Raw genomic sequence first — 42,952 nt, forward strand, 5'->3', positions numbered from 1 at the left:
CGAGTACGTGGAAGCCGGTACTCACGTGACGGCGTTCGTCACCCCAGAGATCGAGCCCCAGTTCGCCCCGTTCGTGATTCTGTCCACGCTCTCCGCGTAGCCGTCGGGGTGGGGTGCGGCTGAGGCATTTCCAGTGGCGGGCGGGCCCGCGAGCGGGGCGTCACCCTGACCGATACGTCCTGCGGATAGTGGGCCGTGTCGAATCGGTCAGATGCTCAACCGACGCAGCCGGGTGAGCCGACGGAGACCGTCGTTGGGTGAAAGACTTCGTGCCGGGTTGACGGCGCTTTCGAGGCGGTTGCGCACCGACGCCACGTTTAGATGCATCCCGATCGCGACCAATCCGTCTTCGCCCGATCCGACGGGGTGCGGGGCGATGTGGATGTGCCGGCCGACGACGTTGACCGAAATCCGGCGCCGCCGGAATCCAGCCCCTACCGTGACCGCACCCTTTAGCCGGTACACCCCATCGGGCGGGTGCTCAAGAAGATCCACCAGCCGACCGGCGTCCACCGGTGCAAGGGCCGTCACCGTCACGGCGTCGGCATGCGGGTGGGGGTGTAGGTCGCGAACCGGGCCGGAGCCGAGCAGCGCGGCGAACGATAGCTCGCCATCTGGAGCCGGTTCGAGCGCCGCGTCGAACACTAGCGCGGGGTCGAGGTGCCCCTGGGCCGTGCTGATAATGCGAGCCGAGGGATTGCGCTGCCGAATCCGATTGACGATGCGCGCGACCGCGGCTTCTCGTTCCGGCGGCGGGATACGGTCGGTCTTATTGATCACAATGAGAGACGCCGCGGAATACCGCGCCAGCGCCAGGACACCGGTGTCGATGGTCTTGAAGTGTTCTACGGCGTCTACGATATCCACGAGCCCGCCGGGTCGTACCCTGGCAACTCCGCTGTAGCGGATGAGGCGGGCAAGGGCGGACGGTTCGGCCACGCCACTGGCCTCGACGATCACGGCGTCCAGTCGCAGCCGTGGCTGGGTGAGCGCATCGAGGGCGCCATCAAGGCCGCCCGCGTCGGGCAGGCAGCACACGCATCCGCCACTGATGCCCGCCACCTCATCGATTTGGCCGATCGCCAAGCCAGCGTCGACGTTGAGGACGCCAAAGTCGTTGATGACGACGCCCAGACGCGCGCCCGGGCCGCGCAGTAAGTGATTGAGCACCGTGGTTTTGCCGGCGCCGAGGTGGCCCGTCAGAGCGATCACTGGAACTTGCCGCACAGCGGATGCCTCTCCTTCATTCGGTCGCGCCGCTGGCGGTCCAGCCGGCCCTGCCTACCGCTTATTAGGGTGGGCCTGGATGGGTTTGCCGACGCCGAGGACGGCGTCTTGCAGCATGAGGGGTACGTCGTTGGCTGGCATTTCGCCGGGCAACGGTCCGCCGGAGCGAATCCACCCGAGGAGCGCGTCCAGGATCGCGGGCCGGTCCACGCCACCCAGCCAGACGGATGGTCCGGTCGTGCCGTTGACTCCATCGCGGCGGGCAACAGCGGCGACTGCCCCATTGGCGCAGGCGCCCAAGCAGGGTGCGGACACGAGCACGGCGCCGCGACCGCTCACGATCGTGGTGCGCACTCTGTCGGTGCCGGTCTGGTCATCGGCCAGCCGGTGCAGAGCCTCGCAGCGGTGTCCGGTGCAGAGAGCGACGAGTGGGCCGCTCGCGCCGGGAACGATCGAGGTATGAGTGTGGGGGCTGGTCATAGTTGTCTCCCTTGCGGTGTTGCGGACGGTGGGCGGTGCCGGTTCAATCGTCATCCTGGTCGAGGTCCCAGGCCGGAAACGGGTCGGTCAGGCTCCGCCATTCCATGGGACCGCCGATGAACTCGCGATCATCAAGTAAGCAGGCGTCAAGGTTCGCGGTGAGTCGGACGCCGTCGAGGTTTCGGCCGAAGAAGGCGATCTCCTGACCCCATGGCGACTCGGGGTCGTGGCTGCCCATGCTGGTCGGCTCGAATGCGATGGTGGGACCGGCGCTGTTCCACGACCCGACGACGTGCGGGCGCGATGCCAGTCTGAACAATCCACGGGAGCGGAGGATCTCGCCGGACTCGGTGGACGTGTCGCTGAGGAAGCTGGCGAGGCGGCCCGGGTGAAAGGGGCGGGGATCCCGGTAGACGACGCAACCGAGACCGGTGCGGCCCGAAGCCAACTGCCCCTCGCCGTTCAGCTGCCGGATCCAGCCGGGGCTCTGCTGCAGCCACGTGAGCATGTCCATCCGGGGTGGCAACCACGCACTGACCGAGCTGTGCCCGTGACGGGCGAAGACCACCTGGCAGGACGGGTTGAGCAGTCTCACGAAGTCGCGCAGGTCCGCGCACTCGTCGGCGGTGGAGAGATCGGTCTTGTTGATCACCACCACGCTGGCCCACTCGATCTGTTGCACGAGGGCGTCGGCCACCGTGCGGTCGTGCTCACCGTGGGCGGCGCAGGGCTGCGGTGGCTCGGGTGCAAATTTATCGCTGCGTATGTCCCGCCAGAAGCTGGACGCATCGAGCACGCTGACGAAATTTCCCAGGCGGATGCCGCCGGCTTCCGAGTGCAGAACGAGGTCACCGCCGGCGGCCATGACCGCGACGGCCACCTCGAGCGGCACGGCGGACGGGTGGATCTCCAGCATGACCTCTCGCCGAGTGCCGGTGCCCGCGATGGCCCCGCTGACGGCGGCCCGATCGGCGCCGTCCAGACTGATGCTGGTTCGGCCGCTCGCGCGAGCGATGGAAGACTTACCGGCGCCGGCGAGGCCGCTCACGAGGTTCAGGGTGAGGAATGAAGGCGATGTCATGCCTGCTACTCTAATTGATTTTCCTTCTCAATAAGGAAGAAATGGTCATGAAGGTACGCAATTCGCTCAAGAAGCTCCCTGGCGCCCAAATCGTGCACCGGCGCGGCCGGGTGTTCGTGATCGACAAGAAGAACCCGCGCCTGAAAGCCCCAGCCGGCTGGTCCTGCCCGTAACCGGCCGGCCATCGACTTCGTAGACGCGGTAGACCTGTCAATCGGTGAGACCGCCGCCTCGACCAAGCCGCCGGAGCACCCGTTGAGATCGCAGTCATCACCGACAGCTGCACCGCTGCGGGATGCCGTCATGCTGCCAGGTGCTGGTCCAGCAAACCCCATCCGCGCATGAAGCCGCGACAAGCGTGACAATACGGCACCACTCGAGTCTTCCCTGCCGCCTGGGGAACATGCCCAACCCGGGAACGAATACATCGTTGATCGCTTATGCATCTGGTTGGCTAGAACTACTAGCAGTTGCCTGGGCGGATCCACAAGGAGAACAGCATGCCCCTCACCGACACCCATGGAGAGCACGCGGTCATGGACCACCAACACGGCGACCACTACGACGAGCACGAATCCAAGGCCGAGCACACGCCCGACGCCCACGCTCACGGCACTGACTGCGGCCACGAGGCCGTGAATCACGACGACCACTACGACGAGCACTAGCTAGACGGCGTCCTTCCCGGCTACGGCTCGTCCAACGGTTCATCCCGTTGTGCGGGCCGTTTCTGGTTTCTGGAGCCCGTCCACGAGCAACGTGCGCAACGGTCCCGGTTTGGAAACTCGATAATCATATCCCGACGCTGGTTTCGGCATGACGGGCGGCGGAGTCATGCGGCGTGCTGGGGTGGAGACTCTCCAGTGAGGTTGATGAATTTACGGCGAAAGGTCGCGGTGAGGGTTTTCCCGAGGACGGCATCATGAGGGCCTCGGCGGCTCGGGTGAGGTTGAGCCATCGTGAAGTGGGCCACGCGCGAACATATGCATATCGACCGGGCCGCATGCGCCTGGCTGATAACCCGATTCATCGATGCGGATGCGCAGTTCATCTTCGTCGCCGACCCGGCCGACGTTCCGACAGGTGCGACGGCATTCGACATGCGCGGCGCCGAGCACTCCCACCAGGGCGCTGACTGCACGTTCGAAACGATCCTGCGCCGGCACGAACTAGCCGATCCCGTACTCTGGAAATCGGCCAGATCGTCCATGAGGCCGACCTCGACGATGGCCGCTTCGACGCAGCCTGCTCCACGGCCGCGACGTCTCCTGACGAAATGAGCACTGCACTGTGACACCCAAGAAGGCCCGGCCAGCGTCCGCAACGGATGCCGCCGAGACCAGAGATCTGGTTCCGTTCGGGGACGCTGTCCGTGTCTGGTTCCTCGTGTCCCTGGAGACTTTCGGCGGCCCTGCCGGACAGATAGCCGTCATGCACCGCATCCTCGTGGAAGAGAAGCGCTGGATCGGGCACCGCCGCTTCCAGCACGCCATGAACTTCTGTGTCATGCTCCCCGGTCCCGAAGCGCAACAGCTCGCCATCTACATCGGCTGGCTGCTCAACGGCAAACGCGGCGGCCTGGTCGCCGGCACCCTGTTCGTCCTTCCCGGAGTTGTCGCCCTCCTTGCCCTGTCGGCCATCTTCGTGGCCTACGGTGACGCCCCCGTGGTCGCAGCTCTCTTCACCGGCATCGCCGCCGCCACACTGATCATCGTGGGTCAAGCCATTGTGAAGGTTGGCCGACGGTCCCTCGTCCACCCCGCCTTGGTCGTGCTCGCCGTCGCTGCGTTCGCCGCCCTGGCCCTGTTTGCAGTTCCCTTCCCCGTTGTGATCCTCATCGCAGCCCTGACCGGCTGGCTCCTCACACGCTATGTGCCCGGCGTGGCGAAGAAGATCGACGGCAGCGGCGATGCACCCGACGGAATCCAACCCGTCATCGCCGATAACGCGCTCAACGCCGGGAAGCCCTCCGCGGTGAGCGCGGGCAAGGTCCTGGCCGTGGGGCTGACACTGTGGATCCTGCCCATAATCGCCGTAGTTTTTTTCACCGGGATCGGCTCGGTATTCACGCAGCAGGGCGTGTTCTTCTCCACCATGGCCCTGGTCACCTTCGGTGGCGCGTACGCCGTGCTGGCCTACGTCGCCCAGCAAGCCGTGGAGGTTTTCCACTGGCTCACCCCCGGAGAAATGGCCCGCGGACTCGGTCTGGCCGAGACCACACCCGGACCCCTGATTATGGTCGTCCAGTTCGTCGGCTTCATCGGCGCCTACCGCAACCCCGGCGACCTCGACCCCTGGGTCGCAGCCATCATCGGAGCACTCCTGACCACCTGGGTCACCTTCGTGCCCTGCTTCATTTTCATCTTCCTCGGCGCACCCCACATCGAACGGCTCCGCGGCAACCGCCACCTCTCCGGCGCACTCACCGGCATCACTGCGGCGGTCGTCGGAGTCATCGCCAATCTCGCCGTCTTCTTCGCCATCAACATCCTCTTCTCCGAAACGTTCCGCCTCGACTCCGGGCTGCTGCAACTCCAGCTGCCCGTGCTCAGCTCGCTGAGCATCCTGCCGGTCGCCGTCGCAGCAGTCGCCGCGGTGCTCATGCTGAAACTCCGGTGGACCGCACTGCGCACCATCGGCGTGTGCGCCCTCCTCGGTCTCGCCGCCGGCCTACTCGAGCTGGCCACCGCATAGATATATTTCCGGACGCTCGGCGCCCCGCCAGCGACATATAGCGAACACAGAATGCCGCCACCAAACGGCAAAATCCACAGGGTACGTCGATTCGACCGCAGTCTCAGTCTGCGTGAAAAATCGGCGACGTTCTCGCTCCTTGTCCGGACTTCATCACATCCGGTCAGGGAGATCAACTTGCCGAATGATCGTTTCGAGTCCGTCCGGATATGTCTGTAGTGACGGACCCTTCAGGCTTGGAGCAACACATGAGCGCAGCAGACCCACTCGAAGTGATGCTTGACCAATCATCACCGGGGACGGTGACGATCACGCCGAGTGTGCAGCGCGATCTTGAGGTAACGAATAGGCGTCGTAGCCGCCGGTCTCCGGCAGTACGGGAAGCGCCGAAATCGGTGACACCGTAGGGGACCAGCCACCCGCGCGGCCTCAACACCTATCCCGTCCGCTGGGCCAGCGGATAGATGCCGTCTGACCGCACGGATGACACGAACTGTCATATTCGCATCGCTCGACGTTGGTGTTGTTACTGTCTAATCAATCGTTGCCGACGGAATTCATTCCCCGGCATGGAGCGACAGCCGAGCCCGGCATCCGCCCGCGAAGAACCGCCAGCACGCTGGCGCGTCCGCGGCCGCCCGGCCATCACCCGCTGTACTGCTTCTGCCGAATGAGGAACCATGACCACGACAGGAATTTCCGCGTGTAACGCCCGCCCGGCGTTCTCGTTCGAGGTGTACCCGCCCAAATCGGCGGCCGCAGCATCCGCTCTAATGAGCACTATCGACCACCTGGCCGCCGCCGGCCCCGAGTTCATCTCGGTCACCTACGGCGCCAACGGCTCCTCGCGCAACTCTTCTCTGGACGTGCTGCGCTACATCAAAAATCACACCGAAGCGGATGCGATGGCGCATCTCACCTGCGTCGGCTCCTCGCACGCAGAGGCCAGCCGCCTCATTCGGGAGTTCCTCGACGCCGGCATACGCAGCTTTCTGGCCATTCGCGGCGACGCACCGCAGGGCGCGGTCGAAGGCGACAACACTTTTCTCGGGGATCTGCACAGCGCGGGGGAGCTGGTGCAGCTCATTCACCGCGTGCAGACCGAACGGGTGCCGTACATCGAGACGGTGATTCCGGGTCTGCCCGGAGCCCGCGGGGTGAAAACGGAACGCAGCAAGGTGCGCATCGGGGTCGCGGCCTTTCCGAACGGACACCCCAACTCCCGGTCGGTCAGCCAAGACATCGACACCCTGCTGGCCAAGCAAGCAGCTGGTGCCAACCTCGCCATTACCCAACTCTTCTTCCACGCCGACGACTACCTGAGCTTCATCCAGCGGGCTCGCTCGGCCGGGGTGCTCTTTCCCATTCTTCCCGGCATCATGCCGGTGACCAGCCCGAACCGGTTGCGCCGAATTCTGCAGCTCTCCGGGGAGAAGCTGCCGGCCGACCTGTCCATCGACCTTGAAGTCGAACCGACCGAGGAAGGGCAGCGCCAGATCGGCATCGACTACGCCGTGCGCCTCGGGCAGGATGTGCTTGCGGGCGGCGCCCCCGGACTCCACCTCTACGCCTTCAACCAACACGACACAGTGCTGCAGGTTCTCGAGGGGTGTGGGGCGCTTCCGGTGCCGGCAGTAATGCTTTAGGCCTCACGCCCGCTTCAGCGTGTAGGCCGGGAACTCGTTCGTTATTTTGCGCCATTCCAACGACCAATCTCCAGTGAAGGAATCTCCATGCCCATTTCACCCGCATTTCCCACCGGTACCATCCTCGGCTACCCGCGTATCGGTCGCCGGCGCGAGCTCAAGAAGGCCGTCGAAGCGTTCTGGTCTGGGGCGATCGACGCGGTCGCTGTGGAGAGCGTGGCCGCCGAACTGCGCTCGGCCACCCGGGAACGGCTCGTTGACCTCGGGCTCGGCCGCGCCGACTCGTCGATCCCCGAGTCGTTCTCGTACTACGACCAGGTGCTGGACACCATTGTCGCCGTTGGAGCGATTCCCACGCGGTTTGCCTCGCTCGTCGGTGCTGATGGAACCATCGACCTGGCCGGGTATTTCACCCTGGCCCGCGGCGAGGGCGAGAACCTGCCGCTTGAGATGACCAAGTGGTTCGACTCGAACTACCACTACCTCGTGCCCGAGATTGGCCCGGAGACCGTGTTCTCGTTGGCCGGTGACCGCATCGTGCGCGAGTTTCTCGAGGCCAAGGCGGCCGGTTTCCTCACCCGTCCGGTGCTCGTCGGTCCGGTCACCTTTCTCCTGCTCAGCAAGGCCAGCGATGAGGCGCCAGCCGGGTTCTCCCCGCTGTCCCGGCTCGTCGACATCCTTCCTGTCTACGCAGCGCTGCTATCCCGGCTAGCGGATGCCGGCGCCGACTGGGTGCAGCTCGACGAGCCGGGACTGGTCAGCGAATCGATCGATGTGCCACGCGGGGACACGCTGGCGGCGGTCGCATCCGCTTATGGCGTGCTCGGTCGGCTCAGTGGCCGCCCCGCCCTGTTTGTCGCGGCGCCCTACGGCAGTCTCGATGATGCCCTGCCGGTTCTTGCCGGCACTACCGTCGAGGCGATCGGCCTCGACCTGGTTCGGGGCACCCTGCCGCAGGCAGTGCCCGGGCTGGCCGCCAAGACCCTCGTTGCCGGGGTGATTGACGGGCATAACATCTGGCGCGGCGACCTGGCGGGCGCTTTCGAGCGCGCCGAGAGCGTGCGCGCGCTGTCCGACTCCGTCACCGTATCCACCTCAACGTCGCTGCTGCACGTGCCGCACGACGTGCTGGATGAGACCTCGTTGCCGCTCGACCTAACCAGCTGGCTGGCCTTTGCCGACCAGAAGGTGGGCCAGGTCGCCACCCTCGCGCTCGGCCTCGCTGCGGGGCAGGCGGCCATTGCCCTTCCGCTCGCGGATGCCGCTGCCGCGCTGACCGCGCGTCTCGCCGCTCCGGGGGTGCGCGACGGTTCGGTGCGAGCGCGTTCGGCCGCACTCACCGACGCCGATTTCACCCGTGGTGCCTACGCCGATCGCCTGACTGCTCAGAATGCTGCGCTGCAGCTGCCGTCGCTGCCCACGACCACGATCGGATCCTTCCCGCAGACCGCAGACATTCGCCGGGCACGCGCCCAGTTTCTCAAAGGAAACCTGCCAGCCGATGAGTACCGCGACCTGATGCGCGCCGAGATCGGCCGCGTCGTCGCCCTGCAAGAAGAGATCGGACTCGACGTGCTCGTGCACGGGGAACCCGAGCGCAACGACATGGTGCAGTACTTTGTTGAGAACCTCGACGGGTTCGCCGTGACCGAGAACGGCTGGGTGCAGTCCTACGGCAGCCGCTGCACCCGGCCATCCATTCTGTGGGGCGACGTCTCGCGCCCGGCCCCGATCACGGTGGACTGGTCGGTGTACACGCAGAGCCTGACAGCCAAGCCGGTCAAGGGCATGCTCACCGGACCGGTGACCATTCTGGCCTGGTCGTTCGTGCGTGACGACCAGCCGCTTGGCGAGACCGCTCGCCAGGTCGCCCTTGCCCTGCGCGATGAAATCGGCGACCTGGAAGCTGCGGGCATCAAGATCGTTCAGGTCGACGAGCCGGCCTTGCGGGAGCTGCTGCCGCTAAAGAAGAAGGACCACGCCGACTACCTGGACTGGTCGGTCGGCTCCTTTCGGCTGGCCACGGCCGGGGTCGCGGAAGCGACTCAAATTCACACGCACCTCTGCTACTCGGAGTTCGGCGTCGTCATCGAGGCTATCCGCAACCTCGACGCCGACGTCACGAGCATCGAAGCGGCCCGCTCGCGCATGGAGGTGGTCCAGCAGATTGAGGCCGGCGGGTTCAACCACGGCATCGGGGCCGGCATCTATGACATCCACTCGCCGCGAGTACCCAGTGTCGACGAGCTGACGACCCTGCTGGACACCGCCCTGGAATCCATCCCCGAACGCCAGGTCTGGGTGAACCCGGACTGCGGGCTCAAGACGCGTGGCTACGAGGAGACGGTGCAGTCCCTGCACAACATGCTGGCTGCGACCCGGGTGGTGCGCGATCGCCGCGCTGCCGATCTGAGAGCTAGCCTCACCCGGTAGCTCACTCGCGTACCTGGCGCCAGCCGGCAGTCTTCAGGCCCGATCACCGGTTAGTGGTCGGGCCTCGCGCCGAGCTTCTGTTCTCTTCTTTGCTTGTAGGGGACTCGCTAGACCGAGCGCAATACGGCGACGACCTTGCCGAGGATGTCGGCGTAGTCGCCGACGATGGGCTCGAAGTTACTGTTGCGCGGCAGCAGCCAGGTGTGGCCGTCGCGCTTGCGCAGTACCTTCACGGTGGCCTCGTTGTCGAGCATGGCCGCCACGATTTCGCCGTTCTCCGCGGTCTTCTGCTGGCGAACGACAACCCAGTCACCGTCGCAGATCGCCGCATCGATCATCGACTCACCGACGACCTTGAGCATGAACAGCTCCCCCTGGCCGACGAGCTGGCGGGGGAGTGGGAAGATCTCGTCGATCTGCTGATCTGCCGTGATCGGAATGCCGGCAGCGATTCGACCGACGAGGGGAACCATCGCAGCGTCGCCGACCTGCACGCCCGGGTGAAAACTGTCCTGGTCGCCGGTTCCGACGTCTTCGGGTGCGCGTTGAATCTCGATGAGTACCTCGAGTGCGCGAGGACGATTCGGGTCACGACGCAGATAGCCGCTCAGCTCAAGCTGGTTGAGCTGGTGAGTCACGCTCGATAGCGAGGCGAGGCCGACGGCGTCACCGATCTCACGCATGCTCGGCGGGTAGCCGCGCGAGCTGACCGAACGCTGAATAACGTCGAGGATGGCGAGCTGGCGCGGGCTCAAACTCTTGCGGCGCCGAGTGCCGCCCTTGTCGCGGGTACCGCCGGTGCTTTGTGTCACGAGAAGCGCTCCTTGCGTCGGTCCCGCGCGGGTTAGAGGACGTCTCGCGGGAATGTCGGTGGTGTCTGGTTGAGTAGCAATCAAGCAATTGACCTATCGAAAGTTTATCCAGTTCTCGGCCTTGAAACAAACACTTATTCGAGTGTGTTGCGTGATTTTCCGGGCAGAGACGAGAAAAAGCTTGCATGTTCGATTGTTCGAAGTTATATTCGGAACATAGTTTCGTATTCGGTCCTCCCGGCCGAGGGCCGAATACGAGACTCGCAGCCCGCCTACCTTGGAGGTTTGACATGACCACAGCATTTGCTCCCGCAGTTTCTCTCCCGCCCGTCACACGTCTTCGCCTCACCCGGCGTGGGCGAGTCGTCTTCACCACGCTCGCCGCATTGCCGGTCGTTCTGGGCGCCCTTGTATTTGCCGTCAATGGGGGAGCGGTGGGCGCCTCTGGGGCCGCCACCGGCATCGATCTCGTGTCGTACACAACCGACTCCGGCATCGTGGCCACGTTGGCCTATTCACCGACCGACGTCGGTTCAGCCCGATTCATCACGGTCGAACCCGGCCAAACTCTCTGGAACCTTGCTGAAGAGAACTTTCCCGCCGCCGACCCGCGCGACGTTGTCGCCGATATCAAGCGCATCAACGCCCTGTCGGTGGAAACGCTGCAGCCGGGCCAGCGCCTGGAAATCCCCGCCAACTCCTAAGTAGTGATGGGCAGCAGTACGGGGCCCTAGCATGGAGAGGGTGACCAGTCTCGAAGATCTTCCCCTCCGCACCAACCTGCACGGCCTGACGCCCTACGGTGCTCCGCAACTGCATGTTCCAGTGGCCCTGAACGTGAACGAGAACACGCACCCCATTCCTGAAGCGGTGGCCCGCGACATCCTCGCCGGCCTGGCCGAGGCCATCCGCTCGGTGAATCGGTATCCCGATCGAGAGTTCACCGCCCTGCGCGAGGCGCTCGCCCGCTACCTCGGCGAAGGACTGTCCGCCGAGAATATCTGGGCGGCCAACGGCTCCAACGAGGTGCTGCAACAGGTGTTGCAGGCTTTCGGCGGACCGGGACGCAGCCTGCTGGGCTTTGCCCCGACCTACTCGATGTACTCGATCCTCGCGTCGGGAACCGACACCACCTGGATTGCCGGTGCCCGCGACGCTGACTACGAGCTGTCGCCAGCGACCGCCGTGAGCGAGATCACGCGTACCAAGCCCGATGTCGTCTTTCTCTGCTCGCCGAACAACCCCACCGGTACGCCGCTCTCCCTCGAGACCATCGCCGCTGCCTATGACGCGACCGACGGCATCGTCGTGGTCGATGAGGCCTACGCCGAATTCGCTCCGGTCGGCACCCCGAGCGCGCTCACCCTGCTGCCTGGCCGGGAACGCCTGCTCGTCTCCCGAACGATGAGCAAGGCCTTCGCGTTCGCCGGTGCCCGTGTGGGCTACCTGGCTGCCGATCCGGCCGTAACGGATGCCCTGCGTCTGGTTCGCTTGCCGTACCACCTCTCGGCCCTGACCCAGGCGGCCGCAAACGCGGCCCTGGCGCACAGCGTCGAGATGCTCGCGATGGTCGATGACATTCGTGGGCAGCGCGATCGGCTCGTTGTTGAGCTTGCGGGCCTGGGCTATGCCCCGCACCGCAGCTGGAGCAACTTCGTACTGTTCGGGGGAGTAGCCGACCCGCACGAGACCTTCGAGGCGCTGCTGGCTGAGGGAATTCTTATTCGCGATGTGGGCATCGCCCACCACCTGCGCGTGACCGCCGGCACCGAACAGGAGACGACCCTGTTCCTCGACGCCATCGCCCGACTTGGTCGCAGTGGCGGCCCCGGTCAAATTGCGCCCGCCCAAGCGGAATAAACTAGGTCCATGAGCTCACCTGCTGACATTCCCGCGCCCCGCGTCGCACACCTGCAACGGGAGACGAGTGAATCCAGCATCGACCTGTCTCTGAACCTTGATGGCACCGGCGTCAGCGACATCCGTACTTCGGTGCCGTTCTTCGACCACCTGCTGACGGCGTTCGCCAAACACTCCCTGACCGATCTCACGGTGCGCGCCTCCGGCGACATCGAAATCGACGTGCACCACACCGTCGAAGACGTCGGAATCGTGCTCGGCCAGGCCATTCGTCAGGCCCTTGGTGACAAATCGGGCATCTCCCGTTACGGTGACGCTCTCGTGCCCCTCGACGAGGCGCTGGCCCAGGCCGTGGTCGACATCTCCGGCCGCCCCTACCTCGTGCACACGGGCGAACCGGCCGGCTTTGAATTTCACCTCATCGGTGGTCACTTCACCGGCTCCATGGTGCGTCACGTCTTCGAAGCGATTACTTTTCACGCCGGCCTGACCGTGCACGTCACCCTGCTTGGCGGGCGCGATCCGCACCACATTGCCGAGGCTGAATTCAAGGCGTTCGCCCGCGCCTTCCGACTCGCCAAGGCCCTCGACCCGCTCGTGCACGGTATCCCGTCGACCAAGGGAGCCCTATGACGAAGGTTGTCGTCTTCGACTACGGAACCGGAAACGTGCACTCCGCGGTCAAGGCGCTCGAGTTGGCTGGCGCCGAGGTCACCCTCACGAGCGACCGCACAACTGCATTGGAGGCCGACGGTCTCGTCGTGCCCGGAGTTGGAGCGTTCAGCGCCGTGATGGCAGCGCTCAAGTCCGTTCGCGGTGACGACATCGTCGACCGTCGTCTGGCCGGCGGCCGCCCGGTGCTTGGAATTTGCGTCGGCATGCAGGTCATGTTCGAGCGTGGAGTGGAACGTGGCGTGGACACCGAGGGGCTCGGCGAATGGCCGGGAACGGTCACCGAGCTTCCCGCGAAGATCCTTCCGCACATGGGCTGGAACACCGTCACGAGCGCACCCAACTCTGAATTGTTCCGAGGCATCGAAGACGAGCGGTTCTACTTCGTGCACTCCTACGCCGCGCAATCCTGGACGCTTGAGGTCATGCCGCCGTTCCCAGAGCCCCGGCTGACCTGGGCCGATCATGGGGCGCCGTTCCTGGCCGCGATCGAGAACGGACCGCTCAGCGCCACCCAGTTTCACCCGGAGAAATCGGGGGAGGCAGGCATCCGCTTGTTGAAGAACTGGATCGGCACGCTGCACAGTTAGCCCGGCGAGCCTAGACTTCACAGTCCCATCCGCATCACAGCCACAGCCCCTGCAATTGGTCGCACAGCGCGACCGCACCAATCAAGGACACCAATGAGTGAGTTCAACAAGACACCGAGGCTCGTCCTCCTGCCCGCCGTCGATGTGGCCGGCGGCAAGGCGGTTCGCCTGACCCAGGGCGAGGCCGGCACGGAAACGAACTACGGTGACCCCGTCGACGCCGCGGCCGACTGGGCCAGGCAAGGTGCTGAGTGGATTCACCTCGTCGACCTCGACGCGGCCTTCGGCCGTGGCAACAACACCGGTGTGATCAAGAAGGTCATTCGTCAGGTCAAGGGCGTGAATATCGAGCTCTCCGGCGGTATCCGCGATGACGAATCGCTCGAAGCGGCACTGACCACCGGCGTTAAACGCATCAACCTCGGCACCGCAGCGTTGGAAAACCCGGAGTGGGCGGCGAGCGTCATCGCACAATACGGTGAGGCCGTTGCCGTTGGCCTTGATGTACGCGGAACCACCCTGGCCGCGCGTGGCTGGACCAAAGATGGCGGGGACCTCTGGCAGGTCCTCGAACGGCTCGAAGCAGCCGGGTGTGCCCGCTATGTGGTGACCGACGTCACCAAGGACGGCACTCTGCAGGGCCCGAACATTGACCTGCTGCGTCAGGTACTCGACCGCACGCGCAAGCCGGTCATTGCCTCCGGCGGCATTTCGAGCCTTGATGACATTCAAGCGTTGCGCAAGCTTGTGCCGCTGGGGCTTGAGGGTGCCATCGTGGGCAAGGCGCTCTACGCCGGCGCGTTCACGCTGGCCGAGGCCCTGGACGTCGCGGGGGACTAATGGCTCGGGCGCGAAACCTCGGCTCAACGGGAGACCCTTCGGGCCAGCCGGGCTCAGGGCGACCTGGCGACGGGAATGAGCCAGCCAACACGGCCGACTCGGCCGGCCAGCCGTGGGCCGGACGGGAATTCGAGGCCAACCTCGAAGCCGGTGATGACGGGGCCGCGCCCGCCGCCCTTGCCGCGGCGCTTGCCCGTTTTCAAGCTCGAGAGGCCGGCGAAGAAAGCGTCATCGATGCCATTCGCGGATCTCGTCTGCTCATTCCGCTGGTGACCAAGCTCGGCGAGGCCGCCGTGAACGCGCGCGGGCAGACCATCGATAAAACCCAGGAACTATCGATCATCACGGTTGAAGGGCCGGACGGCCGTACCGTGCTCCCAGTCTTCTCGTCGACCGCTGCCATGGCGGCGTGGAACCCCCTCGCAAGGCCCGTACCAGCGGATGCCGTGCGCGTCGCCCTGGCCGCCGCACAGGAAGACACCGACCTCGTCGTGCTCGACCCGACATCCCCCGGGGAATTCATCATTCGGCGACCGGCGCTTTGGGCGATCGCCCAGTCGCTGCCGTGGACTCCGAGTTACGCGAGCCACTTCATCGCCGACGCTTTCACCGCATCAATCGCCACGGAACTCTCGGTGCTCTCGGTTCAGCTCATGGCGGGCGACCCGCTGGCGCAGCTCAAAGGTCCCGAACTCGTGGTCCAACTGGAATTGGTCGACGGCCTCACCCAGTCGGACCTTGACGCGATTCTGAGCCGCCTCGGCACCCGGTGGTCGGAGAGCGAGATCATCACGACCGGCGTGGATTCGCTGCGCGTCAAGCTCGTCGCCTCCGCGTAGGTTTCCGGGTGAAATCCGAATGTCGGTGGGGTGAGCGACAATAACGGTATGAGCGACGTTCTTGAACGATTCTCCCCGGCCGCTCGGGCCTGGTTCACCGAGGCATTCGCGGCACCGACAGCAGCGCAGCTGGGGGCATGGGAGGCCATTTCGTTGGGTTCGCACGCCCTCGTGGTGGCTCCGACCGGGTCGGGCAAGACCCTCGCCGCGTTCCTGTGGGCCATTGACCGGCTGGCCACCGAGTCGGCCGCACCGGCCGTGCCCGGCGTGCCCGCCGCTTCCACGCCCATCACTGGCGTGCCCGCCGCTTCCACGCCCATCACTGGCGTGCCCGCCGCTTCCACGCCCATCACTCGCGTGCTGTATATCTCGCCGCTCAAAGCACTCGGCGTCGATGTGGAACGCAACCTCACCGCTCCGCTCGTGGGAATCACCCGTTCGGCCCAGCGGCTCGGCCTGGAGCCGCCGCGCGTCACGGTTGGCGTGCGCTCGGGAGACACTCCGGCCGCCGACCGGCGCAAACTGGTCACCTCGCCGCCCGACATTCTTATCACCACCCCGGAGTCGTTGTTTCTCATGCTGACCTCGGCCGCCCGCGAATCGCTGCGCGGCGTGCAGACCGTCATCATCGATGAGGTGCACGCGGTCGCGGCGAGCAAACGCGGTGCACACCTGGCCGTGTCCCTCGAACGACTCGACGCCTTGCTGAGCCGGCCGGCGCAACGTATCGGGCTCTCCGCCACGGTGCGGCCGCAGAGCGAGGTGGCCCGATTTCTCGGCGGCGCCGCACCCGTGCAGATCGTGGCTCCGCCCGCGCTGAAACGGTTCGACCTGCGGGTGGTCGTACCGGTGGACGACATGAGCGACCTCGGTCCGGTGCCGCAACGCGAAGGAGTCACGTCAGCTTCGGCGCCGCAGACCGGGTCGATCTGGCCCCACGTCGAGGAGGCCATCGTCGACGAGGTGCTTGCACACTCCTCCAGCATCGTGTTCGCAAACTCGCGCCGCCTCACCGAACGGCTCACGGCCCGGTTCAACGAAATCTATGCCGAGCGCCTGGCCGGGGAGGAGGCATCCGCTCTCGTGACGGTGTCGCAGGGGGACGCCCGGGCGATGGGCAGCCCCGCGCCTGCCAGACCGCCAGCCGAGCTCATGGGCGCGAGCGGCGAGAGTGCGGGGGCCGAACCGCTGCTCGCTCGCGCGCATCACGGTTCGGTCAGCAAAGAGCAGCGCGCGCTCATTGAAGACGACCTGAAATCGGGGCGGCTGCGCTGTGTCGTCGCCACGTCGAGTCTTGAACTCGGCATTGATATGGGCGCCGTCGACTTGGTCGTGCAAGTGGAGTCACCGCCGTCAGTGTCGAGCGGGCTGCAACGGCTCGGCCGGGCCGGGCACCAGGTGGGTGAGATTTCGCGCGGGGTCATCTACCCCAAACATCGGGCCGACCTCATCCACGCCGCGGTCGCCGCCGAACGCATGGTCGCCGGTGCCATCGAATCGCTGCGGGTGCCGACCAATCCGCTCGATATCCTGGCCCAGCAGACGGTCGCGGCCTGCGCGCTTGAACCAATCGACGTCGAGACCTGGTTCGACACCGTGCGGCGCAGTGCACCCTTCGTAACCCTGCCCCGCTCCGCCTACGAGGCCACCCTCGACCTGCTGGCCGGTCGGTATCCCTCCGACCAGTTCGCAGAACTGCGCCCGCGCATCGTCTGGGATCGCGACGCCGGCACCCTCACCGGCCGCCCCGGCGCGCAACGGCTGGCCGTCACCAGTGGCGGCACCATTCCTGACCGCGGTCTATTTGGCGTCTTCATGGTCGGCGGAGAGCAGATCACCGGCAAACGGGTCGGTGAACTCGACGAGGAGATGGTCTACGAGTCCCGCGTGAATGATGTCTTCGCGCTCGGCACCACGAGCTGGCGCATTCAGGAGATCACGCACGACCGAGTGCTCGTCGTGCCGGCGTTCGGGCAGCCCGGGAGGCTGCCGTTCTGGAAGGGCGACGGGCTGGGCCGCCCGGCCGAACTGGGCCAGGCCATCGGTGCCTTCGTGCGCGAGGTCGGCAGCCTGCCGGCCGACCAAGCCAGGGACCGCTGCGCCGTGGGTGGCCTCGACGACCGGGCGATCACTAACCTGCTGGCCTTTCTCGGCGAGCAACGCGCTGCCACCGGGCAACTGCCGACCGACCGCACGCTCGTGGTCGAACGCTTTCGTGACGAGCTGGGGGACTGGCGGGTCGTGCTGCATTCCCCGTACGGCACCCCGGTACACGCACCGTGGGCACTCGCGGTCGGTGCCCGCGTGCGCGAACGCTATGGAATCGACGGCTCCTGCGTGGCCAGTGACGACGGCATCGTCGTACGCATTCCCGACACCGAAACCGAGCCGCCCGGCAGCGAACTGTTCGTGTTCGACCCCGACGAGCTCGAGCAACTGGTCACCGACGAGGTTGGTGGCTCGGCTCTGTTCGCGTCCCGGTTTCGCGAGTGCGCCGCCCGCGCCCTGCTTCTGCCCCGCTACAAGCCCGGGGCGCGCTCACCGCTCTGGCAGCAACGCCAGAAGGCGGCGCAACTGCTCGACGTGGCCCGCACCTTCCCCACTTTTCCGATCATTCTCGAAACCCTGCGGGAATGCCTGCAAGACGTCTACGACCTGCCGGCCCTCGGGGTGCTGGCCCGACAGATCGCCTCGCGCGAACTGCGCCTGATCGAAATCACGACCGACACCGCGAGCCCGTTCGCGAGTACCCTGCTGTTCGGTTACGTCGCCGCCTTCATGTATGAGGGCGACACCCCGCTGGCCGAGCGGCGGGCGACCGCCCTCGCGATCGACTCGAGCCTGCTCGCCGAACTCCTGGGTCGGGTCGAGCTGCGGGAGCTGCTCGACCCAGCCGTCATCGACCAGACCGACCGGGAACTGCAGCGGCTCACCTCCGACTACCGGGCCAAGGGCGTTGAGGGTGTCGCGGACCTGCTGCGTACCCTGGGGCCGCTCAACACCAGCGAGATCGCCGAGCGGATGCTCCTGCCCGCGCCCGAATCGCCGCACGTGCCCGGTGCGATGGCGGCAGAGCAGGCCCTGCTCGCTCTCGTTGATGCCCGCCGCGCCATCCGGGTCAACGTCGGCGGTGAGGATCGCTGGGCGGCGGTCGAAGACGCCAGCCGGTTGCGCGATGCCCTCGGCGTTCCCCTGCCGATCGGCGTTCCCTCCGCCTTCACCGAATCCGTGCCTGATCCGCTCGGTGATCTGGTGAGCCGGTATGCGCGTTCCCACGGGCCCTTCACAACGAATGCCGTCGCCGACCGGTTTGGCCTCGGTACGGCCGTCGTCCAAATCGCCCTCGGCCGACTCGCCGATGCCCGACGCATCGTGGCCGGAGAGTTTCGACCCAACGGCAGCGGCCTGGAATGGTGCGACGCCGAGGTGCTGCGGCGGCTCCGCCGCCGTTCCCTAGCCGCGCTCCGGCACGAGGTCGAACCGGTCGACCAACGGGCGATCGGCCGGTTTCTGCCGGCCTGGCAGCACGTGGGCGGAAAGCTGCGCGGAATCGACGGCGTCGCATCCGTTGTTGAGCAGCTGGAGGGGGCGCGCATTCCGGCATCCGCGTGGGAGACGCTCATTCTGCCCGCCCGGGTCAGCGACTACCGTCCGGGTATGCTCGACGAACTCACCAACGCGGGCGAGGTGCTCTGGGCCGGTGCGGGAACGCTTGCCGGCAATGACGGCTGGGTGAGCCTGCACCTCGCCGAAACCGCCCAGCTCACCCTGCCGGTACCGATCGACGTCGAAACGACGCCCCTGCAACAGGAGATCCTGGCGACCCTGGGCAGTAATGGTGCCTACTTCTTTCGGCAACTTGCCGATGCCGTCGGTAGCCAGAATGACCAGGAATTGGTGCATGCGCTGTGGGACCTGGTCTGGGCCGGCCTGATCACCAATGACACCTTGGCCCCGGTCCGGTCGCTTCTCTCCGGCGGTCACACCGCGCATCGTTCGAGCCGGGCCGTGCCCCGGGCACGCCTGCACCGCGGGCGGTCGATGCCCCGGCCGAGCCTGGCGAGCCGCGGCGGACCACCGACGGTGTCTGGTCGCTGGTCGATTCTGCCCGTGGCCGACGACTCACCGACCCGCCGCGCGCACGCCCTGGGGGAGACCCTGCTCGAACGCTACGGAGTCGTGACGCGCGGCGCGGTCATGGCGGAGAACGTCATCGGCGGATTCTCCCTCGTCTACCGCACGCTCACCGGATTCGAGGACATGGCGCGCTGCCGACGCGGCTACTTCATCGAGGGGCTCGGCGCTGCCCAGTTCGCCACCGGCGGCACCATCGACCGGCTGCGCACCTTCGCCGCCGGGGTAGCAGACTCGTCGGTCGGGCATCCGGCCGTGGTGACCTTGGCCGCGACCGACCCGGCGAACGCCTACGGCGCCGCCCTTCCCTGGCCGGCACTACCCGGCGACACCACCCATCGCCCGGGCCGGAAGGCGGGTGCACTCGTCGTTCTCGTCGATGGCGCCCTCGTGCTCTACGTCGAGCGCGGCGGCAAGACCGTGGTTGCCTTCGAGACGGAAGAGGCCACGCTCGCGGCCGCCACGGCGAGCCTGGCTGCTCTGGTCACAACGGGTCGCATCCAGAAAATCGCGGTCGAAACGGCCAACGGCGTGTTCGTCATGGGCACCGAGGTGGGTGCGGCTCTGCGCGCCGCGGGATTCACCGAGACTCCGAAAGGGCTGAGGCTTCGTGCCTGAGGGCGATACCGTCTATCGCACGGCCCGAACCCTCGACCAGGCGCTGCGCGGCAGTATTCTCACCGGCTGCGACATCCGCGTGCCGGCCTTCGCGACCGTCGATCTCACGGGCCAGACCGTGCACGAGGTCGTCAGTCGCGGCAAACATCTGCTGCACCGGGTCGGCGAGATGAGCATCCACTCGCATCTGAAAATGGAGGGAGCCTGGCACCTGTACCGGCCCGGCACGCGGTGGCAGCGGCCGGCGTTCCAGGCGCGCATTGTGCTGCAGACCCTGGACTGGGTCGCGGTCGGGTTCGAGCTTGGTGTGCTGGAGCTGGTTCCCACCCGGGCCGAGTCGGAGGTGGTCGGCTATCTCGGACCCGACCTGCTTGACACCGAATGGAGTGCGGGCAACAGCGCCGAGGCAGCCACCCGCCTCACTGCTCGGCCCGAACAACCGGTCATTCTGGCCCTCGCCGATCAGCGCAATCTCGCCGGGCTCGGCAACGTCTATGTCAACGAACTCTGCTTTCTGCGCGGGCTATTGCCGACCCGGCCCCTGGCCGAGGTTACCGACGTCCCCGGACTCGTCGCCCTGGCCCGGCGCCTGCTCCTGGCCAATAAAGACCGCGACGAACGCACGACCACCGGCAACCTGCGCCGCGGCGCCCAGACCTGGGTCTACGGGCGAGGCGGTCAGGCGTGCCGACGCTGCGGAACCCACATTCAACGCGGAACTCTCGGTCGCAGCGATGTCGAGCAGCGCAATACATTCTGGTGCCCGCACTGCCAGACCTGACTCAAGCTGCGCAAAACGGATGCCGTCGGTCGGGTGACCAGCGGCATCCGTTCGTAAGGGGAGGAATCAGTTGACCGGGCCGGTGAGCTTCTCGCCGGGGCCTTCGCCGATCGCGTCGGGAAAGGCGGACGCCTCGCGGAACGCCAGCTGCAGTGAGCGCAGCCCGTCGCGCAGGCTTCCTGCATGAAGGCTGGAGATGTCGGGAGCGGCAGCCGTGACCAGCCCGGCGAGAGCAGTGATCAGTTTGCGCGCCTCGTCAAGGTCGATCTGGGCATCGGGATCGTCGGCGAGTCCGCACTTGACGGCGGCCGCACTCATCAGGTGCACCGCGGCCGTGGTGATGATCTCCACAGCGGCCACATCGGCGATATCGCGCGTCGCCTGTGCTGCATTCTGCTCAAAATCCGTATCTTGCTCAAAACTAGGGCTCACTGCATTCCTCTGCTAGGATTGTCTTTGGTTCCGAGACAATAGTCTCGGTACGAAAGTGGAGAATCTCCCACCCGCGCATACCGCTTCATCAAGGTTACCGGGTAGATTGCACTCCGCCGTCGCGTTATCGCCTCCCTCGGGAAGGTGGAAGCGTGAGGGTAGACAGGGTGCCGTGTGGAACACGTCAACGAAAAAGTTGGCGTGGAAATCGCGTGATTTTCCTCCTTCGTCCCCAGGCGGCATCCGCTGTCTGGTTGTGATCACGAAGTTAACCAAGAGGAGAGACGCATCAGCGATCCCCGTACAAATGACCGTATACGCGTCCCCGAAGTTCGTCTCGTTGGTCCCAACGGCGAGCAGGTCGGGGTCGTGGCGATTGATGTTGCCCTGCGCCTGGCACAGGATGCCGACCTCGACCTCGTCGAAGTTGCACCCGAAGCCAAGCCGCCCGTGGCCAAGATCATGGACTACGGCAAGTTCAAGTACGAGGCTGCGCAGAAGGCCAAGGAGGCCAGGCGCAACCAGGCGAACACGATCCTGAAAGAGGTTCGTTTCCGTCTCAAGATTGATACGCACGACTACGAGACCAAGCGCAAACGCGCCGAAGGCTTCCTGAAGAGCGGTGACAAGGTCAAGGCCATGATTCTTTTTCGTGGCCGTGAACAGTCCCGGCCTGATCAGGGCGTACGACTGCTCCAAAAATTTGCCGAGGATGTCGCCGAGTACGGTTCCGTGGAATCTACTCCGATGATCGACGGTCGAAACATGGTCATGGTGATTGGCCCGTTGAAAAACAAGTCAGAAGCCAAGGCCGAGATCAACGCCCACAAGGCTGCCGAGAAGGCAGACAAGGTCGCCGATAAGGCAGACAAGGTTGCCGATAAGGCAGCGAAACAGGAGGAACCACATGCCTAAGATGAAGACCCACTCCGGAACCAAGAAGCGTTTCAAGGTCACCGGAAGCGGAAAGATCATGAAGCAGCAGGCCGGACTTCGTCACAACCTCGAAGTCAAGAGCACGCAGCGCAAGTCCCGTTTGAACCAGGACCAGGTGCTGGCCAAGTCAGACCAGAAGGTCATCAAGAAGCTTCTCGGTCTGTAACACCAGGCCCCCGTAACGAATAAGGATTTGTAAAAAATGGCAAGAGTAAAGAGGGCCGTAAACGCCCACAAGAGTCGCCGCGTTATTCTCGAACGCGCCAAGGGCTACCGCGGTCAGCGTTCACGCCTGGTCACCAAGGCGAAGGAGCAGCTCACTCACTCCTTCACCTACAGCTACCGTGACCGTCGTGCACGCAAGGGTGACTTCCGTCGCCTGTGGATCCAGCGGATCAACGCTGCGTCGCGCGCGAATGGCCTGACCTACAACCGTCTGATCCAGGGCCTCGGCCTGGCTGGCATCGAGGTTGACCGTCGTATCCTCGCCGACCTGGCCGTCAACGAGGCAGCGACGTTCGCCGCCCTCGTCGAGAGCGCCAAGGCAGCCCTTCCCGCCGACACGTCGGCACCGAAGGTCGCCGTCAAGGCGTAATGCTTCACCGTGATTGACCACCACCGGCTGCCTCCTGGGCGTGAACGTGGTGAATCGGTCAGAGTTCCACAGTGAGGAGCGGGCGACCTGGTCGCCCGCTCCTTTTCTGCAAGTAAACTTGCCACATGCTTGATAATCCACGTTCACCGCGCGTCCGTGCCGTCGCAAAACTTGCCAAGCGCGACGCGCGCCTCGAGTCCGGTCTCTTTCTACTCGAAGGCCCGCAGGCCGTCTCAGAAGCCCTCACCTTTCGCCCAGAGCTCGTCGTAGAGCTGTTCGCCACGCCGACCGCGCTCGATCGCTATACCGATCTGGCCCAGAAGGCCGTCGACGCCCAGGTCGAGGTGGAGTTCGTCTCCGAAGAGGTACTCGAGGCCATGGCCGACACGGTCACCCCGCAGGGCTTCGTGGCTGTCTGCCACCAGTTCCCCACCTCGGTCAAGAAGATCTTCAACGCGGGCCCCAAGCTCGTCGCCATTCTCGAAGAGGTGCGCGACCCCGGCAACGCCGGCACCATCATTCGGGCAGCGGATGCCGCTGGCGCGGACGCCGTCATCCTCACCGGTCGCAGCGTTGACCTGTACAACCCCAAGGTCATCCGTTCCTCGACCGGCTCCATTTTTCACCTCCCCGTCGCCATTGCGGCTGATCTCTCCGACGTGCTGGACCGTGCCCGCTCCGCCGGCCTGCAGCTGTTCGCTGCCGACATCAAGGGTTCCGACCTGCTGTCCGCCCGCAATGAGGGGCTGCTCGCCGCTCCGACGGTGTGGCTGTTCGGCAACGAGGCCCGCGGCCTGACCGACGAAGACCTCGCCCGGGTCGACCGCAGCGTCAGCGTGCCGATCTACGGCGAGGCTGAGTCGATGAACCTGGCGACCGCGGCATCCGTTTGCCTGTACGAAAGCGCGTTCGCCCAGCGCGCCTGACCTGCCGTTCCGAACAAAAACTCGATGCCCGGGCAGCTCCGTCCGGGCATCCGGCATGCCCGGGGCGAGTGTGCTCGGGCATGGCCGAGCCGACCCTTTTTCTGAGGCGGCCGAGCCGCTGAACGGGCCGGCTGGTGCCCGGCCGGAGACCGCCGGCTGACCTGCTACATAGCACAGACAACGGATGCCTGGACTGTTACAAATGCGTTACTGTCCGGGAATTCGGCACCCCTCATCCGGTGATCTGTTCTAAGTTGGAGGGTATGGAGCCAATAGATTCGTCCCCGGCCACCTCGAATATCACCGTTCGTCGGGGCGAACCGCTAGTCGTCGTCAAGGACATCAACAAGCACTACGGAGAACTGCACGTTCTCAAGAACATCAACGCCGTGGTCAACCGCGGCGAGGTGGTCGTCGTGATCGGACCGAGTGGGTCGGGAAAATCGACGCTCTGCCGGGCCATCAACCGCCTCGAGACCATCGATGACGGCGTCATCACCATCGATGGCGTCAAGTTGCCGGAAGAGGGCAAAGCCCTGGCCGACCTCCGTGCGGACGTCGGCATGGTCTTTCAGGCCTTCAACCTGTTTGCGCACAAGACCGTGCTTGAAAATGTGACCCTCGGCCCGATCAAGGTGCGCGGCATGTCGAAAGCGGATGCCGAGAAGAAGGCTATGGCCCTGCTCGAACGTGTCGGCGTGGCCAACCAGGCGCACAAAATGCCGTCCCAACTCTCGGGCGGGCAGCAGCAGCGCGTAGCCATCGCGCGCGCGCTGGCCATGGAACCGAAACTGATTCTGCTTGACGAACCGACCAGCGCGCTCGACCCCGAAATGATCAACGAGGTGCTCGAAGTGATGGTCGACCTCGCCAACGAGGGCATGACCATGATCGTCGTCACCCACGAGATGGGCTTCGCCCGCAAAGCCGCGGACCGCGTCATCTTCATGGCCGAGGGCGAGATCGTGGAGGAGACCTCACCCGAGGAATTCTTCACCAACCCGCAGAGCGCCCGCGCGCAGGACTTCCTCTCCAAGATTCTCGACCACTAGCCGGTGTCGGCTCATTCATGAGCGGCAACACCGTCGCAGGGTCGGCACAATTTTCCCTGACAACTCCCATTCCAACGAGAAAAGGAATCACAATGCGTAAGAAACTCATTCTCCTGGCCACAGCAGCCACGGCGGCACTGCTTCTCTCCGGATGCTCCGGCGCGGATACCCCAGATACCGGATCGTCCGATGGTCCGTCCGAGGTCACGCTCACGGGAAGCCCGACGTATGACGCCATGGTGGAGGCCGATACCGTGCGTATCGGCGTCAAGGAAGACCAGCCCGGCCTCGGATTTCTCGACGCCGGAACCGGAGAACGCTCCGGCTTCGACATTGAGATCGCCAAGTGGGTGGCCGAGTCGCTGGGCTTCTCCGACGACAAGATCGAATACATCGCCATTCCGAGCGCAAACCGCGAGTCCGCCATCGTGAACGGTGACATCGATTACTACGTAGGCACGTACTCGATCACCGACAAGCGCAAGGAACAGATCGACTTCGCCGGACCGTACTTCATCACGGGCCAGGGCATCCTGGTCGCCGCCGATGACAACTCGATCACGAGCGAGAATGATCTGGCCGGCAAGACCGTCTGTTCCGCGACCGGCTCCACGCCGATCCAGAACATCAAGGACAACTACCCCGACACCGACACCGAAGAGTTCGACACCTACTCGCAGTGCGTTGAGGCCCTCAAAGATGGCCAGGTCGACGCAGTCACGACCGACCAGGCCATCCTGCTCGGCTACGCCTCGCAGGACTCCGACAACCTCAAGGTCGTCGGCGAGCCGTTCTCGGTCGAGAACTACGGCGTGGGCCTGCCGAAGGGTGACGACGCGCTGCGCGCCTTCGTCAACGACATGTTCACCAACGGCAATGACCGCTGGCAGGCCATCTACGACGAGACCCTGGGTCAGTCGGGCACTGCTGTCGAGCAGCCCGCGGTAGACGCCTACTAAGCACCACGAATAATGGTCGGTGGCGACACCCCCGCCGCCACCGACCAGCATTAGCGTTGTCACTAAACCAGAACGAAAGGAGAGGTTCGGACCATGGACACCCTGCTCAATAACCTCGACGTCTTCGTCGACGGGTTCGCTTTGACGATTCAGGTGTTCCTCTGGTCCGCCCTCTTCGCCCTGATTCTCGGTACCGTCGTCGGTGCCATGCGCGTCTCCCCGGTCGCCCCGATGCGCGCGGTCGGTACCGGCTACGTGAACCTGGTGCGGAATACCCCGCTGACCCTACTGATGTTCTTCTTCGCCTTCGGTTATCCGAAACTGGATCTTCCCAGCGTCAGCTACACCACGCTGGCCATCTTTGCGCTCAGTCTCTATACGGCCACGTATGTCGCCGAAACGCTGCGCGCCGGTATCAACACGGTTCCGCTCGGTCAGGCCGAAGCGGCACGAGCTATCGGACTCACCTTCGGTCAGAGCATGTCGCAAATTCTGATGCCCCAAGCCTTTCGCGCGGTCATTCCGCCCATGATGAGCGTGTTCATCGCCCTACTCAAAAACACGACGGTCGCTGCCGGATTCTCGGTTGCGGAGTCCGGCGCCATTCGCGCCACTCTCTCTGAGCGCGGCGAACCTGCAATCGTCGTTCTGCTCTGGGTAGCACTGATCTTCGTGCTTCTGGTCGCGATTCTGTCGTTCGTCCAGCGAAAACTGGAAAACCGTTTGAAGGTACTGCGATGAGTAACGTGCTGTTTGACGCTCCTGGCCCTCGCGCACGAGTACGCCACCGCTACATCGGTGCGGTAACCGCAGTCGTTGTTGTCGGAATCTTCGCGTTCATTCTGTACCGATTCTTTGAAACCGGCCAGTTCACAGCCGATAAATGGGAACTGTTCACGATTCCATTCGTGCATGCAAAAATTCTGGAGGCGACGCTCGCAACGCTCAAAGCGTTCGGCCTCGCCGCGGTGCTCAGCCTTATTCTTGGACTTCTCCTTTTGGTTGGGCGGGTGTCCAAGCACCGATGGATCAGCGTGCCGACCTATCTATTCGTAGAACTTTTTCGGGCCATCCCCCTGCTCATCCTCATGATGATCATGTACTACGGGCTGCCGCCTCTCGGATTCACGTTCGTCACCCCCTTCGTCGCCGTTGTCACCGGACTCACGCTCTACAACGGTTCAGTACTCTCTGAAGTCTTTCGGGCTGGCATCGAATCTCTTCCCAAGGGCCAGGCCGAAGCCGCCTATGCGATTGGCATGAGTAAAACGCAGGTCATGCGCATGATCCTGCTGCCGCAGGCCCTGCGGGCGATGGCACCGGTCATCGTGTCGCAACTCGTGGTCGTGCTCAAGGACACCGCTCTCGGCTTCATCGTCACGTACCAGGAACTTCTGTACCTTGCGAAGTTCTACGGTGCACAGCCCGACTACGGCTCACCGATCATTCCCTCGACCATTGTGATGGCGACCATTTACATTTCGCTCTGCCTGATTCTCGCGGGTATCGCAAAGTTCGTCGAGGTGCGCACCAAGCGTGGTCCGGCGAAGAACATCAAGGCGCAGGAACTGGTCAACGAAGCGGCTTGACGTCGTGCACATCCGGGCAGCGGATGCCCGCCCCGGCTCGGCCAGACCGGTCACGCCGGGCGGGCCCACCCTCAGCACGCACTAAACTTGGGCCTTGTGTCTGTTCCCAGCGTTCCCCCAGAGCCCACCACACCAGCCGATCCAGCAGAGTCGTTGATCTCCGAAGACGCCGTCAACGCCGCGGTTGACGCGGCATTAGCCGCCATCGCTGCCGCCACTACTACCGCCGCGCTCAAGCGTGTGCGCAGCGAGCACGCGGGGGAGTCGTCGCCGTTGTCGAAGCTCAACGCGCTCATGCGCAGCGTGCCCGGCAACCAGAAGGCCGCCGCCGGCAAGCTCGTCGGCCAGGCCCGCGGCGCTGTCACGAAGGCGCTGACCGCCCGCGAAGACGAGATCGGTGCGATTGAAGCCGCCGCCCGACTGCTCGCCGAAACGGTGGACGTGACGGCAGCGGCATCCGCTTGGAAAGCCGGGGCGCGGCATCCGATTTCACTGCTGGCCGAACGGGCCGCCGACGTGTTTGTGGCCATGGGCTGGGAAGTCGCCGAAGGGCCGGAGCTCGAGAGCGAATGGTTCAACTTCGACGGACTCAACTTCGACGAAGACCACCCCGCCCGCGCCATGCAGGACACCTTCTTCGTCGAACCGACGGATGCCCACCTCGTTTTGCGCACGCAGACCTCGCCCGTGCAGCTGCGCGCATTGCTCAGCCGCGAGCTGCCGGTCTACGTGGTCGCACCCGGACGGGTGTTTCGCACCGACGAGCTCGACGCGACGCACACGCCGGTGTTCCACCAGATCGAGGGCATCGCCATCGACAAGGGCCTCACCATGGCGAACCTGCGCGGCACGCTCGACCACTTCGTGCAGGCCTTGTTCGGCCCCGAAGCCAAGGTACGCCTGCGCCCGAACTACTTTCCGTTCACCGAACCGAGCGCCGAGCTCGACGTCTGGCACCCGACCTTCAAGGACGGCGCGCGCTGGATCGAGTGGGGCGGCTGCGGCATGGTGCACCCCAACGTGCTGCGCTCCGCCGGAATCGACCCCGAGGAGTACTCCGGGTTCGCGTTCGGCGTCGGCGTGGAACGAGCAGTGATGTTTAGAAATGACGTAAAGGACATGCACGACATGGTCGAAGGCGATATCCGGTTCAGCCAGCAGTATGGGATGACGATCTAATGCGGGTACCACTGTCCTGGCTCGGCGAATTCGTCGACCTCGCGCCCGGCACGACGCCGGAAGACGTGCACGCCGCTCTTGTCAGTGTCGGCCTCGAAGAAGAAGAGATCCACCGCTTCGAGGTGTCCGGCCCGATCGTGGTCGGCGAGGTACTCGAATTCGTCGGCGAAGAGCAGAGCAACGGCAAGACCATTAACTGGTGCCAGGTGCGCGTAGCCCCCGAGGGCGAACTCGCCGCCGACGGCGGCCCGGCGGTGCACGGCATTATCTGTGGCGCGCACAACTTCGCCGTCGGCGACAAGGTCGTTGTGACCCTGCCCGGCGCCTCGCTGCCGGGACCGTTTCCGATCGCCGCCCGCAAAACGTACGGCCACGTCTCCGACGGCATGATCGCCTCGGCCCGTGAACTCGGCCTTGGCGACGAGCACGACGGCATTCTGCTGCTGTCATCGCTCGGCATCGACGCCCCGGTGGGAACGGATGCCATCCCCCTGCTGGGCCTGGACGACAGCGCCGTCGAGATCAACGTGACGCCTGACCGCGGCTACGCCTTCTCCATTCGCGGCGTCGCCCGCGAATATTCGCACGCGACCGGCGTACCGTTTCGGGACCCCGCACTCGCGCTGACCGTGGCGGCCCCAACGACTCGGTTCCCGGTCACGATCGACGACCAGGCCCCGATTCGGGACCGGACGGGTGCGACGGTGTTCGTGACCCGCGTCGTGCGCGGCGTCGACCCGACCCGGCCAACCCCGGCCTGGATGATCGCCCGGCTGGGGCTGGTCGGCATCCGCTCGATCTCGCTCGTAGTCGACGTGACCAACTACGTGATGTTCGAGCTCGGCCAGCCGCTGCACGGCTACGACCTCGACAAGCTGGCCGGCGGCATCATCGTGCGACGCGCGACCGCCGGCGAGAAATTCACCACGCTCGACGCCGTCATCCGCACGCTCAACATCGAAGATCTGCTGATCACCGACGAATCCGGGCCAATAGGCCTGGCCGGAGTGATGGGCGGGGCGAACACCGAGATCAGCTCGGAGACCGTCAATGTGCTCGTCGAGGCCGCCAACTTCGACCCGGTGTCCATTGCGCGCTCGGCCCGCCGCCACAAGCTGCCCAGCGAGGCGAGCAAGCGGTTCGAACGCGGCGTCGACCCGCAGGTTGCTGCCGTTGCCGCCGCCCGCGTGGTGCAGCTGCTGGTGGAACTTGCCGGGGGAGTTGCCGACGACCTCGGGTCGGTTTACAACGAGGCGCCGGCCGCACAGCCGATTCTGCTGCCGACCGGATTCGTGTCGGGTCTGATCGGCTTTGCCTACACCGGGGACGAGGTGCGTGCTGCCCTGGTCGACGTCGGTGCCTCCCTCGAGGAAGCCGACGGCGACCTGCAGGTCACTCCGCCGAGCTGGCGCCCCGACCTCACCGACAAGTGGACCCTGGCCGAAGAGGTCGCCCGCATTGTCGGGTACGACAAGATTCCCTCGGTTCTGCCGGTCGCGCCGCCCGGCCGCGGCCTGACGCACACCCAGACGCTGCGCCGCACGGTCGCGCAGACCCTCGCCGCCACCGGCCACAGTGAGGTGCTGACCTATCCGTTCGTCTCCGAGCAGGCGAACAACCTGTTCGGTATGGCCGTCGAGCCGTCGCAGACGGATGCTGACAACACCGACGGTGCTGCGGCATCCGCTGCCCCGATCGCGGTGCCCCAGATGAAGGTCGCCAACCCGCTCGACGGTGAGGCGCCGTACTTGCGCACCTCGATCCTGCCCGGAATGCTGCAGATCGCGCACCGCAACCGTTCTCGCGGGCTGGTCGATGTGGCCATCTACGAGCAGGGCCTGGTCTTTCGGCCCGTGGCCGGGGTGAGCTACGGCATGGCTGTGCTTCCCGCCGGGGCCGCACGACCGAGCACGCAGGATGAGGCGGCGCTGAACGCGGGAATTGTGCCGCAGCCGCTTCTGGTCGGCGTCGTTCTCATCGGCAACGACGTGCGGCACCAGCCGGGCCAGGCTGCCGTCGCCGCCGGCTGGCAGTCGGCGCTGGCCGCCGTGCAGCAGGTGGCGCTGGCCACCGGGGTACGCATCGAGGTTCGTCAGGGTCGGCACCCGGCGATGCACCCCGGGCGCACCGCCGAACTGTTCGTCGCTGCTCCGGGCACCGCCGTCACGGTGTCGGTCGGATTTGCCGGCGAATTGCTGCCCGCGGTAGCCGACGACTACGACCTGCCCGCAGTCGTCGCCGTCGCAGAGATTAACCTCGCGCTCGTCTTCGCGCAGACCGGAGTCATCAATACGGTCACGCCGATCCGCACGATGCCCGCCGCCACCCAGGACCTCTCGCTCGTCGTGGCGGCCTCCGTGCCGGCTGCTGACCTGCGTGCGTCCGTGGCGGAGGGCGCCGGTGACCTGCTCGAGAGCATCGAACTGGTCGATGACTACCGCGGTGCCGGAGTCGAACCCGGCCAGAAATCACTCACCTTCGCGCTGCGTTTTCGCGGCGAGGAACGCACGCTGACCGCTGCCGAAGCCAGCGCTGCGCGCCTCGCCGGTGTCGCTCTCGCGGCCGACCGGTTCGGTGCGACCCTGCGCGAGTAAACGCTGGTGAGCGGATGCCGCGGCCCGACCCTGCGGGGTCGGCCCGCGGCATCCGCTGTACGGGCTGCGAGGTGCAGCGTTCGGATGCGGCCGGGACCGCACCGAACTCGCGCATGACGCCGCGCGCCGATGCGGAACCGGGGCCGCCGGGGCCGCGCTAGGTTTAACCCATGGTTTTTTCGGTGGCAGTGGCGGGCGCGAGCGGGTATGCAGGCGGCGAACTGCTGCGGCTGCTCGCCGGACACCCCGAATTCGAGGTGCGCACGGTCACCGCGCACAGCAATGCCGGGCAGCTCCTCATCGATGTGCAACCATCGCTGCGTTCCCTCGCCCACCTGACCCTGGTCGATACGACCCCGCAAAACCTCAGCGGGCATGACGTCGTCTTCGTCGCCCTGCCGCACGGAAAATCCGGCGAGCTGACCGCGCACCTGCCGGCCGACACCCTCGTCATCGACTGCGGCGCCGACCATCGCCTCGAGAACCCCGACGACTGGGCCGCGTTCTACGGCGGCGACTACTTCGGCGCCTGGAGCTACGGCGTACCCGAACTGCTGATCGGCACCGGCAAGCAGCGCGACCGACTGGTCGGTGCCCGCCGCATCGCCGCCCCCGGTTGCAACGCCAGCACGGTCGCCCTCGCCCTGGCTCCCGGCATCCAGGCCGGCGTGATCGAGGCGCAGGACCTCGTCGCGGTGCTCGCCGTCGGCCCGAGCGGCGCCGGCAAGAGCCTGAAGCTACCCAACCTCGCGGCTGAGATCCTCGGCTCGGCCAACCCCTACGCCGTCGGCGGCACCCACCGGCACATTCCCGAGATCGTGCAGTCGTTGCGCTGGGCCGGCTCTGAAACCAACGCCACCATCTCGTTCACCCCGGTGATTGTGCCGATGGCCCGCGGTATCCTCGCCACCGCGACCGCTCGAATTGTGCCGGGCACCAGCGCCGCGGCCGTGCGCGCCGCCTGGCAGAGCGCCTACGCCGACGAACCGTTCGTGCACCTGCTGCCCGAGGGGCACTTTCCGCGCACGGCTGACGTTCTTGGCGCGAACACCGCCCTGATCGGCCTGGCCGTCGACGTAGCAGCCGGCCGGGTTGTCACGATCACCGCCATCGATAATCTTGTTAAGGGCACCGCAGGCGCTGCCATCCAATCCGCCAACATTGCCCTGGGCCTGACCGAAACGCTCGGTCTGACCCTGAATGGAGTTGCTCCGTGAGTGTCACCCTTCCCGCCGGTTTTGCTGCTGCCGGTGTCACCGCCGGCCTGAAAAAGTCCGGCGGGCTCGACCTCGCCCTCGTGCAAAATCTCGGTCCGCTGCAGAACGCCGCGACCGTGTTCACGAGCAACCGCTGCCAGGCTAACCCCGTCATCTGGAGCACCCAGGTCATGAGCGACGGCCGGGTCAGCGCGATCGTGCTCAACTCGGGCGGTGCCAACTGTTATACCGGCAGCATCGGCTTCCAGACCACCCATGCCACCGCCGAAGCGGTCGCCACGCGCCTCGACATCTCCTCCGGTGACGTACTGGTCTGCTCCACCGGGCTGATCGGAGAACAGCTCGACCTCGACCTCGTCACCGCCGGCGTCTGGGACGCTACCCTCGCCATCAAAACGGATGCCGCCACCACGCCCGAAGCAGGCCTCCTGGCCGCGCAGGCGATCATGACCACCGACACTCGCCCGAAGCAGGCCTCACACACCTCGCCTCACGGCTGGAGCATTGGCGCAATGGCCAAGGGGGCCGGTATGCTCGCGCCGGGACTGGCCACGATGCTCGTCGTCATCACGACCGACGCCGTGCTCAGCTCGACCGACCTCGACACTGCGCTCCGCGCGGCGACCCGGGTCACTTTCGACCGCCTCGATTCCGATGGCTGCATGTCGACCAACGACACCGTGAGCCTGCTCTGCTCCGGGGCGAGTGCCGTCCCCACCGACCACGCGGAATTCAGCAAAGCGCTCACCGACACCTGCCGCGACCTGGTCCTGCAGCTGCAGGGTGACGCCGAGGGCGCCGCGCACGACGTGGCGATCACGGTCACCAACGCCGTCTCCGACGACGAAGCCGTCACTGTGGCCCGTGCTGTCTCGCGTAGCAACCTGTTCAAGTCGGCCATCTTCGGCAACGACCCCAACTGGGGCCGCGTGCTCGCCGCCGTCGGAACGGTACCGGTTCAGGACGCCGCATTCGACCCCTACGGCATCGATGTCGCCATCAACGGTGTGCAGGTCTGCACAGCGGGGGAGCCCGACCAGCCGCGCGAACTCGTCGACCTCTCGGGCCGCGCCGTGACTGTATTGATCGACCTGCACGCGGGTAGTGAAACGGCCACGCTGTGGACCAACGACCTCACCCACGATTACGTCGAAGAGAACAGCGCGTACTCGAGCTGAATATGACCGACATCACCCACGCAGACGAAACCAGCCAGGCCGAAGCATCCGTTAAAGCGGCGACGCTGATCGAAGCGCTGCCCTGGCTCAAACGCTTTCACGACCAGATCATCGTCGTGAAATTCGGCGGCAACGCCATGGTCAGCGAAGAGCTGCAAGGTGCCTTCGCTGAGGACATGGTCTACCTGCGCTACGCCGGAATTCGCCCGGTCGTCGTGCACGGCGGCGGCCCGCAAATCTCGGCCATGCTCAAGCGCCTCGGCATCGAGAGCGAGTTTCGCGGCGGCTACCGGGTGACCACGCCCGAAGCGATGGACGTGGTGCGCATGGTGCTCACCGGCCAGATCAACCGCGACCTGGTCAGCCACATCAACCAGCACGGTCCGCTCGCCGCCGGACTGTCCGGCGAAGACGCCGGCCTGTTCCGCGGAAGACGCCGCGGCGTGGTCATCGACGGCGAAGAAGTCGACCTCGGACTGGTCGGCGACGTCATCGACGTCGACCCCGAAGCGGTGCTCGCCCAGCTCGCGGCAGGCCGCATCCCGGTGGTCTCGTCGATCGCCCCCGATACGGATGTCCCCGGCCAGTCCCTCAACGTCAACGCCGACGCTGCTGCTGCCGCACTCGCGATCGCGCTCGGCGCGGCGAAGCTCGTGATTCTCACCGACGTCGCCGGGCTGTACCGAGACTGGCCGAACCGGGATTCGCTGGTGTCGATCATCGACGTGGTCGAGCTGCGCGGTCTGCTTCCGCAGCTGGAATCGGGCATGATCCCCAAAATGACCGCCTGCCTCGACGCCGTCGACGGCGGCGTCGCCAAGGCCGCGATCATCGACGGGCGAGTGCCGCACTCGATCCTGCTCGAAATTTTTACTGGAAGCGGCATCGGCACGGAGGTAGTACCCGCATGACTCAACATCCCTGGCAAGACCGTTTCGCCGATGCGATGATGAAAACCTTCAGCCCGCCGCTGGCCATGCTCGTGCGCGGTGAGGGCTGCTATGTCTGGGACGAAAAAGGCACCCAGTACCTCGACTTTCTGGCCGGCATCGCCGTGAACTCGCTCGGCCACGCCCACCCCGAGGTCGTCGCCGCCGTCACGAAGCAGATCGGCACGATCAGCCACGTCTCCAACTATTTCGCCACGCCGCCGCAGATCGAACTGGCCGAACGTCTCAAGCGCATCACCGGCGCCGGCGACGAAGGTCGGGTTTACTTCTGCAACTCCGGTGCCGAGGCCAACGAGGCCGCGTTCAAACTGGCCCGCCTCAACAATAAGGGCCACCGTAACCGCATTATTTCGCTGCACGACTCCTTCCACGGTCGCACCATGGGAGCCCTCGCGCTCTCCGGAAAACCGCACATGCGCGAGGCCTTCGAACCGGTTCCCGGCGGCGTCGAACACATCGACAGCACGATCAAGGCACTCGAAGCGACCATCGACAACACCGTCGCCGCACTGTTTCTCGAACCGGTCAAGGGCGAGGCCGGCGTCATCGACCTGCCCGATGGCTATCTGAAGCGTGCGCGGGAGCTGTGCACCGAGCACGGTGTGCTGCTCATCCTCGATGAGATCCAGACCGGCATCGCGCGTTCCGGCGCCTGGTTCGCCTACAACCACGCCGATATTCTTCCGGATGCTGTCACCATCGCCAAAGGGATGGGCGGCGGTGTTCCCATTGGTGCGCTGGTCACCTTTGGCTGGGCCTCCGAGCTGTTTCGCCGTGGCCAGCACGGCTCGACCTTCGCCGGGAATCCGCTGGTGACCGCGACCGCGAACGCGGTGCTCGGCGTGATCGAACGCGACGATCTCGCCGCCAACGCCACCTTAAGGGGCCAGCAGCTGCGCGAGATCATTCTCGGTTTCAAGTCTCCCTGGATCGAGGAAGTGCGTGGGCGCGGACTGCTGCTCGGCATCGGCCTGACCGAACCGGTTGCGTTGAAGCTGGGAGCTGCCGCTTTGGCCGAGGGCCTGATCGTCAACGCCGCCAATGAGACCAGCATTCGAATCGCCCCACCGCTGATCGTGGGTGACACCGAAATCGCCGACTTCCAGGACCGGTTCGGGCGAGCCCTGGCCAGCCTCTAGGCTGGACGAATCCCTCTGTGCTTGCTGGGAACCGTGCGGGGCCGCTGGAGCGGCATCCGCTTGCCCGCTAAAAGCATTCCAACCGAAAGTGACACCGTGACCCGCCATTTCCTGCGCGACGACGACATCTCCCCGGCCGAACAAGCCGAGATTCTCGACCTGGCCCTGGAGCTGAAGCGAGACCGATTCGCGGTGCGCCCGCTCAATGGCCCGCAGACGGTCGCGGTCATTTTCGACAAGTCTTCGACCCGCACCCGGGTGTCCTTCGCCGTCGGCATCGCCGACCTCGGCGGCAGCCCGCTCATCATCAGCACCGCGAACAGCCAGCTCGGCGGCAAGGAAACCGCCGCCGACACCGCTCGCGTGCTGGAACGCCAGGTCGCCGCAATCGTCTGGCGCACCTACGGTCAGGCCGGACTCGAAGAAATGGCGCTCGGTACCACCGTGCCGGTCATCAACGCGCTCAGCGATGATTTTCACCCCTGCCAGCTGCTCGCCGACCTGCTCACCATCCGGGAACACCGCGGCGACTTGGCCGGCCAGACCCTCGCCTTTCTCGGCGACGGCGCCTGCAACATGGGCCAGTCCTACCTGCTCGCCGGCGCGACAGCGGGGATGCACGTGCGTATCGCGTCGCCGGTCGGGTACACCCCCACCGATCAGGTTGTAGCGGATGCGACCGCCATCGCCGCCCAGACCGGCGGCTCGGTCGCGCTGTTCACCGACCCGCGCGAGGCCGTCACCGGTGTCGATGTGGTCATCACCGATACCTGGGTGTCGATGGGTAAGGAAGAGGAGAAGGCCGCGCGCCTCGGCGACCTCGGCCGGTACCGGGTCGACGCGGAACTGATGAGCCTGGCCAAGCCGGGCGCGCACTTCATGCACTGCCTGCCGGCCGACCGCGGCTACGAGGTGACCGCCGACGTCATCGACGGCCCGCAGAGCATCATCTGGGACGAGGCGGAGAACCGCCTGCACGCCCAGAAGGCGCTGTTGGTCTGGCTGCTCGCCCACAACGCGGCCTGACCGACCCGAGCGCGGCCATCCGCTCTCATGCTTTCTGACCGGGCGACCGGGGGGCCGCGTCACAGCACGTAAACTTTAGACAGATCAAGATTTTAGGGAGAACCATGGCGGAACGCGTTGTACTCGCATACTCGGGCGGACTGGATACCTCGGTCGGCATCGGCTGGCTCAAAGATGCCACCGGCAAAGAGGTTGTAGCCCTCGCCGTCGACGTCGGACAGGAGGGCGAAGACATGGACGTGATCCGTCAGCGCGCCCTCGACTGCGGCGCCGTCGAATCCATCGTCATCGACGCCAAGGACGAGTTCGCCAACGACTACATCATTCCGACCCTCAAGGCCAACGCCCTGTACCAGAAGCGTTATCCGCTGGTCTCGGCCATCAGCCGCCCGCTGATCGCCAAGTACCTCGCCTCCACAGCCAAGGAACTCGGCGCCGACAGCGTCGCCCACGGCTGCACCGGCAAGGGCAACGACCAGGTTCGATTCGAAGCCGCCGTCGCCGCGCTCGCCCCCGAGCTGACCTCGCTCGCCCCGGTGCGCGACTTCGCGCTGACCCGCGACAAAGCCATCGAGTACGCCGCCAAGCACGACCTGCCCATCGTGCAGTCCAAGAAGAGCCCGTACTCGGTCGACCAGAACGTCTGGGGTCGCGCCGTCGAGACCGGATTCCTCGAAGATCCGTGGAACGCGCCGATCGAAGACCTCTACACCTACACGCAGGACCCGTCGATCACCCGCGCCCCGACCGAGGTCGTCATCTCCTTCGAGCAGGGTGTGCCCGTCGCCATCGACGGCAAGAAGGTCACCCCGCTGCAGATGATCCAGCTCATGAACCGTCTCGCCGGCGACCAGGGTGTCGGTCGCATCGACATCGTCGAGGACCGTCTGGTCGGCATTAAGAGCCGTGAAATCTACGAAGCCCCCGCGGGAATGGCGCTCATCGCCGCCCACGAAGAGCTCGAGAACATGACCGTCGAACGTGACGTCGCCCGCTACAAGCGCGGCGTCGAGAGCAAATGGGCCGAGCTCGTCTACGACGGCCTGTGGTTCTCCGGCCTGAAGAAGAGCCTCGACGTGTTCATCGAGGACACTCAGAAGTACGTGACCGGCGACATCCGTTTGAAAATGCACGCCGGCACTGCCGTCGTCACGGGGCGTTCGAGCACGACCAGCCTGTACGACTTCAACCTCGCCACCTACGACACCGGCGACTCCTTCGACCAGACCATGGCCAAGGGCTTCATCGAGCTGTGGAGCCTGCCGAGCAAGGTCGCCGCACGCCGCGACGCCGCCGCGAAGTAGGGCATCCGTGTCGAGTGAGAAAAACCGCGCCGGCCGAGCTGGTGCCCTCTGGGGCGGCCGTTTCGCCGGGGGACCGTCGCCGGAACTGGCACGGCTGAGCAAGTCGACCCAGTTCGACTGGATGCTGGCCGAATACGACCTGCAGGGCAGCCGCGCGCACGCCAGGGCCCTCGCCGCCGCCGGATATCTCACCGACACCGAATTGACCCAGATGGTCGGCGCGCTCGAAGAACTCGAGCGCGCCGTCGTGACCGGCGAATTTCTGCCAGCCGAAGCCGATGAAGACGTACACTCCGCCCTCGAGCGTGGCCTCATCGACATTATCGGCGTCGAGGTGGGCGGCAAACTTCGCGCCGGCCGCAGCCGCAATGACCAGGTCGCAACGCTTGTGCGCATGTGGCTGCGCGACCACGCCGCCATTCTCGCCTCCCTCGTCATCGAACTGATCGACGCCCTCGCCGCTCAGGCCGAAGCGCACTCCGGGGCCATCATGCCCGGCCGCACCCACCTGCAGCACGCCCAGCCGGTGCTGCTCGCCCACCACCTGCTGGCGCATTGCTGGCCGCTGGTACGCGACCTCGACCGCTTCGCGGACTGGGGCCGGCGAGCGGATGCGTCCCCCTACGGTTCCGGCGCCCTGGCCGGCAATACCCTCGGTCTCGACGCGCATCTCGTCGCCGTCGACCTGGGCTTCGCCGCCGTGGTTGAGAATTCCATCGACGGCACCGCGAGCCGCGACCTGGTCGCCGAATTCGCCTACATCACCGCGCAAATCGGCATCGACATGTCGCGGCTGGCCGAAGAGATCATTCTCTGGAACACCCGCGAATTCGGGTTCGTCACCCTCGACGACGCCTATTCCACCGGGTCCTCGATCATGCCGCAGAAGAAGAATCCAGACATCGCCGAGCTCGCTCGCGGCAAGTCGGGCCGCATGATCGGCAACCTCACCGGGCTGCTCACCACGCTCAAGGGCCTGCCGCTCGCCTACAACCGCGACCTGCAGGAAGACAAAGAGCCGGTCTTCGACTCGATCCAGACCCTTGAAGTACTGTTGCCCGCCTTCACCGGCATGGTCGCGACCCTCACCTTCCACACCGAGCGGATGGCCGAGCTCGCGCCGCAGGGGTTCTCCCTCGCCACGGATGTCGCCGAATGGCTGGTCAAACGCCACGTTTCGTTCCGTGATGCGCACGAGATCACCGGTTCGCTGGTGAAGTTCGCCGAGACGAACGGACTCGACCTGCACGAGGTCGACGACGCGGCGCTGCTGGCGATTTCGCCGCACCTCGTTCCGGAGGTGCGCGAGGTGCTCACCATCCGCGGATCGGTCGACAGCCGCGACGGCGCCGGCGGAACCGCGCCGGTGCGCGTCGCCGAGCAGCGGGCCCACTTGGTCAACCGGGTACGCGACTTGACGGCGGCGCTCAGCCGGTAACCGTGCCGAACGCGTCCAGCCCGGCTGACGAGTCAGTGGGGTTGGCGCGTGGAATCGTGTCCCCGTGGTGGTTTTGGATGCCGGGGGGAGGCATCCGTTCAGGCCGTCGAAAAGAGCGGCGCTAGACCAGTGCCATCGGCACGAGGGCAGCGCAGGCACAGGCCCAGGTGAGGCTTGACAGGGTGCCGATGATGAACCGCTCACGCGATTCCGCCGCGGCCAGCTCGGTGAACCGGCCGACACCCTTGATGGCAACGACGACGGCGATGGCCTCGGGGAAGCCAGCCAGGATAGCGCCGGCCACGGCGAGACGTTCCAGGATGCCGATGGTCACACCCCCGCGCAGCACCTCGTGGGTCTCCGGATCACTGATCCCGGCCATGGTCGGGGCCGGTTTTCCGGCGTTCAGAACCATGATTCCACCGTGCTGGCCCGGCGGCACCGAGTTGTTGGTGGCGAGATCGAGGGCGAGTACCGCGGCGGGGCCGCCGCCGATGACGGCGAGGGCCAGGGCGAGCATGCCGAGCACAATGCCGAAAGCGCTCGGGCCGGGCCCGACGGGGACAGCGGCCAACACCAGCGAGACGGCCAGTCCAGCGATGGCGGCGACGGCGTAGAGCTGCCGATGCAACTTGAAGGCGATCGCGGCGCTGGTGAGCGCGGCGAGGGTGACCAGGAGTAGGGCGACCCAGTATAGAAACGTGAGAACGGTGAAAGTCATGCGGGTTCCGTTTCGTTCGGGCCGGTGGTCGGGCCAGCATCGAGTTGCTCTAGCAGCCTAACCAACGCCGGCCGTGCGGCCTGCTCGACCCGGTACTGCGCCGCTTTGAGCCGCTGGCTCACCGCCCCGGTGGTGATGCCGAGCCTGTCCGCGATGTCGGTCTGGGCCAGTCCGCTTTCGAACAGATCACCGGCCTGCCAGCCCTGCGGGGAGCGGCGTTGACGCAGCAGCAGGAGCATGGTGAGGAGTGCCTCGATGCCGGGGGCTGCGGCATCCACTTGACCGACGTCGAGCGCAAAGTGCGCCTCGGTCTTCTTGGCCCGAAGCACGGCCTCGCGGGCTGCGATGAACGCGCCACCGGTGGCCTGCCGGGTCGACGCCGGCAGGGGAGTGCGTACGGTGCCCACCCCGAGTCCGACGCTCCAGTGGCCGGAACGGTGCAGCGTGAGAAGGGCGTCGAGCGTCGGCCGGGCCGTCGAGACAAGCAATTGGATCTCATCGCCCGCCGTCTGGTCGGGCGGCAGACTGAATGCGTGCGAGCTCTGGTCCACGAGTCGCGCGATCATCTCCCGCGCTCGATCGTGATCGTTGCGGCTGTCAATCTGGTCAGCGGTGATGACAAACATGGGCTGAGGCTCCGTCCTGCATTCAGCATAATTCAGGTCACAGGCTAAATCAAATGAGATATAGGTTTTAGGCTAAATTGCTCTTCGAGACGGGCGGATGCCGCCCGCAACTCGTCGAGGCCGCCACGGCTGGTAATCTGAACGCGTGTCAGACCCCACCATCCTCGCCCAGCAGACCAACGATCCCTCTTTCGATTCTGTCTGGGAGGAGATCAACTGGCGCGGCCTCGTGCACGTCTCCACCGACGAGACCGAGCTCAAAGCGCTGCTCGTTGGCGGTCCCATCACCTACTACTGCGGATTCGACCCGACCGCGCCAAGCCTGCACCTCGGCAATCTCGTGCAGCTGCTGCTAATGCGGCGCCTGCAGCTGGCCGGGCATCATCCGCTTGGACTGGTCGGCGGATCCACCGGACTCATCGGGGATCCGCGCCCGACCGCCGAGCGCACGCTGACCCCGACCGATACCGTCGCAGAATGGGTCGGCTACCTGCAGGCCCAGGTTTCGCGGTTCTTGAGCTCAGAGGGCGATAACGCCGTCACCCTGGTGAACAACCTGGACTGGACCGCACCGCTTTCCGCGATCGATTTTCTGCGCGAAATCGGCAAATACTACCGCGTCGGCACGATGCTCAAAAAGGATGCTGTCAGCGCGCGGCTAAATTCTGATGCCGGCATCAGCTACACCGAATTCAGCTACCAGATTCTGCAGGGCCTGGACTACCTCGAACTGTTCCGCAGCTACAACTGTGTGTTGCAGACCGGTGGCAGCGATCAGTGGGGCAATCTCACGAGCGGAACCGATCTCATCCGTCGGGCCGAAAGCGGCAGCGTGCACGCGATCGGCACGCCGCTCATCACCAACAGCGACGGCACCAAATTCGGCAAGAGTGAGGGCAACGCGGTCTGGCTCGACCCCAACCTGACGAGCCCCTACGCCTTTTACCAGTTCTGGCTCAACACTGACGATGCCGACGTGGTTTTTCGGCTCAAGGTGTTCACGTTTCTGTCACGGATCGAAATCGATCGGTTCGCCGAGCTTGTCGAAAACGAACCGTTCCGCCGGGAAGCGCAGCGCCGACTCGCCCTCGAGGTAACCAGCCTCGTGCACGGCCAGGCGGCGACGGATGCTGCCATCCACGCCGCCGAGGCGCTGTTCGGCCAGGGCGACCTTGCCGAACTCGACCCCGATACCCTCGAGGCCGCGCTGCGCGAACTTCCGCACACCACGACGGCGCCGCACGCCACCGTATTGCAGCTGCTCGTCGACACGGAATTGTCGAAGAGTCTCGGTGACGCGCGCCGCGCGGTGCAGCAGGGCGGGGTCTACCTGAACAACGAGAAGGTCACGAGCGTCGACCTGACCATCGAAGGATCGGTGCTTCCTGGCGGAGTGGCTGTACTACGTCGCGGCAAGAAGACGCTCGCCGGCATTTTCGTCGAGTAGCTGTCTCGAGGCGCGAGCTCGGTGCAGGGGTCGGGCAGGTGTGGGTGGCAAGATGTCGACGTGGACACTCTTCGAACCGAACGCCTGCTGCTGCGCCCCTGGACCCTCGATGACACCGACTTCGTCTTCGGGTTGTACTCGTTGTGGTCCGTGCAGCAACACATCGGGTTGCATCCGCGGGTGATGACCGACCGCGCCGAGGCGATCGCCGTGATCACCCGGTGGCAGGGAATGGAACACCCCATTCACGCCATCAGGGCCGTAACGGATGCTGACACCGGCGAAATCTTCGGGAACCTGCTGCTCAAGTCGATCCCAGCTTCGAGCCCGGTCACGCCGCTTGAACCGTCGGGGGATACCGAGATCGGCTGGCACTTTCACCCGAACGCGTGGCACCACGGCTACGCGACCGAGGCGGCATCCGCTGTACTGGCCGAAGGGTGGAAGACGGGACTCGAGCGGGTGGTGGCCGTGACCACCCCGAGCAATCGTCCGTCGCAACGGGTCTGCCTGCGCATCGGTCTGACGCACAAGGGGAGAACCGACCAGTACTACAACTCCGTGAGCGAGCTCTTCGTCGCCGAGGCCCCCGCGACTTAGCCGTCTCCAGTGGGGTGTGGCACCCCGCCCGGCCCCGTCACTCGCAGCCAACCCCGGTCGGTCCATCCATGGATATGTTCGGGGCCCGGGCCCGGAAAGCGGGCCCATGTTCTATCGTGGGCCCGGTTCCGTAAGGTGGGCCCGGTCGTCGAGTCGGGGAGCGGGTTCGTGGTTCTCGCTGGTCGAGGAGTGGGGCCGTTTTGGCCCGTGTCTCGACGCCTGGCGGTGCGACACGCCCGGGTGGGGGGCGTTTTGACGGGTGGGTGGTCTGGCCGTAATGTATCTATACGTACCCCAAAGGTGCGGAAAGCCGCAGTGCTTCCCGGCCTCATGTGGG

Annotated in this window: 41 protein-coding genes (1 of these 41 only partly in view); 34 read left to right on the forward strand and 7 right to left on the reverse strand. The window is 65.5% G+C overall.

What is annotated here, in order from left to right; all coding sequences use genetic code 11:
- Nucleotides 1-100: the 3' portion of a GTPase HflX gene (hflX, locus tag E3T46_RS10325; protein ID WP_134578489.1), read on the forward strand. Its footprint begins 1,481 nt before the window's first position; 100 of the gene's 1,581 nt are visible here — the last part of the coding sequence; the start codon falls outside the window, past its left edge; the stop codon is at nt 98-100.
- 107 nt (nt 101-207) lie between these two features.
- On the opposite strand, the gene E3T46_RS10330 is transcribed toward hflX, so the two are convergent.
- From E3T46_RS10330 to E3T46_RS10340, 3 genes are read right to left on the reverse strand one after another with little or no spacing between them, the layout of a single operon-like run.
- On the reverse strand, nt 208-1,227 hold the full coding sequence (locus E3T46_RS10330; protein ID WP_134578490.1) for a GTP-binding protein: 1,020 nt from the start codon (nt 1,225-1,227) through the stop codon (nt 208-210).
- Between the two features lie 54 nt (nt 1,228-1,281).
- On the reverse strand, nt 1,282-1,707 hold the full coding sequence (locus E3T46_RS10335) for a (2Fe-2S) ferredoxin domain-containing protein (protein WP_134578491.1): 426 nt from the start codon (nt 1,705-1,707) through the stop codon (nt 1,282-1,284).
- Between the two features lie 43 nt (nt 1,708-1,750).
- Entirely contained in the window at nt 1,751-2,788 is a 1,038-nt protein-coding gene (locus E3T46_RS10340; RefSeq protein ID WP_134578492.1) for a GTP-binding protein, read from the reverse strand.
- Nucleotides 2,789-2,835: 47 nt separating this feature from the next.
- Between E3T46_RS10340 and E3T46_RS10345 the strand changes: the two genes are divergently transcribed.
- The 6 genes from E3T46_RS10345 to metE all read left to right on the forward strand — a co-directional run bounded on the left by E3T46_RS10345 (nt 2,836) and on the right by metE (nt 9,561).
- Entirely contained in the window at nt 2,836-2,961 is a 126-nt protein-coding gene (locus E3T46_RS10345) for a ribosomal protein bL36 (RefSeq protein ID WP_134578493.1), read from the forward strand.
- Nucleotides 2,962-3,288: 327 nt separating this feature from the next.
- Nucleotides 3,289-3,456, forward strand: coding sequence for a hypothetical protein (locus E3T46_RS17930; protein WP_166790238.1), 168 nt, complete (start codon nt 3,289-3,291; stop codon nt 3,454-3,456).
- A gap of 291 nt (nt 3,457-3,747) precedes the next feature.
- The gene (locus E3T46_RS10350) at nt 3,748-4,068 is read left to right on the forward strand and encodes a chromate resistance protein ChrB domain-containing protein (protein ID WP_241980611.1); all 321 of its coding nucleotides are present in this window, start codon (nt 3,748-3,750) and stop codon (nt 4,066-4,068) included.
- Between the two features lie 10 nt (nt 4,069-4,078).
- Nucleotides 4,079-5,482, forward strand: a complete 1,404-nt coding sequence (chrA, locus tag E3T46_RS10355) for a chromate efflux transporter (protein ID WP_134578494.1) — start codon at nt 4,079-4,081, stop codon at nt 5,480-5,482.
- Between the two features lie 680 nt (nt 5,483-6,162).
- Nucleotides 6,163-7,128 (forward strand): methylenetetrahydrofolate reductase, encoded by a 966-nt coding sequence (locus E3T46_RS10360; protein ID WP_174845394.1) that lies wholly within the window; start codon nt 6,163-6,165, stop codon nt 7,126-7,128.
- Between the two features lie 87 nt (nt 7,129-7,215).
- Nucleotides 7,216-9,561, forward strand: coding sequence for a 5-methyltetrahydropteroyltriglutamate--homocysteine S-methyltransferase (metE, locus tag E3T46_RS10365; RefSeq protein ID WP_134578495.1), 2,346 nt, complete (start codon nt 7,216-7,218; stop codon nt 9,559-9,561).
- Nucleotides 9,562-9,668: 107 nt separating this feature from the next.
- Here the strand turns inward: metE and lexA are convergent, their stop codons facing one another.
- Complete coding sequence (gene lexA / locus E3T46_RS10370; RefSeq protein ID WP_104132437.1) at nt 9,669-10,373, reverse strand: transcriptional repressor LexA; 705 nt, start codon at nt 10,371-10,373, stop codon at nt 9,669-9,671.
- 290 nt (nt 10,374-10,663) lie between these two features.
- On the opposite strand from lexA, the gene E3T46_RS10375 reads away from it, so the two are divergent.
- The 8 genes from E3T46_RS10375 to E3T46_RS10410 all read left to right on the forward strand — a co-directional run bounded on the left by E3T46_RS10375 (nt 10,664) and on the right by E3T46_RS10410 (nt 20,707).
- A complete protein-coding gene (locus tag E3T46_RS10375; RefSeq protein ID WP_134442418.1) occupies nt 10,664-11,077 on the forward strand; it encodes a LysM peptidoglycan-binding domain-containing protein in 414 nt (137 codons plus the stop codon).
- Between the two features lie 31 nt (nt 11,078-11,108).
- Nucleotides 11,109-12,233: a histidinol-phosphate transaminase gene (locus E3T46_RS10380; RefSeq protein WP_134578496.1), complete on the forward strand. Its 1,125-nt coding sequence runs from the start codon at nt 11,109-11,111 to the stop codon at nt 12,231-12,233.
- Nucleotides 12,234-12,242: 9 nt separating this feature from the next.
- Nucleotides 12,243-12,866, forward strand: coding sequence for an imidazoleglycerol-phosphate dehydratase HisB (gene hisB, locus E3T46_RS10385; RefSeq protein ID WP_092449861.1), 624 nt, complete (start codon nt 12,243-12,245; stop codon nt 12,864-12,866).
- Entirely contained in the window at nt 12,863-13,495 is a 633-nt protein-coding gene (hisH, locus tag E3T46_RS10390; protein WP_134578497.1) for an imidazole glycerol phosphate synthase subunit HisH, read from the forward strand. The genes hisB and hisH overlap by 4 nt, the downstream gene beginning before the upstream one ends.
- Before the next feature lie 93 nt (nt 13,496-13,588).
- The gene (priA, locus tag E3T46_RS10395) at nt 13,589-14,335 is read left to right on the forward strand and encodes a bifunctional 1-(5-phosphoribosyl)-5-((5-phosphoribosylamino)methylideneamino)imidazole-4-carboxamide isomerase/phosphoribosylanthranilate isomerase PriA (protein ID WP_134578498.1); all 747 of its coding nucleotides are present in this window, start codon (nt 13,589-13,591) and stop codon (nt 14,333-14,335) included.
- Complete coding sequence (locus E3T46_RS10400; protein WP_134578499.1) at nt 14,335-15,174, forward strand: SseB family protein; 840 nt, start codon at nt 14,335-14,337, stop codon at nt 15,172-15,174. Before priA ends, E3T46_RS10400 begins: the two co-directional genes overlap by 1 nt.
- Nucleotides 15,175-15,222: 48 nt before the next feature.
- Nucleotides 15,223-19,926 carry an ATP-dependent helicase gene (locus E3T46_RS10405; RefSeq protein WP_134578500.1) on the forward strand — a complete coding sequence of 1,568 codons (4,704 nt, stop codon included), beginning with the start codon at nt 15,223-15,225 and terminating at the stop codon, nt 19,924-19,926.
- Nucleotides 19,919-20,707: a DNA-formamidopyrimidine glycosylase family protein gene (locus tag E3T46_RS10410; protein ID WP_134578501.1), complete on the forward strand. Its 789-nt coding sequence runs from the start codon at nt 19,919-19,921 to the stop codon at nt 20,705-20,707. Before E3T46_RS10405 ends, E3T46_RS10410 begins: the two co-directional genes overlap by 8 nt.
- A 66-nt stretch (nt 20,708-20,773) precedes the next feature.
- On the opposite strand, the gene E3T46_RS10415 is transcribed toward E3T46_RS10410, so the two are convergent.
- Nucleotides 20,774-21,139, reverse strand: a complete 366-nt coding sequence (locus E3T46_RS10415; protein ID WP_134578502.1) for a DUF1844 domain-containing protein — start codon at nt 21,137-21,139, stop codon at nt 20,774-20,776.
- Nucleotides 21,140-21,427: 288 nt separating this feature from the next.
- Here E3T46_RS10415 and infC point away from each other — a divergent pair, with 288 nt between their 5' ends.
- The 17 genes from infC (at nt 21,428) to argH (ending at nt 39,221) form a co-directional block, all read left to right on the forward strand.
- Complete coding sequence (gene infC, locus E3T46_RS10420; RefSeq protein WP_104127223.1) at nt 21,428-22,054, forward strand: translation initiation factor IF-3; 627 nt, start codon at nt 21,428-21,430, stop codon at nt 22,052-22,054.
- Nucleotides 22,047-22,241 carry a 50S ribosomal protein L35 gene (gene rpmI / locus E3T46_RS10425; protein ID WP_092341054.1) on the forward strand — a complete coding sequence of 65 codons (195 nt, stop codon included), beginning with the start codon at nt 22,047-22,049 and terminating at the stop codon, nt 22,239-22,241. The genes infC and rpmI overlap by 8 nt, the downstream gene beginning before the upstream one ends.
- A 36-nt stretch (nt 22,242-22,277) precedes the next feature.
- Nucleotides 22,278-22,670, forward strand: coding sequence for a 50S ribosomal protein L20 (rplT, locus tag E3T46_RS10430; protein WP_092449848.1), 393 nt, complete (start codon nt 22,278-22,280; stop codon nt 22,668-22,670).
- Nucleotides 22,671-22,795: 125 nt separating this feature from the next.
- Nucleotides 22,796-23,596, forward strand: coding sequence for an RNA methyltransferase (locus tag E3T46_RS10435; RefSeq protein WP_092449846.1), 801 nt, complete (start codon nt 22,796-22,798; stop codon nt 23,594-23,596).
- 263 nt (nt 23,597-23,859) lie between these two features.
- Nucleotides 23,860-24,648: an amino acid ABC transporter ATP-binding protein gene (locus tag E3T46_RS10440; RefSeq protein WP_134578503.1), complete on the forward strand. Its 789-nt coding sequence runs from the start codon at nt 23,860-23,862 to the stop codon at nt 24,646-24,648.
- Nucleotides 24,649-24,740: 92 nt separating this feature from the next.
- Nucleotides 24,741-25,607, forward strand: coding sequence for a glutamate ABC transporter substrate-binding protein (locus tag E3T46_RS10445; RefSeq protein ID WP_134578504.1), 867 nt, complete (start codon nt 24,741-24,743; stop codon nt 25,605-25,607).
- A gap of 93 nt (nt 25,608-25,700) precedes the next feature.
- The gene (locus E3T46_RS10450; RefSeq protein ID WP_134578505.1) at nt 25,701-26,348 is read left to right on the forward strand and encodes an amino acid ABC transporter permease; all 648 of its coding nucleotides are present in this window, start codon (nt 25,701-25,703) and stop codon (nt 26,346-26,348) included.
- Nucleotides 26,345-27,196, forward strand: a complete 852-nt coding sequence (locus E3T46_RS10455) for an amino acid ABC transporter permease (protein WP_134578506.1) — start codon at nt 26,345-26,347, stop codon at nt 27,194-27,196. Before E3T46_RS10450 ends, E3T46_RS10455 begins: the two co-directional genes overlap by 4 nt.
- A gap of 96 nt (nt 27,197-27,292) precedes the next feature.
- Nucleotides 27,293-28,375, forward strand: a complete 1,083-nt coding sequence (pheS, locus tag E3T46_RS10460) for a phenylalanine--tRNA ligase subunit alpha (RefSeq protein WP_241980613.1) — start codon at nt 27,293-27,295, stop codon at nt 28,373-28,375.
- The gene (pheT, locus tag E3T46_RS10465; protein WP_134578507.1) at nt 28,375-30,969 is read left to right on the forward strand and encodes a phenylalanine--tRNA ligase subunit beta; all 2,595 of its coding nucleotides are present in this window, start codon (nt 28,375-28,377) and stop codon (nt 30,967-30,969) included. Before pheS ends, pheT begins: the two co-directional genes overlap by 1 nt.
- 170 nt (nt 30,970-31,139) lie before the next feature.
- Nucleotides 31,140-32,186, forward strand: coding sequence for an N-acetyl-gamma-glutamyl-phosphate reductase (argC, locus tag E3T46_RS10470; RefSeq protein ID WP_134578508.1), 1,047 nt, complete (start codon nt 31,140-31,142; stop codon nt 32,184-32,186).
- Nucleotides 32,183-33,364 carry a bifunctional glutamate N-acetyltransferase/amino-acid acetyltransferase ArgJ gene (argJ, locus tag E3T46_RS10475; RefSeq protein WP_092449830.1) on the forward strand — a complete coding sequence of 394 codons (1,182 nt, stop codon included), beginning with the start codon at nt 32,183-32,185 and terminating at the stop codon, nt 33,362-33,364. Before argC ends, argJ begins: the two co-directional genes overlap by 4 nt.
- A 2-nt stretch (nt 33,365-33,366) precedes the next feature.
- Complete coding sequence (argB, locus tag E3T46_RS10480; RefSeq protein WP_134578509.1) at nt 33,367-34,275, forward strand: acetylglutamate kinase; 909 nt, start codon at nt 33,367-33,369, stop codon at nt 34,273-34,275.
- Nucleotides 34,272-35,453 (forward strand): acetylornithine transaminase, encoded by a 1,182-nt coding sequence (locus E3T46_RS10485; protein WP_134442391.1) that lies wholly within the window; start codon nt 34,272-34,274, stop codon nt 35,451-35,453. The genes argB and E3T46_RS10485 overlap by 4 nt, the downstream gene beginning before the upstream one ends.
- 96 nt (nt 35,454-35,549) lie before the next feature.
- Nucleotides 35,550-36,479: an ornithine carbamoyltransferase gene (gene argF / locus E3T46_RS10490; RefSeq protein WP_134442389.1), complete on the forward strand. Its 930-nt coding sequence runs from the start codon at nt 35,550-35,552 to the stop codon at nt 36,477-36,479.
- A 104-nt stretch (nt 36,480-36,583) separates the two neighbouring features.
- A complete protein-coding gene (locus E3T46_RS10495) occupies nt 36,584-37,783 on the forward strand; it encodes an argininosuccinate synthase (protein ID WP_134442387.1) in 1,200 nt (399 codons plus the stop codon).
- Nucleotides 37,784-37,790: 7 nt separating this feature from the next.
- Nucleotides 37,791-39,221 carry an argininosuccinate lyase gene (gene argH / locus E3T46_RS10500; RefSeq protein WP_134472565.1) on the forward strand — a complete coding sequence of 477 codons (1,431 nt, stop codon included), beginning with the start codon at nt 37,791-37,793 and terminating at the stop codon, nt 39,219-39,221.
- A gap of 121 nt (nt 39,222-39,342) precedes the next feature.
- On the opposite strand, the gene E3T46_RS10505 is transcribed toward argH, so the two are convergent.
- On the reverse strand, nt 39,343-39,942 hold the full coding sequence (locus E3T46_RS10505; protein WP_134578510.1) for a hypothetical protein: 600 nt from the start codon (nt 39,940-39,942) through the stop codon (nt 39,343-39,345).
- Nucleotides 39,939-40,568, reverse strand: a complete 630-nt coding sequence (locus tag E3T46_RS10510; protein WP_134578511.1) for a DNA-binding protein — start codon at nt 40,566-40,568, stop codon at nt 39,939-39,941. Before E3T46_RS10510 ends, E3T46_RS10505 begins: the two co-directional genes overlap by 4 nt.
- A 145-nt stretch (nt 40,569-40,713) precedes the next feature.
- On the opposite strand from E3T46_RS10510, the gene tyrS reads away from it, so the two are divergent.
- Both tyrS and E3T46_RS10520 read left to right on the forward strand, forming a co-directional pair.
- Nucleotides 40,714-42,015: a tyrosine--tRNA ligase gene (gene tyrS / locus E3T46_RS10515; RefSeq protein ID WP_134578512.1), complete on the forward strand. Its 1,302-nt coding sequence runs from the start codon at nt 40,714-40,716 to the stop codon at nt 42,013-42,015.
- Between the two features lie 60 nt (nt 42,016-42,075).
- Nucleotides 42,076-42,615, forward strand: coding sequence for a GNAT family N-acetyltransferase (locus tag E3T46_RS10520; protein WP_134578513.1), 540 nt, complete (start codon nt 42,076-42,078; stop codon nt 42,613-42,615).
- Nucleotides 42,616-42,952: the final 337 nt, after the last annotated feature.

Origin of the sequence: Cryobacterium sp. Hh11 (assembly GCF_004404045.1) — a bacterium.
GTDB lineage: Bacteria > Actinomycetota > Actinomycetes > Actinomycetales > Microbacteriaceae > Cryobacterium > Cryobacterium levicorallinum.

What these genes read in the sequence shown, in the direction of transcription:
- E3T46_RS10440 (WP_134578503.1), top strand. Translation starts at nt 23,860, where the DNA reads ATGGAGCCAATAGATTCGTCCCCGGCCACCTCGAATATCACCGTTCGT.
- E3T46_RS10335 (WP_134578491.1), bottom strand. Translation starts at nt 1,707, where the DNA reads ATGACCAGCCCCCACACTCATACCTCGATCGTTCCCGGCGCGAGCGGC.
- E3T46_RS10445 (WP_134578504.1), top strand. Translation starts at nt 24,741, where the DNA reads ATGCGTAAGAAACTCATTCTCCTGGCCACAGCAGCCACGGCGGCACTG.
- E3T46_RS10380 (WP_134578496.1), top strand. Translation starts at nt 11,109, where the DNA reads ATGGAGAGGGTGACCAGTCTCGAAGATCTTCCCCTCCGCACCAACCTG.
- E3T46_RS10360 (WP_174845394.1), top strand. Translation starts at nt 6,163, where the DNA reads ATGACCACGACAGGAATTTCCGCGTGTAACGCCCGCCCGGCGTTCTCG.
- hisB (WP_092449861.1), top strand. Translation starts at nt 12,243, where the DNA reads ATGAGCTCACCTGCTGACATTCCCGCGCCCCGCGTCGCACACCTGCAA.
- hisH (WP_134578497.1), top strand. Translation starts at nt 12,863, where the DNA reads ATGACGAAGGTTGTCGTCTTCGACTACGGAACCGGAAACGTGCACTCC.
- E3T46_RS17930 (WP_166790238.1), top strand. Translation starts at nt 3,289, where the DNA reads ATGCCCCTCACCGACACCCATGGAGAGCACGCGGTCATGGACCACCAA.
- metE (WP_134578495.1), top strand. Translation starts at nt 7,216, where the DNA reads ATGCCCATTTCACCCGCATTTCCCACCGGTACCATCCTCGGCTACCCG.
- argB (WP_134578509.1), top strand. Translation starts at nt 33,367, where the DNA reads ATGACCGACATCACCCACGCAGACGAAACCAGCCAGGCCGAAGCATCC.
- E3T46_RS10455 (WP_134578506.1), top strand. Translation starts at nt 26,345, where the DNA reads ATGAGTAACGTGCTGTTTGACGCTCCTGGCCCTCGCGCACGAGTACGC.
- E3T46_RS10340 (WP_134578492.1), bottom strand. Translation starts at nt 2,788, where the DNA reads ATGACATCGCCTTCATTCCTCACCCTGAACCTCGTGAGCGGCCTCGCC.
- E3T46_RS10450 (WP_134578505.1), top strand. Translation starts at nt 25,701, where the DNA reads ATGGACACCCTGCTCAATAACCTCGACGTCTTCGTCGACGGGTTCGCT.
- rplT (WP_092449848.1), top strand. Translation starts at nt 22,278, where the DNA reads ATGGCAAGAGTAAAGAGGGCCGTAAACGCCCACAAGAGTCGCCGCGTT.
- argC (WP_134578508.1), top strand. Translation starts at nt 31,140, where the DNA reads ATGGTTTTTTCGGTGGCAGTGGCGGGCGCGAGCGGGTATGCAGGCGGC.
- E3T46_RS10485 (WP_134442391.1), top strand. Translation starts at nt 34,272, where the DNA reads ATGACTCAACATCCCTGGCAAGACCGTTTCGCCGATGCGATGATGAAA.
- rpmI (WP_092341054.1), top strand. Translation starts at nt 22,047, where the DNA reads ATGCCTAAGATGAAGACCCACTCCGGAACCAAGAAGCGTTTCAAGGTC.
- E3T46_RS10400 (WP_134578499.1), top strand. Translation starts at nt 14,335, where the DNA reads ATGGCTCGGGCGCGAAACCTCGGCTCAACGGGAGACCCTTCGGGCCAG.
- E3T46_RS10435 (WP_092449846.1), top strand. Translation starts at nt 22,796, where the DNA reads ATGCTTGATAATCCACGTTCACCGCGCGTCCGTGCCGTCGCAAAACTT.
- E3T46_RS10405 (WP_134578500.1), top strand. Translation starts at nt 15,223, where the DNA reads ATGAGCGACGTTCTTGAACGATTCTCCCCGGCCGCTCGGGCCTGGTTC.
- E3T46_RS10505 (WP_134578510.1), bottom strand. Translation starts at nt 39,942, where the DNA reads ATGACTTTCACCGTTCTCACGTTTCTATACTGGGTCGCCCTACTCCTG.
- E3T46_RS10375 (WP_134442418.1), top strand. Translation starts at nt 10,664, where the DNA reads ATGACCACAGCATTTGCTCCCGCAGTTTCTCTCCCGCCCGTCACACGT.
- priA (WP_134578498.1), top strand. Translation starts at nt 13,589, where the DNA reads ATGAGTGAGTTCAACAAGACACCGAGGCTCGTCCTCCTGCCCGCCGTC.
- pheT (WP_134578507.1), top strand. Translation starts at nt 28,375, where the DNA reads ATGCGGGTACCACTGTCCTGGCTCGGCGAATTCGTCGACCTCGCGCCC.
- E3T46_RS10495 (WP_134442387.1), top strand. Translation starts at nt 36,584, where the DNA reads ATGGCGGAACGCGTTGTACTCGCATACTCGGGCGGACTGGATACCTCG.
- E3T46_RS10510 (WP_134578511.1), bottom strand. Translation starts at nt 40,568, where the DNA reads ATGTTTGTCATCACCGCTGACCAGATTGACAGCCGCAACGATCACGAT.
- E3T46_RS10345 (WP_134578493.1), top strand. Translation starts at nt 2,836, where the DNA reads ATGAAGGTACGCAATTCGCTCAAGAAGCTCCCTGGCGCCCAAATCGTG.